Annotated in this window: 48 protein-coding genes, 5 tRNA genes and 1 other RNA gene (1 of these 54 running past the window's edge); 15 read left to right on the top strand and 39 right to left on the bottom strand. The window is 58.5% G+C overall.

From position 1 onward, the window contains the following. The 7 genes from wecB to ABIL25_01130 all read right to left on the bottom strand — a co-directional run. Positions 1-1179, bottom strand: the 5' portion of a protein-coding gene (gene wecB / locus ABIL25_01160) for a UDP-N-acetylglucosamine 2-epimerase (non-hydrolyzing) (protein ID MEO0080884.1). 30 nt of this gene lie to the left of the window's left edge; only the first 1179 of its 1209 coding nucleotides appear in the window; its start codon is at positions 1177-1179; its stop codon lies beyond the left edge, outside the window. Positions 1180-1258: 79 nt separating this feature from the next. Then, the gene (polA, locus tag ABIL25_01155) at positions 1259-3745 is read right to left on the bottom strand and encodes a DNA polymerase I (protein MEO0080883.1); all 2487 of its coding nucleotides are present in this window, start codon (positions 3743-3745) and stop codon (positions 1259-1261) included. Positions 3746-3800: 55 nt separating this feature from the next. After that, positions 3801-4535 carry a sugar phosphate nucleotidyltransferase gene (locus tag ABIL25_01150; protein MEO0080882.1) on the bottom strand — a complete coding sequence of 245 codons (735 nt, stop codon included), beginning with the start codon at positions 4533-4535 and terminating at the stop codon, positions 3801-3803. Between the two features lie 105 nt (positions 4536-4640). Further along, positions 4641-5489, bottom strand: coding sequence for a hypothetical protein (locus ABIL25_01145; protein MEO0080881.1), 849 nt, complete (start codon positions 5487-5489; stop codon positions 4641-4643). Positions 5490-5621: 132 nt separating this feature from the next. Further along, positions 5622-7433 (bottom strand): FG-GAP-like repeat-containing protein, encoded by a 1812-nt coding sequence (locus ABIL25_01140; GenBank protein ID MEO0080880.1) that lies wholly within the window; start codon positions 7431-7433, stop codon positions 5622-5624. A 15-nt stretch (positions 7434-7448) separates the two neighbouring features. Continuing rightward, on the bottom strand, positions 7449-8411 hold the full coding sequence (locus ABIL25_01135) for an endonuclease/exonuclease/phosphatase family protein (protein ID MEO0080879.1): 963 nt from the start codon (positions 8409-8411) through the stop codon (positions 7449-7451). 64 nt (positions 8412-8475) lie between these two features. Next, positions 8476-8901, bottom strand: a complete 426-nt coding sequence (locus ABIL25_01130; GenBank protein ID MEO0080878.1) for a hypothetical protein — start codon at positions 8899-8901, stop codon at positions 8476-8478. A 162-nt stretch (positions 8902-9063) separates the two neighbouring features. Here ABIL25_01130 and ABIL25_01125 point away from each other — a divergent pair, with 162 nt between their 5' ends. From ABIL25_01125 to ABIL25_01095, 7 genes are all read left to right on the top strand, one after another. Further along, complete coding sequence (locus ABIL25_01125) at positions 9064-10155, top strand: trypsin-like peptidase domain-containing protein (GenBank protein MEO0080877.1); 1092 nt, start codon at positions 9064-9066, stop codon at positions 10153-10155. After that, positions 10152-11450: an adenylosuccinate lyase gene (gene purB, locus ABIL25_01120; protein MEO0080876.1), complete on the top strand. Its 1299-nt coding sequence runs from the start codon at positions 10152-10154 to the stop codon at positions 11448-11450. Before ABIL25_01125 ends, purB begins: the two co-directional genes overlap by 4 nt. 19 nt (positions 11451-11469) lie before the next feature. Next, entirely contained in the window at positions 11470-12588 is a 1119-nt protein-coding gene (locus ABIL25_01115; protein MEO0080875.1) for a hypothetical protein, read from the top strand. A 5-nt stretch (positions 12589-12593) separates the two neighbouring features. Beyond that, the gene (locus tag ABIL25_01110) at positions 12594-13862 is read left to right on the top strand and encodes a thiamine pyrophosphate-dependent enzyme (protein ID MEO0080874.1); all 1269 of its coding nucleotides are present in this window, start codon (positions 12594-12596) and stop codon (positions 13860-13862) included. 76 nt (positions 13863-13938) lie between these two features. Beyond that, positions 13939-15138, top strand: a complete 1200-nt coding sequence (locus ABIL25_01105; protein ID MEO0080873.1) for an acyl-CoA dehydrogenase family protein — start codon at positions 13939-13941, stop codon at positions 15136-15138. Between the two features lie 12 nt (positions 15139-15150). Beyond that, entirely contained in the window at positions 15151-15339 is a 189-nt protein-coding gene (locus tag ABIL25_01100; protein ID MEO0080872.1) for a hypothetical protein, read from the top strand. A 36-nt stretch (positions 15340-15375) separates the two neighbouring features. Then, positions 15376-16488: a DUF362 domain-containing protein gene (locus tag ABIL25_01095; protein ID MEO0080871.1), complete on the top strand. Its 1113-nt coding sequence runs from the start codon at positions 15376-15378 to the stop codon at positions 16486-16488. 717 nt (positions 16489-17205) lie between these two features. Here the strand turns inward: ABIL25_01095 and ABIL25_01090 are convergent. The 6 genes from ABIL25_01090 to uvrB all read right to left on the bottom strand — a co-directional run bounded on the left by ABIL25_01090 (position 17206) and on the right by uvrB (position 22069). After that, complete coding sequence (locus ABIL25_01090) at positions 17206-17904, bottom strand: hypothetical protein (GenBank protein MEO0080870.1); 699 nt, start codon at positions 17902-17904, stop codon at positions 17206-17208. 308 nt (positions 17905-18212) lie between these two features. Next, positions 18213-18587: a four helix bundle protein gene (locus ABIL25_01085; protein MEO0080869.1), complete on the bottom strand. Its 375-nt coding sequence runs from the start codon at positions 18585-18587 to the stop codon at positions 18213-18215. Between the two features lie 3 nt (positions 18588-18590). Further along, positions 18591-18986 carry a retropepsin-like aspartic protease gene (locus ABIL25_01080; protein ID MEO0080868.1) on the bottom strand — a complete coding sequence of 132 codons (396 nt, stop codon included), beginning with the start codon at positions 18984-18986 and terminating at the stop codon, positions 18591-18593. 373 nt (positions 18987-19359) lie between these two features. Next, on the bottom strand, positions 19360-19572 hold the full coding sequence (locus tag ABIL25_01075) for a DUF2283 domain-containing protein (GenBank protein MEO0080867.1): 213 nt from the start codon (positions 19570-19572) through the stop codon (positions 19360-19362). Further along, positions 19560-19694, bottom strand: a complete 135-nt coding sequence (locus ABIL25_01070) for a hypothetical protein (protein MEO0080866.1) — start codon at positions 19692-19694, stop codon at positions 19560-19562. Before ABIL25_01070 ends, ABIL25_01075 begins: the two co-directional genes overlap by 13 nt. Positions 19695-20032: 338 nt before the next feature. Next, entirely contained in the window at positions 20033-22069 is a 2037-nt protein-coding gene (uvrB, locus tag ABIL25_01065) for an excinuclease ABC subunit UvrB (GenBank protein MEO0080865.1), read from the bottom strand. Between the two features lie 69 nt (positions 22070-22138). On the opposite strand from uvrB, the gene ABIL25_01060 reads away from it, so the two are divergent. From ABIL25_01060 to ABIL25_01050, 3 genes are read left to right on the top strand one after another with little or no spacing between them, the layout of a single operon-like run. Further along, positions 22139-23329: a DegT/DnrJ/EryC1/StrS family aminotransferase gene (locus ABIL25_01060; GenBank protein MEO0080864.1), complete on the top strand. Its 1191-nt coding sequence runs from the start codon at positions 22139-22141 to the stop codon at positions 23327-23329. Next, the gene (locus ABIL25_01055; GenBank protein MEO0080863.1) at positions 23322-25274 is read left to right on the top strand and encodes an SLC13 family permease; all 1953 of its coding nucleotides are present in this window, start codon (positions 23322-23324) and stop codon (positions 25272-25274) included. Before ABIL25_01060 ends, ABIL25_01055 begins: the two co-directional genes overlap by 8 nt. An 8-nt stretch (positions 25275-25282) precedes the next feature. Continuing rightward, the gene (locus tag ABIL25_01050) at positions 25283-25696 is read left to right on the top strand and encodes a hypothetical protein (GenBank protein ID MEO0080862.1); all 414 of its coding nucleotides are present in this window, start codon (positions 25283-25285) and stop codon (positions 25694-25696) included. Here ABIL25_01050 and ABIL25_01045 read toward each other — a convergent pair. The 6 genes from ABIL25_01045 to ABIL25_01020 form a co-directional block, all read right to left on the bottom strand. Then, positions 25680-25946 carry a HypC/HybG/HupF family hydrogenase formation chaperone gene (locus tag ABIL25_01045; GenBank protein ID MEO0080861.1) on the bottom strand — a complete coding sequence of 89 codons (267 nt, stop codon included), beginning with the start codon at positions 25944-25946 and terminating at the stop codon, positions 25680-25682. The two genes, ABIL25_01050 and ABIL25_01045, sit on opposite strands and share 17 nt — an antisense overlap. Positions 25947-25985: 39 nt before the next feature. Beyond that, positions 25986-26363 (bottom strand): four helix bundle protein, encoded by a 378-nt coding sequence (locus tag ABIL25_01040; protein ID MEO0080860.1) that lies wholly within the window; start codon positions 26361-26363, stop codon positions 25986-25988. Positions 26364-26436: 73 nt separating this feature from the next. After that, a complete protein-coding gene (locus ABIL25_01035; protein ID MEO0080859.1) occupies positions 26437-27627 on the bottom strand; it encodes an asparagine synthetase B in 1191 nt (396 codons plus the stop codon). A 161-nt stretch (positions 27628-27788) separates the two neighbouring features. Next, the gene (arcC, locus tag ABIL25_01030; protein ID MEO0080858.1) at positions 27789-28919 is read right to left on the bottom strand and encodes a carbamate kinase; all 1131 of its coding nucleotides are present in this window, start codon (positions 28917-28919) and stop codon (positions 27789-27791) included. Positions 28920-29016: 97 nt separating this feature from the next. Continuing rightward, positions 29017-29946: a T9SS type A sorting domain-containing protein gene (locus ABIL25_01025; GenBank protein ID MEO0080857.1), complete on the bottom strand. Its 930-nt coding sequence runs from the start codon at positions 29944-29946 to the stop codon at positions 29017-29019. A gap of 392 nt (positions 29947-30338) precedes the next feature. Then, the gene (locus ABIL25_01020; protein ID MEO0080856.1) at positions 30339-32762 is read right to left on the bottom strand and encodes a C25 family cysteine peptidase; all 2424 of its coding nucleotides are present in this window, start codon (positions 32760-32762) and stop codon (positions 30339-30341) included. A gap of 327 nt (positions 32763-33089) precedes the next feature. Here ABIL25_01020 and rnpB point away from each other — a divergent pair. Further along, an RNA gene (gene rnpB / locus ABIL25_01015) (RNase P RNA component class A) lies at positions 33090-33612 on the top strand. Between the two features lie 487 nt (positions 33613-34099). Further along, positions 34100-34336, top strand: a complete 237-nt coding sequence (locus ABIL25_01010) for a WG repeat-containing protein (protein MEO0080855.1) — start codon at positions 34100-34102, stop codon at positions 34334-34336. 94 nt (positions 34337-34430) lie between these two features. Here ABIL25_01010 and ABIL25_01005 read toward each other — a convergent pair whose 3' ends face one another. Then, on the bottom strand, positions 34431-34985 hold the full coding sequence (locus ABIL25_01005; protein ID MEO0080854.1) for a hypothetical protein: 555 nt from the start codon (positions 34983-34985) through the stop codon (positions 34431-34433). 218 nt (positions 34986-35203) lie between these two features. Then, positions 35204-36640 (bottom strand): hypothetical protein, encoded by a 1437-nt coding sequence (locus ABIL25_01000; protein ID MEO0080853.1) that lies wholly within the window; start codon positions 36638-36640, stop codon positions 35204-35206. 539 nt (positions 36641-37179) lie between these two features. Between ABIL25_01000 and ABIL25_00995 the strand changes: the two genes are divergently transcribed. The 3 genes from ABIL25_00995 to ABIL25_00985 all read left to right on the top strand — a co-directional run bounded on the left by ABIL25_00995 (position 37180) and on the right by ABIL25_00985 (position 42033). Next, complete coding sequence (locus ABIL25_00995) at positions 37180-39306, top strand: tetratricopeptide repeat protein (protein ID MEO0080852.1); 2127 nt, start codon at positions 37180-37182, stop codon at positions 39304-39306. A 117-nt stretch (positions 39307-39423) separates the two neighbouring features. Next, positions 39424-41151 carry a single-stranded-DNA-specific exonuclease RecJ gene (recJ, locus tag ABIL25_00990; GenBank protein MEO0080851.1) on the top strand — a complete coding sequence of 576 codons (1728 nt, stop codon included), beginning with the start codon at positions 39424-39426 and terminating at the stop codon, positions 41149-41151. A gap of 99 nt (positions 41152-41250) precedes the next feature. Beyond that, on the top strand, positions 41251-42033 hold the full coding sequence (locus ABIL25_00985) for a polyphenol oxidase family protein (protein ID MEO0080850.1): 783 nt from the start codon (positions 41251-41253) through the stop codon (positions 42031-42033). Positions 42034-42078: 45 nt separating this feature from the next. On the opposite strand, the gene rpsG is transcribed toward ABIL25_00985, so the two are convergent. The 18 genes from rpsG to ABIL25_00895 all read right to left on the bottom strand — a co-directional run. Beyond that, positions 42079-42549, bottom strand: a complete 471-nt coding sequence (gene rpsG, locus ABIL25_00980; GenBank protein MEO0080849.1) for a 30S ribosomal protein S7 — start codon at positions 42547-42549, stop codon at positions 42079-42081. A 9-nt stretch (positions 42550-42558) separates the two neighbouring features. Continuing rightward, the gene (gene rpsL / locus ABIL25_00975) at positions 42559-42945 is read right to left on the bottom strand and encodes a 30S ribosomal protein S12 (protein ID MEO0080848.1); all 387 of its coding nucleotides are present in this window, start codon (positions 42943-42945) and stop codon (positions 42559-42561) included. A gap of 60 nt (positions 42946-43005) precedes the next feature. Beyond that, entirely contained in the window at positions 43006-47022 is a 4017-nt protein-coding gene (rpoC, locus tag ABIL25_00970; GenBank protein ID MEO0080847.1) for a DNA-directed RNA polymerase subunit beta', read from the bottom strand. Positions 47023-47107: 85 nt separating this feature from the next. Next, positions 47108-51058 (bottom strand): DNA-directed RNA polymerase subunit beta, encoded by a 3951-nt coding sequence (gene rpoB, locus ABIL25_00965; protein MEO0080846.1) that lies wholly within the window; start codon positions 51056-51058, stop codon positions 47108-47110. A gap of 121 nt (positions 51059-51179) precedes the next feature. After that, a complete protein-coding gene (gene rplL, locus ABIL25_00960) occupies positions 51180-51578 on the bottom strand; it encodes a 50S ribosomal protein L7/L12 (protein MEO0080845.1) in 399 nt (132 codons plus the stop codon). Between the two features lie 150 nt (positions 51579-51728). Further along, entirely contained in the window at positions 51729-52268 is a 540-nt protein-coding gene (gene rplJ, locus ABIL25_00955; GenBank protein MEO0080844.1) for a 50S ribosomal protein L10, read from the bottom strand. A gap of 43 nt (positions 52269-52311) precedes the next feature. Further along, on the bottom strand, positions 52312-53016 hold the full coding sequence (rplA, locus tag ABIL25_00950) for a 50S ribosomal protein L1 (protein ID MEO0080843.1): 705 nt from the start codon (positions 53014-53016) through the stop codon (positions 52312-52314). After that, positions 53013-53441 carry a 50S ribosomal protein L11 gene (gene rplK, locus ABIL25_00945; protein MEO0080842.1) on the bottom strand — a complete coding sequence of 143 codons (429 nt, stop codon included), beginning with the start codon at positions 53439-53441 and terminating at the stop codon, positions 53013-53015. The genes rplA and rplK overlap by 4 nt, the downstream gene beginning before the upstream one ends. Positions 53442-53527: 86 nt before the next feature. Further along, positions 53528-54052 (bottom strand): transcription termination/antitermination protein NusG, encoded by a 525-nt coding sequence (nusG, locus tag ABIL25_00940; GenBank protein ID MEO0080841.1) that lies wholly within the window; start codon positions 54050-54052, stop codon positions 53528-53530. A 15-nt stretch (positions 54053-54067) separates the two neighbouring features. Continuing rightward, positions 54068-54259 carry a preprotein translocase subunit SecE gene (gene secE, locus ABIL25_00935; protein MEO0080840.1) on the bottom strand — a complete coding sequence of 64 codons (192 nt, stop codon included), beginning with the start codon at positions 54257-54259 and terminating at the stop codon, positions 54068-54070. Between the two features lie 66 nt (positions 54260-54325). After that, positions 54326-54398: transfer RNA gene (locus ABIL25_00930), tRNA-Trp, on the bottom strand. Between the two features lie 85 nt (positions 54399-54483). Beyond that, positions 54484-54630 (bottom strand): 50S ribosomal protein L33, encoded by a 147-nt coding sequence (gene rpmG, locus ABIL25_00925; protein MEO0080839.1) that lies wholly within the window; start codon positions 54628-54630, stop codon positions 54484-54486. Between the two features lie 3 nt (positions 54631-54633). Next, complete coding sequence (gene tuf, locus ABIL25_00920; protein MEO0080838.1) at positions 54634-55833, bottom strand: elongation factor Tu; 1200 nt, start codon at positions 55831-55833, stop codon at positions 54634-54636. A gap of 111 nt (positions 55834-55944) precedes the next feature. Then, positions 55945-56017: transfer RNA gene (locus ABIL25_00915), tRNA-Thr, on the bottom strand. Positions 56018-56183: 166 nt separating this feature from the next. Then, positions 56184-56254 (bottom strand) — tRNA-Gly (locus tag ABIL25_00910). 145 nt (positions 56255-56399) lie between these two features. Next, positions 56400-56482: transfer RNA gene (locus ABIL25_00905), tRNA-Tyr, on the bottom strand. Between the two features lie 16 nt (positions 56483-56498). Then, positions 56499-56571: transfer RNA gene (locus ABIL25_00900), tRNA-Thr, on the bottom strand. A gap of 152 nt (positions 56572-56723) precedes the next feature. Further along, on the bottom strand, positions 56724-57671 hold a 948-nt coding region (locus ABIL25_00895), incomplete at its 5' end, for a transposase family protein (protein ID MEO0080837.1).

The raw sequence follows: 57671 nt of genomic DNA, 5'->3' as shown, positions 1-57671 counted from the left end.
GCGCAGAACGTGGACGATGCGTTGCGCGGCCCTGCCGTCACCGAACGGATTCTTCGCCCGGGCCATGCGGTAGTAGGCCGCGGGTGAGTTCAGGAGTCGTTCGGTTTCGGCCACGATTCTGGCCGGGTCGGTACCGACCAGTATTGCCGTCCCGGCCTTTATTGCCTCAGGTCGTTCGGTCTTATCGCGCAGAACCAGTACCGGCTTACCCAGGGCCGGCGCTTCCTCCTGAATCCCGCCTGAGTCAGTGAGTATCAGGTATGACCGCTCCATCAGGCGGACGAACGGCAGGTATTCAAGCGGCTCAACCAAGTGCACACGGCCCAGATTACCCAGCAGTGACATGACCGGCCGGCGCACATTCGGATTCAGATGCACCGGGTACACAAGTTCAACATCCGGGTTGCGCCGGACAATGGCCGCAAGTGCTTGGCAGATGCGCTCGAAGCCGGGTCCGAAACTTTCCCGACGATGGGCGGTCACAAGAAGAATTCTGGATTCCGGGTCGTGAGTTATGGTACTCCGGAATCGTGCTCCTGTATGCCGACTACCCCGGTAAGTCTGAAAGCCAGTCGAACCCGAGACATGAGGTCCAGCAACCTCTGATGATGCTCTCGCAAGTCCATCATCCCGCCTCTTGAGTGCAAGGTGCAGGGCGTCAATGACTGTGTTGCCGGTTACGTGGATGGAACGCGCAGGTACTCCCTCTCCTAATAGGTTTTTTCGCGCCTGTTGTGTCGGTGCAAAGTGTATGTCAGAAAGGTTCGAGATAAGTCGGCGGTTCATTTCTTCAGGATATGGCGCATACTTGTCGGCCGTGCGCAATCCTGCCTCGATGTGACCAACCGGAACCCGATGGTAGAATGCGGCCAGTGCAGACGCGAAGGCAGACGTCGTATCACCCTGAACCAGCATCACATCAGGCTTCACCCTGACAATCAACCGCTCAATGCCGGTCAACGTTCTCCTCGTCACATCCCCGGGCGATTGACCGGCACGCATAATGTCCAAGTCAAAGTCCGGCTTGATGTCGAAGACCGAAAGAACCTGGTCAAGCATGCTCCGATGCTGGGCAGTGACCGCGACGAACACTCGGAATGACTCGGGATGGCGCTTGAGTTGCCTGATGACCGGGGCCAGCTTTATCGCCTCCGGTCTGGTTCCAAACGAAAGGAACACGCGCAACCGCCTGCTGCTTGCTGTTCGCCGCCCTCTGTTACAGGTTCGTAACTTGTGACCTACAGCCGGTAACTTCACTCTAGTGCGCCTCTCCCCACGTCTTGCCGGTACCAATGTCAACGACCAACGGCACATCCAGTTTCCAGGCTGCTTCCATTTCTTGCCTGACTGCCAGCTTCACCTCAGCCAGGCAGTTCTCATCAACTTCTACCAGCAACTCGTCATGCACCTGTACGATAATTCCGGCCTCAAGCCGCTCTTCCTTCAACCGCCGATTCACATTCAGCATCGCCTGCTTCATGATGTCTGCGGCTGAACCCTGGACCGGTGCATTGATAGCCGCACGTCTTGCCGCCTCGACAACGTTGCGGTTCTTGCTCGTCACACCCGGCAACGGCCGAATCCGTCCCGACAGTGAACGCACAAAACCCCGCTCATGCACCTCGGCCAGCACGCGCTCGCGCCAGGCGGCAACCCCGGCAAACCGAGTCATATAGTCATCGAGAAATCCGCGCGCCTGTTCGCGGGGTATGCCCATCCGCCAGGAAAGCCCGTAGTCTCCCATCCCGTATATCAGGCCGTAGTTGACAACCTTAGCCATCCGCCTCTGCTCCGGAGTGACAGCCTCGGCCGCAACACCGAACACTGCCGCAGCCGTATGAACATGGATATCTTCTTTCTGCTCAAATGCCCTTTTCAGCTCCTCATCATTGGCGATGTGGGCAAGGACCCGCAGTTCAATCTGGGAGTAGTCTGCCGACAGCAGTACCTTGCCCGGTCCGGCGACAAAAGCCTGCCTGATTCTGCGGCCTAGTTCAGTCCGAATCGGGATGTTCTGTAGGTTTGGATTGGAGGAGGACAGCCGGCCCGTGCCGGTACCGGTCTGATTAAACTCGCAGTGTATACGGTTGGTGCCCGGCCGGGCCATCTCTCGCAGCGGTCCGATATACGTATTGCGCAGCTTGGTCAATTCTCGAAAGTACAGAATGTCCTGGATGACCGGGTGTTGCGAGGCCAATTCCTCAAGCACGACTGAGTCGGTTGAGAACCCGGTCTTGGTCCGCCTGCCCCTGGGAAGCTTGAGCCGCTCAAACAAGACTCCGGCAAGCTGCTTGGGTGAGCCAACGTTGAACTCAACTCCGGCCTTGTTCCAGATACTCTTCTGAACCCGGTCTGCCTCCTGTCCGAGCTCCTGTTCCAGCCGGCCGAGATAATCCACGTCCAGGCCAACACCACGCTCCTCCATCTCAGCGAGTACCGGAATCAGCGGCATCTCTATTTCGCCGGCAACCCTTTCCAGCCCCAGCGCTGCCAGATCAGATTCAAGATGCTTGAACAGCTGCCAGACCAGCGCCGGTTCGTCCTGAAGACCTGCCGGAAGTATCGGTCGACCCAGAAGCTGGGCAGTGACGTCCTCCAAACCATAGCTGCGCCGGTTCGGGTCCACAAGCCAAGCCGCAACCCCGACGTCAAACAACGGTCCGGCCAGCGCAATCCCGGCCTGCCATGCCTGCTTGACCTTGCTCTTGATATCGAAGCCGACCTTGGTCAATTCCTGCCCAGTGAGGAACCGTCGTACCGCATCGTTTCTATCGGCTGGCACGAACGTGGTCTTTTCTCCGTCCAGCGTAAACCAGAGACCGAGACCAGTCCCAAGCGAAAAAACGGCGATACCACGTTCGGGCACATCCCCTCTGAGTTCAACTACTTCGCCTGCCTCCGACTTTGCCGGTCCCAGCTCTCTTAGCAGAGAATCGAACTCCATCTCCCGGAAAATGTCACTTAACGTCTCGATGTCAGGCTTTCCAGTCACTAGGTCCTCAGGTCTTGCCGCCACGTCAACATCGTCACGAACCTCGACAAGCTCCCGACTAAGCCTGGCTACCGACTCATGTCCGCGCAGTTTCGGCTCTCTCTCCAGCGCTGTGGCGAGCGAGCCGTACCGCGTCAGGATTTCTAAGGCCCGCTTCGGCCCGATACCGGGTACCCCAGGAATGTTGTCACTAGAATCGCCGGTGAGCGCTAGAAAGTCGCAGACAAGCTCAGGCCCGACTCCGAGCTTCTCCCGCACTTCCTCTGACCCGTATAACTTCTCCTGCCACGGGTCGTAAGCTGTTATCCGCCCCCCGACCAATTGAAGCAGGTCCTTGTCACTCGTCGCAATCACGACCTCGAACCCTTGGCTTGCGAACCGTCGCGCCAACGTGGCGAGTACATCGTCTGCCTCAACCCCGGTTTGTTCGAAACTTGCCAGACCCCATCCCTTCACCATCTTCTTCACTACCGGAATCTGTTCAGGTAACTCCTCGGGTGCAGGCGGCCGCTGAATCTTGTACTGTTCGAGCTTCTCATGCCGGAAAGTCTTGCCTGGTGCGTCAAACACAACCGCACAATACTCCGGCTTCAAGGTTTTCAGCAGTTTCCTTAGCGTGTTGGCAAAACCAAAAACGGCTGAGGTATTGCGGCCTTTGGAGTTGCGCAGTGGCTGACGGATGAAAGCAAAGAAGCTCCGGTAGATGAGCGAATGGCCGTCAATCAGAAGAAGACGCTTGCCCCCCGACGCCATGCGCCCTATGTCAGCCCGATCCAGGATACGACAATATGGACGGAGGAAAACCCGTTCACGTCAACCGCTGGAGCCTTAGCTCGCGCGCAAGTGCCTGAGCTCTGGCATATGCCTCAAACGACGACCCGGCGTCTTGCCACCAGCCAGTAAGCACGTCGTACTCCATCTGCTTCCGGCTGATATAGACGTTGTTCACGTCGGTAATCTCCAGCTCGTTGCGCTTCGATGGCCTGAGGGTTCGGATAATATCAAACACTCTTGTGTCATACATGTAGCAGCCCGTCACTGCCAAATCGCTGTCCGGTCGCCTCGGCTTCTCAACGACTCGCAACAATCTTCCCGCCTTGACCGTGGCAACGCCGAACCGCTCCGGGTCTGGGACGGACTTGAGCAACACTCTGGCTCCACTTTTCTGTCGTCGAAACCGGTTCACATACGGCGCAAGATTCTCTTCAAACAGGTTGTCCCCAAGGATTGCTACCAACCGGTCGCCCTCGGCAAAGTCCTCAGCCAACGCCAATGCTGCGGCAATACCCCCTGAACCCTCCTGGTAAGCGTAGTGAAGCCGCTTGAGTCCGAACTCCCGTCCGTTGGCCAGCAGTCGCAGAAAATCACCGGCACTTTCACCTCCGGTCACGACCATCACGTCCCGGATACCGGCCTGCACCAGCTTTTCAATCGGGTAATACACCATCGGTCGGTCATAGACCGGTAGCAGGTGCTTATTGGTTATGCGGGTCAAAGGAAGCAGACGGGTTCCCATCCCGCCGCATAAGACAACACCTTTCATGTGGTGAGTATAGAAGCAAGACTGTCGTGGTCAAGCCAGACCCGCTCGATCCAAAGCGAGGGGCTGCTCGCCCCTCGCCCTAATAATACGCCTTACAGCCCTAGGTCAGTCCGCGGTCTTTATCATGTACGGGAACAGCCAACCTTTGTAGTCATACGGCCCGGTTTCCGGCGGCTTCAAGAGTGTGCCCCGGGAAAGTAGTTCGAATATGGCGAACCGGAACCCAGGCACGAGCTCGGCATTCCAAGTTCCTGAGTACACGCCGTTACCCATGTTCTGGAAAGGCAACCTTATGAAGAAAATCAGCCAGAACGCATGGAGGTTGGCAAATCCATCCTCCACGTTGGTGTACATCGTTATCGTCACCTGCTCACCCGGTGTGAACGAAACAAGGCTGTCAAGTCGGAAGTAGTGCGCCAGCGGGTCAACAATCGTAACGTCCTGCAGCGAGGTGTGGATGTGCACGCTGTCAATTCGCACGGTGTTCGTCGTTTCCGATGTACCTTCCACGAGCGTGATTTTCTTGAGCTTCCAGCCCCGGTCTGTGTCGCTTACCTTGCCATCACGCATGAAGATGGCGTTGATCTGCACCTTTTCCTGCAGGTTCTTCACCCAGCGCACCGCGGTCGTATCGCTGGTCTTGACCCAGTGAATCAGTTCGCCGTAGTTGTGCTGGTGCCAGCCAACCCAGGCCGAATCGCCCGATACACCGACTTCGATGACTGGCGACGGGTCGTGACTCTGGGGCCCGCGCCACCACAGCCCTTCGGTCGTGTCGTCGAGTCCGAACACGTTCTCGCTCGAGTCGCCTGCAGTACTGCCCCTGAAGTGGGTGGAGTCCTTTTCCACCAAAGCACGCACTGCTGCTTTGTCGAGTTCCACCTTGGACTTGCAGCCGACCCCGGCTGCAAACACGACCAGCATGACCAGTACCAGTCCCAGCAGTCTCCTCATCTTTCCTCCCTATCGCTTTGTTGCCGTGCGTCCAGTGCCGAACCCGTACTTGTCTGACTCTGCCTGGCCACCGTCAAGCCGGTCACAGCTCCTGGCTGCACCGCCACATTGTACATGCGCGCGGCTGACTGTCTAGTTCGTCTTGACGATGCGTCTGACAACGGCGCCGGCCCTGTCTTCTACTCTTAAGAAGTAAGTCCCGGCCGTAACGCCGTCCATCCGCAGAATCAAGGTGCACCCTGCATCCACTTTCTCGAACTGACCGCAACATACCTGCCGGCCTGATACATCGCAGAGCGCCAGCTGCACTCGGCCTGCCATGCCTGACCTGAACTCGATGGTGAGCCTGTCCCTCATCGGGTTCGGCCTTACTAGTACACCTGTTTCCACACCCGGAATGCAGGAGTGTTCCTCGACCTTGGTCGGTTGCCCGATTGTGAACGGCCGGGGCGTAATGCCCTGTGCCGCCCCGCCTGGCCCATAGACTGTGTAACGGATATAGCAGTTCGCCGAAACCGCACCTGGCGGGACCAACCACTGATGCCTTCCTGCATTACGCAGACTGTCGGCAATCGGCTGCCACGGTCCAGAAGAACCTTGGATCGAAAGTTCGAGCTTCACTCTGGTGCTGGAGGCGTTCGGCGCCTCGCTCCACCAGTCTATGAACTGCACCGAGCCGCCGATAAACTTCTCCCCGCCACGGGGAAACACCGGGAATATGCGCAGACTTTCGGCTGGGCTTGACTCCCGAAATGCGTGCGCATAGTTGCGGTCATTGGGCCAGTTTCCTTCTTCGGTCACACAGCAGATGTCCGGCCGGCCGTTGTGGTCAAAGTCTGCGCCGGTACGCAAGGCACTGTAGTAGCCGGGCGTGGGTATCGAGATACTCGCCGCCTCGGTCCAGTTGCCAGCACCGTCGCCTTTCCACACCTTTACCAGACCGCCACCCAGGGCTACAAGGTCAGTGAATCCGTCAGCATCCATGTCGCACAGTTGAGTTCCCTCGAAGTCGCCAGTTCCAGGCAGACTGCCAGAGAATTCGACCCAGCGCGACCCGTTCCACCGGTACACCTCAACCCCGCCTGAGTCATTGGCAAATGCCACATCGCATCCGCCGTCATTATCCGCGTCGCCTGCTGACAGGCCCCATAGACCGCGGTTGTAAGATGGTAGACCGGTGCTTGCCGGCGAAAACCCACCCGCACCGTTGCCGAACCAGACACTGCCGTACTGATGTGCGGCAATCATATCTGTGTTGCCGTCCCGATTCACGTCCCGGAAGTAGAATTCCATGTTTGAGTTCCCGCCAAGAAACCCGAAAGACCGTCGCCACGCGCCGTTTTCCAGATTCAGATAAACGTGGATACCGTCGTCCGCACCGAACGAAATCGAACCCAGGTCCAAATCGCCGTCATTGTCAATGTCCGCGAAATCGGTCGAGAACATGCCCCAGTCCTGGCCTTCCATGGCAAGAGAATCATCCCACGCAACCCAGTGTCGGCCAGTACCATCTCCAAGTGCTACCTCAAGCACCTGATCGCCAAGGTCGCCATTGGCATAGTTGTGATGCATACCGTAACCTACGTCCCATCTGCCGTCCCAGTTCACATCCCCCACTGCGATACCGCCGTAGCCCAGGGTATCCGGCGACATGTAGTTGGTCCAGCCACCCGCGCCGTTGCCGAACCACACCATCACGCCATGCTCCTGGGTGTTTATCCAAGGACTGCCGTGGTCTCCGATTGACAAGATGTCAACATTGCCATCGTTGTCAATATCGGCCATCTCCAGCTCGGTCCGACCGCCGTCGAGCCTGGGATTTTCCCGCAGCCCGGTCGAACACTCAACGTACCCAAGCTCGGCCCTGGCTGGCAGCACCAACATGCCCAGAGCCAGCACAAACCACAAAGACACAACCGTGGCGTTCCTACTTCCCGGACTCATTCACCCTCCTTTTCCTTAGGTCCTCCCGTCCCTGCTATCCCCCGGTCTATTCGTACCGACGTCTGCTCCGGTTTGCTCTGTCAACTCGACCTCTACCCAGACCGGTGCGTGGTCAGAGGTAATTGACGACTGCCCGGCAACCAGCCCGGGGTCAAGCAGTCGGGTTTCGACCCCGGCCTGAACAACCTGCGCCAGCAGGTCCTGGCTAACAAGAATGTGGTCAATCAGTGCCTGCCCACCTGACCCGACGTAGGAATACGGTCGCCGGCCGTCGGTTTTCAACTCCACAGGAAAAAGCAGACACGAGTCCGCAGAACCGGCCTCGCAATCGTCAACCCTTCTGCCGCACACAAGGCTCACGGTCATCGAATCAACCGGGTCGTTGAAATCCCCAAGCACCGCAAAATGGTGGGCCGCTTTGCCAACCATCACCTCATCCAGAAGGCAGCGTAGCCCGCCAGCTTCAGCCATCCTTGTCTGTACGGCCAGTGTCTGCCCCAACACCTCTCGCCGCCGCGCCGATTCGCTGACCGGAATAGCTTCAACCTCGGGCCGACGAGATTTCAGGTGAACTCCGGCAGCAAACAGTGTCTGTCCGTTTCCAAGCCGTACCTTTACCCACGGCACTGGCCGTGAGAAAACAAGCTGAACCAATTCTCCAGGCCGGCCGGGTACGGTCGCCGGGAACTCACGCCACTGACCACACTCAAGCACCTCGAGCCTTGTCAGTATTCCGGTGTGAACCTCGCGCGCGCCGGGCCGCGCGTCGCCAAGCAACCGCCCAGAATAGGAACCGCATGCTTCGGCGAGATCGAAAAAGCTCGCCTGCTCGCGTAACTCGTTCACCACCACGAGGTCCGCGTCAAGTCCAGTGATTGCCCTAACAATGAAATCGAGCTTCCTGCGATACATCGTGGGCTCGGGCAGGTCCTGGCGCCCCAAATTCTGCACGTTGTAGGTTGCCAGCTTCGTTCGCAAACCTGCTCTCCTTCAATACTCGGACATCAAGATGTTCTCAGACGGGCCTGGATTCATACCACTGTCAAGATGCGCCTGGCCATACCGCTCGATGATGAACTTTGTCCCCTCTTTGCGGTACTCGACCAATTCGGCTACTCTCATACCCTTGCACAGCAGCTTCGCGACCCTGCCCAGCCCGTGTGGAACGTACAGATGGAAGCTTGCTCCAGGCCGGCTGAATCTCCCGCTCCTGTGCTTCCTCGTAATTCACCGTTGACTCGGTCTCGACCTTGGTTGCTAACATCAACTTGTCAGTTTCAAGCCAGTACACGACTATGTCGGGAAACAGCTCGTTGCCCGGTTCATCACGCGCGCCCCGCGACTTGTAGGGGTGATTGAAGTAAGTCAGCAGGTGCGGGTGCGCCAGACTCGGGTAATTGTGGTATTCCCGGTATGGCACCTCCACAACGTGGTCATGCTGAACCTGCTCGGCGACCTCACGACTCATTGCCGCCATTTTCCGTTTCGCCAGCAGCCCTTTCCGCCGGCGGCAATGGTTTACCACGAAACCATTGAATTGTCAACCGGTTGCAGTGCCGAGCGTGTCTCGACTCTATCTTCTCCATCTGCCTTGACCTTGCCGCCTGGCGTTGCTACACTGGCCAAGGCTATGAAACGTTACCTACCGGCATTACTACTCATTGTCGCCCTGCTGGTCCCGGTTGTATTGTGCAGGGCCGGCCCGCAAGAAGAAATATCTGAATCGCGTCAGACCGCAATCGTCCGTGCCGCACGCCGTGTCAGCCCCGCGGTCGTCTCCGTCGTCGTGACCCAGGTCCGGGTCGTCACTTACGACCCCTTTGGCGGATTCGGATTCGACGACTTCTTCCGCGACTTCTTCCCGCCGCGACAGTATCGGCAGGAAGTGAAGTCAATGGGCTCGGGCGTCATCGTTTCTGAATCGGGCGACATTATCACCAACGCCCATGTCGTACGCAACGCCTCGATAATCAAGGTAACCTTGCCCTCGAATCAGGAGTTCGATGCCGAACTCGAAGGCATTGACGATGCCCGGGACCTTGCCCTACTCCGAGTCAAAGCCCGGGGACTTCCCTTTGCCCCACTCGGCAATTCCGATAACCTGATGATCGGTGAATGGGCTATCGCTTTTGGCAACCCCTTCGGGTTCCTGCTTGAGGATGCCCAGCCCACGGTTACGGTCGGCGTAATTTCCGCCCTACACCGCGACGTCAAAACCGGCCAGGGCCGGGTGATGTCGGACATGATTCAGACCGATGCCGCCATCAACCCGGGTAATTCTGGCGGGCCACTAGTCAACGCCGACGCCGAGGTCATCGGCATCAACACCTTCATCTTCACTCACTCCGGTGGGTCTGAAGGCATCGGATTTGCCCGGCCAATAAACGACGTCAAGAAGTTCATCGCCGAGGTGCGCGGCACGGCCGCTGCCACCACTACTCTTTCGACCGGCCTTGGCTGCTCGGTCGCCGACATTGACTCAAAGCTCCGTGCCCGCTTCAACCTCGTCTATGATCGTGGGGTCGTCGTCACCGAGGTGGCCAACACCGGCATTGCTCGAACTATTGGCCTCGCTCCGGGCGATGTCATCCTCATGGCCCAGGGCAAGGTGGTGCGCAACGCTGCCAGCTTTGCCAGAACGTACCAACAACCGTTCGGAACCATTGACATCGTCATTGACCGGGGAGGCGAACAGGCCCGCTTGGTCTATCAACTGCGATGATCGAACGGTACACCCTACCTGAGATGGCCGCTCTGTGGTCCGAGACTGCAAAGTTCAACTCGTGGCTGCTCGTAGAAAAGGCGGTCGCCAAGGTGCAGGGCGAACTCGGTATCATCCCGGCCACCGCGGCCCGCGCAATTCAGCATGCATCATTCAACCTGAAGGAAATCGAGCGCTTCGAAAAAGAGACAAGTCACGATGTCATCGCCTTCACAAAGAGCGTTGCCCGCAGTGTCGGCCCGGCCGGCCGCTACGTCCACTACGGACTCACCTCCTACGACGTCGTGGATACCGCACTGTCACTGCGCTGCATTTCCGGCCTAGCAATAATCGAGGCCGCTCTTGGCGACCTGCGAGTCCAGACTGCCCGGCTTGCGCTTGCCCACAAACACACACCGATGATCGGCCGCACCCACGGAGTGCACGCCGAGCCGATAACCTTCGGTCTCAAGTGTCTTTCCTGGTATGAGGAGACTGACCGCAACCTGACCAGACTCCGCCTTGCCTCGGTCGAGATGAGCTACGGCAAGATTTCCGGCACGGTCGGAGCCTACACGCAGCTCTCCCCCGCATTCGAGGCCCGGGTGCTGAAAGAACTGGGACTAAAGCCAGAGCCTGTCTCAACCCAGGTCATTCCCCGTGACCGACACGCCTTCCTGCTCTGCATCTTGGCTCTTGTTGCCGCGGGCATGGAACGCATCGCCACGGAGATACGCAACCTTCAGCGCACCGAGATTGGCGAAGTGGGCGAGCCATTTGCCCGAAAACAGCGTGGTTCGTCTGCCATGCCGCACAAACAGAATCCAATCGTCTGCGAACGGGTGTGCGGTCTGGCCCGCGTGGTGCGCGGCTTGGCCGCAGCTGGGTACGAGAACATCCCGCTCTGGCACGAACGCGACTTAACCAACTCTGCTCCTGAGAGAATCACCATTCCCGGCGCTTTCTGCCTGGTTCACTACATCATACGCAAGCTCACCGGTGTGCTGACCGGACTAGTCGTACGCCCTGACCGGATGAAACAGAACCTTGAGGCATCAGGTGGTTCGTTCTTCTCTCAAGGATTGATGCTCGCCCTGGTGCGCGCCGGCACCAGCCGGGATACTGCCTACAAGTTGGTACAGGAACTGGCATTTGAGTCGCGCCAAACCGGCCGGCCGTTCACCGACTTGTGCCGGCAGAACCCAGTCATACTAAAGAAACTGGGAACTCGCGGCCTGGCCCGGATTCTTAACGTAAGGCAACTGCTCAAGCACGTGCCTGCGGTGTATCGCCGGGTCGGTCTTTCGCGTCGCTAGTGCGACCGGCAGCTTCTGGATGAACATTGTAAAGCCTGACTCGCACACCTGCCTGATTGACGGTTCCCGCCTGATCGTTGAGTCTCTGGCACGTTCCGGAGCCAATACTTTTCTTGGCTACCCAATTACTCCGTCCAATCTCATCTACGCCTATGCGTTTCAGCGCATCCCGATGGCGGTCCCGGCTCCGGACGAAATTACCGCACTGCAATGGATGGCCGGGCTCTCGGCCTCTGGCCGGGTTCCCTTCACCGCCACTTCCTATCCCGGATTCGCCCTGATGGCAGAGTCCATTGGTATGGCCCACATGATGGAACTGCCAATGGTCATCGTTTTGGCCCAGCGACTGGGCCCGTCCACCGGCAGCGCAACTGACAGCGGTCAAGGCGACCTGTTGCTCGTCCGCGGCCTGCTCTCCGGCGGCTATGCACTGCCAGTTCTGTGTCCGGCAGATTTTGCTGACTGCTGGGAACTGCCGGCCCTGGCGGTGCGCACTGCACTATCCCTTCGCACGCCCGTGGTGGTGCTCACCTCCAAAGAGATGGTGATGACCCAGCGTGACTTTGACCTTTCCAGCCTACCGGAAATCGAATCTGCCTTCCACAATCTGTACTCGGGACCCGGCCCTTACCAGACCTACGCGCCGGAAGCGAACCTCGTCCCGCCGTTCCTGCCAGTAGGCAACTCAACTCATCAGGTACGTCTCAACGCCTCGACGCACGATGCGAAAGGCGTTCCTGGTCCGGCCTCAGGCGAAGCCTTGGCCAATTCTGTCCGTCTGCAGGAAAAGGTCATCGCCAACCTGCCTGATTTCACCCGGTTCGACTTGGATGAACAAACCGGAGCACAGACCATAATCGTAGCCTGGGACGTTACCGCACTCGCGGCCCGCGAGGCAGTGTCGCTCCTACGCCGACAAGGCAGGCGCGTATCCCTGCTCATTCCCAAGACCCTCGTCCCCCTACCCCCGGTCTATCTAGACATAATCGGCCGTTACCCACGGGTCATAGTTGCCGAGGAGAACCTGACCGGACAACTGCGCGAACTGCTCTTCGGCTCCGCCGGTCGAGACGGACTAAAGGGAGTCAACGCCCTGGGTCGGTTGATAACACCTGAAGAGATTGCCGAGGCAGTTTGAGCGACGTGTTCCTTTCCGATTCTAACCTGCCCTTCTGCCCAGGATGCGGCCACGCACTGGTCGTGCGCAACACGGCCAAAGCCCTCAAGAAACTGGCCGTGAACCCGCTTGACGTGGTGCTAGTCACCGACATCGGCTGTCACGGCATCATCGACCGCAACTTCCACACTCACACGGTACACGGCATCCACGGCCGCTCGGTAGCTCTGGCCTCAGGGATTGCGGCCGGCCTGCCAGAAGGAAAAACGGTCATTGCCTTTCTCGGCGACGGCGGCGCGGTCATCGGACTTCAACACCTTATCGAGGCCGCTCACCGCAACTTCAACCTGACCGCAGTAGTCTTCAACAACATGCTCTATGGGATGACCGGAGGCCAGCCTTCCGGGCTCACGCCCTGCGGTTACCGCACCCCTACCCATCCGCAAGGCACGAAGGAACGCGGCGCCGACCTGTGCCGCCGTCTGCACGCGGCCGGCGCGGCCAGTGTGGAACGGGTAATCTGCCGGGGCGACTTCTCCGAAGCGATTGCCCGCGCCATTGCAACGCAGGGATTCTCGCTCGTGGAAGTAATGGAACAGTGTCCCAGCTACGGCTCCAAGCACAACCCGGGCCGGTCGGTCGAGGACCTAGTGCGCGAAGCCGGACTTTCTCTTGAACTTCTGCTCAACCCGGGTGTGACACCGTGCCGCTTTCCTGAAAGGACGAATACGGCTTCACTGCTCGACCTGAAACCAATCGCCCGCCGACACGAGTCCGGCCTGGACCGCCGCGTCTCGATAATGCTCGGCGGCTCAGCAGGCGAAGGCGTCCAATCCGCGGCCGAGCTGTTCGCCCGTGCCGCGGTCTCCTCAGGACTCAGCGCAACAAAGCGAGGCTGGTATCCGGTTACGGTAGGAACCGGCTATTCTGCGGCAGACATCGTTATCTCTCCAGACCCAATACTCTACACCGGCACGACCGTACCCGATCTAGCCGCAATCACCTCAAACGACGGCTTTCGACGCTGTGCACCGACACTGCGCTCAATGCGCACCGGCCTTGTTCTGCTTGATGAAGAACTGCCTGAGCCCGAAACCGAAGCGAAGGTTATACGGACTCCCCTTCGCCGCACCGCGGGCCGCCGCGGGGCCGCATTGTACGCTCTGGCCCTGCTCCTGCGCGAACAGAACCTGTTTCCTCTTTCCGCCCTGATCGAGGCGCACGCACAGAGCAAGCTTTCGGCCAGACTGGACCTAGAAAAGCTCCTTTCTCTCCCACCAACGGGCAAATCGTGAAACAGCCGCAACGCTCCGGCAGTACAACCTTTCAGCTTTTCGACTATTGGACTCGAAGCCTTACCCAGGAGGACCTATGATAGACTTCTCTTTCACCGAAGAACAGAAGTTCGTGCAGGACCTGGCCCGCAAGTGGGCTCAGACCGAAGTCCTGCCAGTGATACAAGAACGGGATCAGAAGGCAGAATTCGACCTTTCCTTCTTGCGAGGAATGGCCGGGCTCGGTCTTCTAGGCCTTTCTCTGCCCGAAAGATACGGCGGCATAGGCAACGACTACATCGCGCTGGGCCTAGCCTGTGAAGAACTAGAATTCGTGGACACTTCACTCCGCGTCATTCTCTCGGTGCACGTCGGTCTCAACAGCCTGACCCTGCTTTCCTGGGGCACCGAGGAGCAGAAACGGCGCTGGCTCATCCCTCAGGCTAAGGGCGAGAAACTGAGCACCTTTGGCCTCACCGAACCCGCGGCCGGCAGCGACGCCATGGGTATTCAGACCACTGCCCGTAAGGACGGCAGCGACTACATCATCTCTGGCGAGAAGATGTGGATCTCCCTAGCCGACATCGCCGACCACTTCCTCATCATCGCCTGGACCGACGCCGAGAAGAAGCGCAAGCGCGACCATACTGGCATGTCCGCATTCCTCCTGGAAAGAGGGATGAAAGGCCTGACCACGGCCACGATTCACGGCAAGCTGGGTGTACGGGCCGGCAACACCGGCTCGATTGCCCTGGACGATGTGCGCGTGCCCAAAGAGAACCTACTCGGACAAGAAGGCGAAGGATTCCGTATTGCGATGTTTGCCATAGACCAGGGCCGCTATACCGTAGCCGCAGGTTCCACCGGCTTGATTCGCGCCTGCCTTGAAGCCTCGGTCGAGTACGCCCAGACCCGCACCACATTTGGCCGGCCCATCGCCGAACACCAACTCATCAAGGAGATGATTGCCGAGATAGCCTCAGACTACGAAGCCGCCCGCCTGCTCTGGCTCAAGGCCGGCTGGCTCAAGAATGAAGGCCGCCGCTCAACCCGCGAGACCTCGCTGGCCAAGATGTACGCCTGCCAGTGTGCCGAGCGGGCTGCGTCCAACGCGGTCCAGATTCACGGCGCATACGGCTTCTCCAACGAATACAACGTCGAACGGTTCTACCGCAACGCCAAAGGCGCGCAGATTTACGAAGGCTCGCGCGAGATTCACAAACTCCTGCAGGCCGACTACGCTCTTGGCCTGCGCACGGACAAACCGACCCGAGTCAGTCTGCCCAGACCAGAGTAGAAAGGACAAGAAATGCCGGTCATTTACCTGAAATCCGGCGGCACAGTAAACTGCACCGCCTACACGCTCAAAGAAGGAATGATACGTGCGGTGGACGTCAAATTCAACGACGTGCCTGGCATACCGGAGGAAAAGTCGGCAATGACCAATGCCGATGTTTCTCCGGCCAATATCCTCTACATCCTGCCGGGCAAACTGTAGTCTGACCAGCCGCATCCATCCATTCGGCCCGCGCCAATGAGTGCCGCCCGGCCCCGTGTCCTTGTGCGTAAGGTCACCGACATTGCCGCTGCTGTCACCGAGGCCCTTGAGTTCCTCGACTACGACTTCGCGGGCAAGAAGGTATGGGTCAAACCGAATCTACTAAGCCCACACCCGCCCGAACATTCGGTCACGACCAACCCGGAACTCATCCGTCAGGTGGTACGCGGACTCAAGGCCCGCGGCGCCGGCAAAGTCTGGGTTGCGGATAACCCGGGTGGCGGACTACAACGCAATGTCGCCGACTACATCGCTCCTACCGGTGTCATCGAAGCAAGCGAAGGATGCTTTCACAGCCTGACCGAGACACCTGTTACCCTGCCATTGAAGTCCCGCTTCCTCAATCAAATCCACGCCTCACACCTGGTCACTGAAGCCGACGTCATCCTGAACCTGCCGGTGTTCAAGACTCACGCGCTCACCATACTCACCGGTGCAATCAAGAACCTGTTCGGCATCATCCCGGGCGGCCAGAAATCGCACCTGCACACCCTTGCCCGGTCTGGGGAAGAATTCGGCGAACTACTCGTGGACATCTACCAGGCCGTGCCGGTACCGGTCTTGAGCATCATGGACGCACTGCGTGGAATGGACGGCCAGAACGGCCCCTCCGGCGGCCGGGTGCGAAACATCGGCCGCATTATCACGGCCACGAACCCGGCTGCGCTCGATGTCGTGATGGCCGCGATGGCTGGTGCAGACCCGGTCCGAATTCCGACCGTCCGCATCGCTGCCGAACGCGGGCTTGGTCCGGCCGCACTCAGCCAGGTCGAGGTCATCGGCGACTTCGAACGGATTCCCGGTTTCCGCCTGCCCTCGACCCGGCTTGCTGGCAGTCTTACTGGCATCTCATCAGCAATCGCCTATCCCCTGCTACGGCGTCGACCAACTCTTGACCGTCAGCACTGCACCAAGTGCCGCCGCTGCGCGGACAACTGTCCTGCGCGCGCCATCGCGATGTCGCCGTTTCCAGACGTTGACCGCCGGAAATGCATCATGTGCTACTGCTGCGTCGAGTTGTGCCCGGAGCGTGCGATGCGTATCCCCGGCCTCGCCCGCGGTCTAGTCCAGAACCTCTTCGGCCGTTAGCACCCAGCCAGGCGTGCTGCTGTCCCTGTAAGACCACCTGTGAACCCCGTTCTCACCTCTGCACTGAACTAAAGAGTCAAATCTCAGGTCAGAACCAGACTGACATCGCGACTCAGGCCGGCTCTGATGCGGATTCTCAGCCCTTCCTTCAAGACCTAACTCACAACCTAGTTCGGCCCTGTTCTGACGTCGCCCTTGAGACGAGCAGTCAAAGCGCAACTCAGCCATCGCCTGAGCTAGACGCTCACGCGCCTAATCAGAATGTAACTAACCATCCTACTGAGGGTTAGGTTGAAGACCTGGTTCAGAATCCGACTCAGATGGGGAGTCACTCCCTAGGTCACAGGGTGACCCCGTAGCCGGGACCAGTTCCGGACAGTGCCTTAGTCGCTATGTCCCACAACATCTGAAACTTGCCCGCAATCGCACCCTGCTGGCTGAACGGGCAGGAGCATAGTCGCTGTCTCTGTCGCATCTCTATCCTTTTCGCAAATCGCCACTTCCTGTGGCTCAGGAACCCGGACGCCGTCTATTGTGTGACCTTGCACGCAGTCGGGTTGCCTACGAGCCATGTCCGCCAATAACCTGTTCCCTTGGACCACCTCGCGCCGCCAACCGACTCAGCCCGCCCTCGCCCTCTGTTCCGCCTCCATTCTCCGTCTCTCATTCCGCTTTCCCCCTTCCTCACCTCGGCTTTCTCTGCTAGTCGCTCAGCACTCAGCTTCCAGACCTATCCTCGGTCCGTCGACTCCCAAAGATAGACCTTACCCACTTCCAGAACCTTGTCCAGCATGACTCCCATGGCAAGACCCTGTCAGCATAAGGATAGGACAGGCTGATTCGGTGAAACGTTCTCGGCTTGTAGCCTGGCCCTGCACCTTCGGGTACGACATAGATGTCCACGTACTCTTCACCTTTCTGACGTCTGTAAGAGAAGGTCGCCGTCTGTTGCCCACTAAGCCTCCGCATCTGGACTGGCTGACCAGTTGCCTTGAAGTATGCTCTCGCGTTCTCGGTTAGATCAAAGCTCACCTCAACAGAAGCCGTTCCTGCGCCTGCGGCTGAGACGTAATCTTGCTGAACGGCGGTGTATCGGAGCGCTATCGGCTCATTCCTTCTCGGGTTTGTCACGATGGCAGTCACCTTGCGGACGTCCTCGTCGGTGTAGCCATCACTCTCTAGGACGAATGTGCGGTCCTCTATGTCCTCCCTCCCGAGTATCTCTCCCTTCTTGTTCGCTGAAACGGTGCGAACTCTGTAACCACCCTCCTTGAGCTCGCGTTCGATATCATTGGCAACGCCTTCGGAGACATCGGATATCGTGAAGCGGTGCTCGTTGACATACACCCTTCGCACACAGCTTGACGTCATCACTGTCAGCGCCGCCAATACGAGAATTGCTGCTGTCCATTTCATACTCACCTCCTGCATTTATGGATAGAAGGCCGTGATACACGGGCATACAGCCAGCCAACTCCAAAGAAATTCTAGCTTGTTAGGATTGGATTCTGTCTGTCTGTCTGTCTGTCTGTCTGTCTGTCTGTCGCAGCAAACGTGCCAGGGGCACGCAGCCAATTAGCCAATAGGCAGGAGCCAATAGCAGGACAGACAATGACCGGCGCGGAAAGCCAGTAGGCAGGAGCCGCTCCGGAAGGCAATAGCCAATAGCCATTGCCTAACAATGCCTGTTGCCCATTGCCTAATTCCTGTGCCACGCCCATTGCCTAATGCCCATTGGCTTCAATGGCTCGTATCAAGCTGTTGAGCATCTTGTTGATTTCGTGCGTCCTACCGAGCATAGCGTCCAACTCGGTCGGCCCGAAGTAATCGAGGTTACAAGACACTTCCAAGTGCGTCTCCAGTTCGTGTAGAGAGCCCCGGGCAATCCGCAGGAACTGGACATACTCCTTCGTCATATTCCGGCCCCACCCCTCAGCGATGTTGGCCGGAATCGAAGTGGCTGCCCGGCGAATCTGGCTCGTAAGTGAGTAGATTTCGTCCTTCGGGAATCTGCGCGATAGCCGATACGTCTCAGTAACGAGGTCAATCGCTTTCCTCCAGACCTCAAGGTCTCGGTATGACTGCACGCGATTGCCCATTGCCTATTGGCTATTGCCTAGCCTGAGCAGTCTCAGTTTCGTAACCCGCGGGTCAACTATTACCCGGTCGTGCTCGAAGTCGAGTTTCATGCGCCACTTCTGCATCGTAGCCGCGCCGATGATGACCGATTCCGTGATGCCGGGAACGACCATGAACTCGTCGCTGAGCGTGTGGCCGTTGAGCTTGAAGTCGAGCCGGACACACTCCTTCGCGGTAACCTTGCGCCCCTTCTCCGCGGTTCCGAAATGCTTGGGGGTGGGCAACCGCTCTGGACGCGCAACCTCACGGGCAAGACCGGGCTGAATGATTGAATAGCTTGCGCCGCTGTCAAACAGCGCCACCACATCCCTGCTGCCCTTCGACCCGACCAACCTTATTCTCTGTTCGATTATCGCCATAGCTACCCCAATCCGGAACAAACTTCGTCCTGCCGTGTGGAAGGCTGACAGCTCACGGCTGCAGACTCACCCAAACACCACATGCACGACTGTTATAGCGACTCCTGATGAGATGTCAAGAAGAAAAAGCGGACAAGCGGGCAGACCGAAGCCAGAAGCCAAAGGTCAAGAGTCAATAGCCAGAACGGTGAAAGAGAAGTGGACAAGCGGCCAGGCGAGCAGATGTCGGACCGGGGTTGAACTCAGAGGCGGTCGTGGACGCTCTGGCCCGGCGGCAGACAGGCCAGGGTTACTTCACTGCCGGTACGCCATTCCTGTGCTACGCCCGTCTTGGGGCCAGAGTCCGGCCCGAACTCGGTACGACCGCCGCGCCTCAGACGCTCGCGGCCTCGAACGCGACTTGGAGCCGGTCCGCAGCAAGCAGTGCAAAGTTCAGCTTCTCGAAACCGATGACTCGGCCGTGCTTGTCTTTCATCAGCACGACTTCATCACCTGTCTCCTCGCAGGAGTATTCGTCTTGCTTCTCACCGAACCAAACCGTAAGGGTGTTCCCGGCACGGTCGTAGAAGACTTTCACTTGACCCATATCTGTTCACCTTCCTTCACGGCATCGGTAGGGTAGGCCGTAATCAGAAAACCTTCGCTGCCCGGACGCTTGACCACCGCACAGGTCCAGCGTCCGGGCCGTTCCACCCGGTAGAACAACATCACCTGCTCATCCCGGCGGCTGCGACGTACTTCGTCTGGATTCTCGAGCGCGGCTCACACGTCGCCATTGTGCCCGTCCATCACAGGATGCTTGATACTGAGGATCAGATGCCAGCGTTCACGCGTCACCGAAACCGCGAATTCAAGTGGCGTGAGCACACTGAATGGCACATCAGAGGGCATCATAGCCTGTCTTTCTTCGGCCTCGCACAACCCGCAGAGGCCGGTATGCCCGTAGCAGTCTTCACAAACCGAGCATAGTAGCCGGTCAAGTGAAGTCAACGCCGCCCGGGTTGCTGGCCAACGGATGAGGGTCGCAGGCTGTAAGCGTCAGCGCGTCAGCGTTTCTTGAGCCGCTTGCGGCGGCCCCGCTTCCACTCTTCGTCGTCAATCTGCTGGCGCAGCCGGGTAATCCGGTCCCGGTACTCTGCGGCCTTCTCGAACTCCAGTCTCTGCGCCGCTTCTTTCATCTCCTTCTGCAATCTGTCCAGCGCCGCAATCCTGTCCTCCTCCTCCGCCATTGGCCATTGGCTATTGGCTATTGGCTCCTCCGGCTTCGCGTCCGCCACCGAGGTTGTCAGCCGCACCTGGTCCACTGACTTCTGTATCGAGCGCGGTTCGATACCGTGCCTAAGGTTGTACTCAATCTGCTTCTGCCGCCTGCGTTCTGTCTCCTTCAGCGCCATCCTGATTGACCGCGTGATGTTGTCCGCGTAAAGGATCACCTCTCCCCTCACGTTTCTCGCTGCCCGGCCCGCAGTCTGAATCAGCGAACGTTCATCCCGCAGGAATCCCTCTTTGTCCGCATCAAGGATCGCCACAAGCGACACTTCCGGCAGGTCCAGCCCCTCCCGCAGCAGGTTGATCCCCACGAGCACGTCGAACTCACCTAGCCTGAGCCCGCGCAGGATTTCCACCCGCTCGATGGCGTCAATCTCCGAGTGCATGTAGCGCACCTTCAGCCCCATCTCAGTCAGATACTCAGCCAGGTCCTCGGCCATCCGCTTGGTCAACGTGGTAACCAGGGTCCGCTCGTGGTTCTCTACCCGCTTGCGAATCTCTCCAATCAGGTGGTCAACTTGGCCCTTGGTCGGCCTGATTGTCATCTTCGGGTCAACAAGGCCGGTTGGCCGCACCACCAGCTCTGCAACACGACCCTGGCTGTGCTCAAACTCGTACGGTCCTGGGGTAGCTGAGGTGAAAATTGCCTGTCTTACCAGTGCCTGGAACTCGTCGAACCGCAAAGGTCGGTTATCCAGACACGAGGGTAGCCTGAACCCGTAGTCCACAAGCGTCTGCTTTCTCGCCCGGTCACCGTTGTACATTCCCTGAATCTGAGGGATTGTCGCGTGCGACTCGTCAATAATCATCAGGTAGTCGGCCGGGAAGTAGTCAAGCATGCAGTACGGTCGCTCGCCCGGTTTCTTGCCCAACAGATGCCGTGAGTAGTTCTCGATCCCAGGACAGTACCCGAACTCACGCATCATCTCGATGTCAAACCTGGTCCGGGTCGCCAGCCGCTGCGCCTCAAGTAGCTTGTTCTGCGACTCAAGCTCGCTCACCCGCTGTGCCAACTCCTGTTCGATTGAGGCAATTGCGCCTTCTATCTGGCGTTCAGTAGTGACGAACTGCTTGGCCGGATAGATTATCATCCGCTGCCTCTGCTCCACGTTGTCCCCGGACACGATGTCAAACACGGTCAGTCGGCTGATTTGACTGCCGTCGAACTCCACCCGCAGACCGTAGTCCCGGTGTGAAGGATGAATGTCCACAAAGTCGCCCCGTACTCGGAACGTCGAACGTTTCAACTCCATATCGTTCCGTGTGTATTGGAGTCTGACCAGCTCCTCAATCAGCCCGTCCCGGTCCAGGTCCTTGCCCTGCTCCAGCGGCAGCACCGACTCTCTGAACTCCCACGGCTCACCCAGGTTGTAGATGCAGGAAACCGAGGCCACCACCACCACATCCCTGCGCTCCAGCAGACTGGAGGTAGCCCGCAGCCTGAGTCGCTCGATTTCCTCGTTGATTGACGCATCCTTTTCGATGTACAGGTCGTGCTCCGGCACATACGCCTCAGGCTGGTAATAATCGTAGTAGGAAATGAAGTACTCGACCGCATTCTCCGGAAAGAACTGACGGAACTCGCCGAACAACTGCGCGGCCAGGGTTTTGTTGTGAGAAATGACGATTGTCGGCCGATTCAGTCGGGCAATGACATTCGCCATCGTGAAGGTCTTGCCCGAACCCGTCACACCGAGAAGCGTTGAATACTTGGCCCCGGACTGGATGAACTCGACCAGTCGTTCTATTGCTTCTGGTTGGTCCCCACTCGGCTCGAACGGAGCTACGAGTTTGAACTGGCTGTGGTCGGCCACGCAGGGTGATTCTAGGATGGGTCCATCCCGGGTCAAGCCTTTGACTCTTGATGGCACTAAGCTATCATCTTGGCCGATTTGCCGAGCTCAATCCCGCTGTATGACATCCGAAGCAACACCAGGTGTGTTGCGGATGAATACGCTCGCATCCTGAACCGAATCATTACCAGCGGCCGGTTTGTAGCCGGGCCGGAACTGGCCGCGTTTGAGCAGGAACTCGGCTGCTATCTGGGCGCAAGCCACGTGCTCGGGGTCAAGAGCGGCACCGACGCTTTGGTCCTGACTCTTGACGCACTCGGCATCGGCCCGGGCGATGAAGTCATCACTACACCGTTCACCTTCTTCGCCACAGTCGAGGCAATAATTCGTGTGGGTGCGACTCCGGTATTCGCTGACATCGAATCTGGTACGCTCTGTCTTGACCCCGCGGCTTGCGAGTCGACTATCACGCCAAGGACGAAGGCAGTCTTGCTGGTTCATCTGTTCGGCCATTGCGGAGAGGTTTCGGAATTCGTCGAGCTGTGCGCGAAGCACGGCCTTGCCCTGATTGAAGACGCCTCGCAGGCGATCGGCTCGATCTGGCAGGGCAGAAAACTCGGAAGCTTTGGTAACGCCGGCACGTTCAGTTTCTACCCCACCAAGAACCTTGCCGCACTTGGTGATGGCGGTGCGGTCGCAACCTCGGACCCGGCCCTAGCCCGCACCATTGGCCAACTGAGACGTCACGGCAGAGACGAACAGGGTCAACACATACGGACCGGCTACAACTCTCAGCTTGACGAAATCCAGGCTGCGGTGCTCCGCCTGGGACTGGCCCGGCTTGATGCCGAGAATACCCGGCGACGCGTGCTCGCCGCACGGTATGACGAAGCGCTCGCCGGCGTCGCGCGGCTTGTCCGGGGACACCGGGACTGCGTTTCCAACTACCACCAGTACGCCATCCTTGTTCCGGAGCGGGACAAGCTGCGCGACTACCTGTCGAAGCACGGAGTCGAAACCGGATGCTACTATGAGCGGCCGGTATATCTTGAGCCAGCACTTGAGCGCCACGCATTACCGGAAGCCAATTGCCAGGTACCAGAGACCGGAATCTCTGCAATCTGTAATCTGCAATCCGGCCTCTACCACCGCCAGCCTTGCCCGGTGGCCGAGCAGACGTCCCTTGAAATCATCAACCTACCGATTCGTCCGACTTTGACCGAAGCTGAGCAAGAACGTATAATTCTGCTCATCCAACGTTTCTACGGTACTTATGATTAGGCTGGAGACTTTTGTCCGGCCCGAGCTGGCCCTGACCTGCCCTGAGGGTTGCACGCAGGAGCAGCTCTTCCGGCTCGTGGCCGACCGGCTCTACGAGAATGGCATCATCACCGACCGCGAAGCCCTGGTCCGCGAACTCCTCGCCCGTGAGCAACTCGGCTCGACCGGCGTAGGCAACGGCATCGCCCTGCCACACGCCCTTGTGCCTTCGGCTAGTTCGGCAGCAGTAGCAACCGTCCGCCTTTCCACGCCTTTGGACTGGGCTGCAGCCGACCGTGAGCCGGTGCGCACGGCCTTCGTCATCGTTGGCCCGACCGATGAACGGAAACTCTACTTGGAGATTCTCGCTGAACTCGCCCGCTCGTTGAACCAATCCGAGATTCGTGCCGCAGCACTCCGTACCACCAACCCGGTGCGCGTAGCTGAAATCGTGTCCTCGCCTCCCCACCAGTCTTTCATCCGTCGCAACCGCAGGATGCTAGTATTTCTGCTCGTGGTCGCCGCAGCCTACGTCGCAGCTCGACTGACCTTGCCTCTGATTCGGCTTCCCAACGTCGGATTCTACGCCGCACCGGAATATCTGAAGTTCAACATGCAGCCCTGGCTCGCGCGGCAGGAACTCACCGTTGCGCTATTCGTCGCAATGGTTCTTGGCACGCTCCTATTCTGGCGATTCCGCGTGGCCATTGCCGCAGCCAGCCTCGGGGTCCTGTTGGTGGCGGGCGTAATGAACCTAGAGACCACTGTGGACTTCATGTCCATCCCAACCATCCTGTTCATAATGGCGATGATGGTCATCGTCCGCTGGCTAGAAAACATCGGCGTGTTCCGCTTCGTGGTTGTCAAAGCGGTCGAACAGGTCAAGGGCATTCCCTGGTTGCTCCTGCTCATCCTGATGGGGTTCTCGGTCCTGATGGGCGGGTTCGCCGACGAGGTATCGGCAATCCTTGTGACCTTCGGCCTGGCCCTGGAGGTGTCCCGCCGCACCAAGGCTCCACTCGTACCCTACCTGCTCAGTCTGGTATTCGCCACCAACGTCGGCAGCGCCCTCACCCTTGTCGGCAACCCCATCGGCGTGTACATCGCCTTTGCCGGCAACCTGACGTTCGAAGACTTCCTGCGCTGGGCCACTCCGGTTTCCGCCCTCGCCGCAGTTATCGTCGCCCTGCTCTGTCTTCTTCTGTTCCGCAAACACTTCTTCGGCCGACGCTACGAATTCGACGCCAGAGAATTGGAGCAGTCGATCGGCATTGTGGACCCTGCGAAACTACGCACTGGCATCATCACTTTTGCCGTCACAGTAGTGATGATCGCCCTGCACCGCCGCATCGAAGTACTACTCGGCCTTGGTGACGGTACCGCGCTAGTTGCGGTCGCGCTGATGGTCACCGGGTTCATCGTCTTCCACGAACAGGAACGCGGCAAGCTACTCATCGAGCGGGGCATTGACTGGTGGACCCTGCTCTTCTTCATGTTCCTGTTCGCCAATGCCGCCTGCCTTGAGTACACCGGGGTAACCACCAAACTCGGCTACCTGCTGCACACCCTGTCCGGTAACATCAGCGCGGCCCTTGGAGGACGGGTCGGCGTTGCCGGGTCGGCGTCGGTTCTGATGCTCTGGGCAAGCAGCCTCTTGTCCGGCTTTGTAGACAATCTGCCAATCGTGGCCGCGCTTGTGCCCATCGCCCGGGACATGGGTCCGGCCGGCATCAATATCCCTCACGCCTCGATTCTCTGGTGGGCGCTCTTGTTCGGCGGCTGTTTCGGCGGCAACCTGACTGTCATCGGCTCGACCGCCAACCTTGTTGCAGTTGGCGCCTTCGAGCGCACGACTGGACAACACGTCAAGTTCGGCGAATGGTTCCGTGTCGGCATTGTTGTCACCGCCGTATCGCTGGCAGTCGCCACTGCGGCACTCCTGATTCAGACTAAGATTGCCCCCTAAGGAGAAACATGTTTGAGAAGATACTCTACATTGCTAGCGAGAAGCAGGACGAAAAGGGCTTTGTGATGGACCTTGCCCGCAAGCACAACAGCACGGTATTGTTGAGTGCGGTGATGCTCCCGGGTCACAAGTCCACCCTGCCGACCGAGAGCCGTACCCGCCCGGACGTGCGGCGCGAGGAGCAGGAGCGTCGCTGCTGGCAAGACCTCTACAGCCTTGAGCAGGAATTCAAGTCTGTCGGTATCAAGTCATCGGTCGTTGTCCAGGAAGGCGACGTGGGGCAGCTGCGCTCCCTGGTGACCAGCACCCATTGCGACCTCGTTGTCCTTGCGTCCGGGAACCTAGCCGAGCGCAACTACCGCCTGCCCGAGGAGCTTCTCGCCAGCCTGCCCTGCCCGCTCATCATCACCCAGTCCGGTTAGGCCTAGTCCGCCGCGCCTTCTGCCGAACCTTCTCGGTGACCTGAGCCATCTCGGAAAGAATCCTGAGGTTCTCCTTCGCCTCTTCCTGGTCCACAATCTGCAGTGCAAACCCGGCGTGAACTATGACATAATCACCGACTCTCACATCCGGCGTCATCAGCACGGAAATCTCGCGCTCGATGCCGCCTACTTCACCGACCGCCATATCGCCGCGAAGCTCGGTAATTCTTACCGGTATGGCCAGGCACATATCAGAGACAGGGTTCCAGGATTCTAGGGTTCAAGGGTTCTAGTGTTCAGGAGCAGAACGCTTCTGCTCCAATGACCTGATGAGCGCCTTGAGCAACCGCTCGACATCACCAACGTCTTCCTTCAGTTTCCGCGACGGCTCCAATTTCAGGAACCCCAGGTCCGAAACAAGGAGAACTTGCGTCTCGAGCTCGCACAGAGAAGCGTACGCAACATGCAGAGACTGGAGATACTCACCCGTGGTTCTTCTGCCGTATCCCTCGGCAATGTTGGATGGAACCGACACGGCGGCCCGCCGAATCTGAGATACAAGCCCATACTTCTCCTCCTTTGGAAACTCGGCAGTAAGGCGATAAACCTCCAGACAAAGCCCGTACGCCCGCTGCCATGCAGTCAACTCCTTGTAGTTCCTCAGCATCCTCCGCCCGTCTCCGCGCCCGAAATCCTCACCCTCGAACCCTGGAACGCTGGAAGCCTTGAACCCTTTGCTCTCACGTCTTCAGCTTTTTCTTCTCCGCCGCGGGAAACAGCACGTTATTCAGTATCAGCCTGTACCCAGGCGAGTTCTTGTGCAAGGAAAGGTCGGTCACTGGGTCGCCGATGCGGTGGGCGTAGTCCTCAGGGTCGTGGCCACCGAGAAAAGTCCAAGTCCCCTTGCCGAAGTTACCGTGAATGTACTTCACCTCCTCGGTATTCTTGACCTCACCCATAATGAGCGTGCTCTTTTTCAGCCGCTCCCGGCGAAACCCGCAGTTCTGGCCGAGAAACTCCTTGACCAGCCCTACGTGGTTCTGAACCAGCATCGTCGGCACCGGGTCAAACTTGGCCGAGAAGTCAAACAGTGCGAAGTATGTATCCGGCCCGCGGGCAGTCGCCTCAAGATAGGTGTCAATGTCTGAGTGCTCATACACCATTGGGTCGGTAACTAGCTCAAAGTTCTCGAATGCCAGACAACCACTGTAGTCGAGCTTTGAGCGATACGCCGGATCAACGCCGTCGCCATCGAAAACCTGATTACAGATATCCGTATTCTGTGCCGCCCAGGCAATATCCGGCGTGTCTGTGGCCGAACACATTGCAAACAGCATCCCGCCATCCGCGACATACTGCCGCACCATCCCGACAATCGCAAGCTTCAGTTTGCTGACTTTGGAGAATCCGAGCTTACGCGCCATTTTCGTATTCAGCGCCACTTCGGCCTGGTACCAGTCTGCGTTATGGTACGAAGCATAGAACTTGCCGTACTGGCCGGTGAAATCCTCGTGATGCAGATGCAGCCAGTCGTACTGGGAAAGCTTACCGGCCAGCACCTCCTCATCCCAGACCTTGTCGTACGGAATGCCGGCATAGTCCAGGGCCAGCCGAACCGCATCGTCCCACGGGTCAGCGGTGGGTGGAACGTACACCGCCAGCCTCGTTGGCCGCTCCAGCATAACTGACTCCATGTTGTTCTGATCAATAGTCTGCCTGATCTGTACCAGGTCGGCCGCGGACACCGACTGATAGACCACCCCTTCAAGCCGACACTCTTTCATTGCCTGAGCCTCAACCGGCAAGAGGAACGAACCGCCCCGATAGTTCAGAAGCCACTCCGCTCTCTGCCCCCGCTGCAACAGCCGATACACGATGCCGTACGCCTTCAGATGGTCGGCCTGCGTCAGGTCCATCGGAATAAGCACCATCGCCGGCTGAGCGAAGATTGATGAAACAACCACCAAGAACGCCAGGACGCACAATCCTGAGTTCCGTGGTCTGGACTCTGCAATCTGCAATCTGTTATCTGGTATCTGGCATCGTCCGGTCTGCTCACTCGGCCCCTTGAACCCTCGAACCCTTGAACCCTTCATGCTGTAATTCTCGTTCCCGCTTCTCCCCGCAGTGCGGCCACTATATGTTCCGGGTCGGTGATAATAACCTGCCGCTCCGCTCCCAGCTCCTGCATTCTGCGTTCTGCTTCCTGCGTCCTGAATTCATCTAGCCCCAGAAAGGAAAGGGCCGCCTCAACCTTCGGCCCCATGCTACCATCTGGAAACTGACCGGCCAAGAGGTATTCCCGCATCTCTTTTGCTTTGACGCTACCGAGCGGCCGCTGGTTTGGCTTACCGTAATCCAGATACACCTGCTCCACCGCGGTGGAAATCACGAATATGTCAGCGCCGAGTTCCCGCGCGAGTAGGCTCGATGCCAAATCCTTATCAATCACCGCTGCTACTCCCCGCAACAGCCTACTATCCATCACCTGCCGCCAGCCTTCCGACTCCGGTTTTCCGCACTCTGCGTTCTGACTCCTGACTACTGAGCTCTGAGTTGTCCGCTCACTCACAACCGGAATCCCTCCTCCACCGCAGGCGATTACCACGAACCCTGACTCCAGCAACCGCCTAATCTCCGGCAGCTCTACAATCTCCACTGGCCGGGGCGACGGCACGAATCTCCGAAACCCGCGACCTGCGTCCTCACGCATTGTCCAGCCCAGTTCTCTCTGCAGAGCCGCGGCCTCAGCCTTGGTATAGAACGGCCCGACCGGCTTGGACGGATTCTGAAACGCCGGGTCATTCGGGTCAACCACCACCTGTGTCACAACTGTCACAACGCCATTCACTCTGGCTGGACTTTGAGCTTCTACTCCTGACCCTTGGCTCTTGGCTTTCTGGGTTTGATACAGTCCCCGCCGGCTCAGCTCGTTGCCGAGCGCCTGCTGAATCATGTACCCGATTTCCGCCTGGGTCTGAGCATTCGCGGCATCGAGTGGAGTCTCCGGCAGCCGGTTCCGTGACAAGTGCGACCGAATGAGAAGGAAGCCGACCTGTGGCCCGTTGCCGTGGGTAATGACGACCTCATGCCCGGCCTCGACCAAGTCGGCAACCTGGTGGCAGGTGTCACCAACTGCAGCAAGCTGGTCCGAAAAAGACTGCTTGTCCTTGGCCCGTATAAGGGAATTACCGCCGATGGCGAGGACTATCCTGCTATTCACAACCCTAAGGATACCCTAAGGCACGTTCGGTTCAAGGAAGCCCAGCGACCAGCCGGTGCTGCAGTTCCATCTCAACGCCAAGGCGACGGGGTATGTACTACCTGAGGACTATCCTCGCAGTACCTTCCTCTTGGCTGCCCTTCACCCGAAGGAAGTAGACACCGGGACTAACCTCCGCTGGAAGGCGAAGTCTCGTGCGGTAGTGGCCGGGACATACCGTCTGCTCTTCTGTCCAGACGGTTCTGCCTGAGGCGTCGCAGAGCGAGATTGTGGCGGTTGTCCGAGAAGAGACTGGAAACTCAAGCGTGAAGGCACGAGGCGCGGGATTGGGATGGACCACGAGCTGTGGCTCGGCACGAGTGACTGCCGGCACCGGTTCTTCTGTGCCGACAAACAGCCTGCGGGCGTAGTACAGGGTGTCGCCACTGAAAGGGAAGAAGGCGACATGGGGTCTACCGGTCCGGTCAACCGCAATAGAAACTGCCGGCGCAGCCTCTTCGACAACCAGTTCCTCTTCCCACCCTCCGGCCCAACGCCACTGATACTTCAGAGGAACCCTAACGCTGGAACAAACAATATAGGGTCTTCCCTGGTGAAGCGCGAAGTCGTACCACCAGTTTCCGACCGACACACTCGCCTGCTCGACCTGCCAAGCGCTGCGTCTTCCGGTCACGTACACACCTTGATAGGCATAGGCGCGGTATGTGATGTGGAAGATGTCGGTACCCGGTTCGTATTGAACCTTGGGCACCCAGAAGTCGTAGGGTCCCCAGCCCTTAGCCGAGTCAACCTCGAACCTATGCCAGTTCTGACCATCATACTCAAAGAACGAGAGCCATATGCTGTCGTGGTTACTATGTTTGGTCCAGGTTACCGCAATTCCTGGTTGGTCGGCTGCGTCAACAGCGAGCGAAGCGCCCCCCAGCCGCCTTAGCGAATCAGCTTGATATGCCGGGACCGTCAGGATGTTCCAGGTATCGCCGGCCTTATAGGCATACTTTACGCCCAGAGAATCTACAAACACCATATGCGGAGTTCTGTCCCGAGCCAGCGTCAGCGTCAATCCGCTCCCTTCAGCAACAGCTTCAGTATGCCAGTTGGTGCCGTCCCAGTGGGCGTAGCGTACCCCACTGTAGCCAATGTGAGGACGCCCAGCTGTGTCTAGGCACAAGTCCACCTCCGCAACGTAGGCACTGCTGTCAGGATACTCGAATCTCCAACCGGCCCCGTCCTGACTGGCGTATCCTAGACGCCTCCCAACGCCGAACGCCACGCACGGTCGGCCGGCGCTGTCCACAGCAATCGCACACGGAACGTAAGAACCCGGAGCACCTAGGATTGCGGCTGTTTCCCAATTCTGGCCTAGCCCAATAGCCGCAAGAACAATGACGCAACAGGCAGGAGGTCGCACGGACTCTCCTACTTTGCGACCGCTACCTTTCTGGTGACTTGGCTGCCGTTCTGCGTGAGAGCCAGGAAGTATACACCGGCCGAAAAGGGCCAAGCGTCTCTACTGATGACTTGCCTGTAGTAACCAGGATTCACATCCTCGTCTGTTATCACTGACCTGCTTCTTCCCTGGGTATCATAGAGCAGCAGCTTCACCCTACCCTTGACCGGCACGCCGTATTGCACCGTGAGATTACCGAGCGCGGGATTGGGATTCAGAGCGGTAAATCCGAGTTCCCGTGGCAATCCTGACTCCTCACTTTGCGGCCCTTCGCCCTTGGCCGGAATGACCTGGCAGGTTCTCTGACGAGGAAGATACTGCTGAAAGGACCCGGTTCCGGCTCGGCGGTAGGAGCAGGTGACGAGTAGCGTGCCGGGACTTCCGGCACAGACCGTGAAGTTGGCGATGCCGCTGGAGTTCGTCAGGCGTAGTTGGTAGACGTCGTTCGGCTTGTAAAGGCACACCCTCACCCGGGAAATTCCAGCTCCACCCGCGGTGGAGCACTTGACCTGAAACTGAACTGGTACACCCTGAGGTATTGAGGACGGAGCCCGCACGTACATTGACGCAGGGGACATTATCCAGGGCTCGTTCTCGGGTGAACCGAAGAGACTGTGGGCATGTCGTAGGTAGTAGTCGGGGTAGTCAACTTTGGACAGCCCCTCTGCCACCCCGAGAGAAGCGTTGCCCGAGCTGAAGAATAACTGCCAGAAGCAATGCTGTAGTTCTCGCGACGCCGTTGGCCAGCCCCAGCGAGTATTCCCCAAGTGGGCCACGCCGAGTGTTGTTGGATAGAAATCGGTGTAAGCATCAGCTAATAGGGTGTCAGACGGATAGTACTCGTGCCCTGGAGGATGCGGAATGAATGGGTCAAAGGCTGCGGTATAGCAGCCGATGTCATAGACGATGTAGTGGCGACCGGGGAGGTCACAGCGCCGCAACCAGGCGTTTTGCTCGTTCTCACCGTCGGGGCTGCTGTCTGCCCAGACTTTCCACCATCCCCCCGTAGATTTTGAGGCGAAGTTCCTCGGGTCGCCATGGCAGTTTACGTTGTATATGCCCGCCGCAGAGCTGGGTGATGCAGCCCTGCCGAAGGCGTTCCGCGCAGTTGGCGCAGTCACGCTATTGTAGTAGCTGTGTGTGTAGTAGAGAGGGAACTGCTCGAAAGTCTGGGAGTATGGAGTGAGTCCAGCTTCGCCGTCATAAATCCAGGTCGCCCGGTTGAACTGGCTCAAGTCATTGCTCCCATTCATCTCGTAGTAGAGCAGCTTGTTCACCCAGTTCTGAACCTTCTCAGACTGCCGCACAGTCAGGCGACCGACGTAAAGCTCGGGGTAGACGTCAACGCCGTCGTGAGGCTCACCCCAGCGCTGGTCTCCATCAACATCCCAGTTCCCGTTCATGTCTGAGAAGTAGAGATCGGAGGGTATGATATTCCCCGACGCATTGGGGCGAGCGGTGTCGTCGTTGATCCTCCACCCGTACCGAAACGGCACAACTCCGGCATCTCCGCCAAGAAGAACCCAGATGGCGCCGCACTGTTGGTATCCGTACTTCAGGTAGTTGCGCAGTTTCTCGGCACTATCGACGCCCGAGAAGTAGGGCAGGAACTGGCTCATTCGGACAACGCTGGCCGGGACGCCTTTGTTGGTCAGCCAGTCGGCAAAGGGCTGGAAGGAGCTGGCCAAGAGGTCATTGGTGATAATGGTGTACTGGGTTGGAGATGGGTATGGTGCCCGGGCATTGGCTCCCGGTGCCTGCTCTGAAATGAGCATGGGCGACTGGTAGTAGGCGGGAATGTCCTCGTCATTCTCGATGACCGCCCGCAGCGCCAGGTCATGGGTTTCCTGCGCATGAATGTCCCTGACCATAGCTCGCGTCGGCGGAGCCGCCTCGCTGAGAAAGAAATCGAACTCAATCCAAGAAAGGGCAAACACTTCCCGGTTGACAGGGATGTACCTCACCGGTCGAACCGCCACCGTAACCACGCTGGCTCCGTCAAAGAACCCGCGGTTCACAATCTCAACCGGAGCAGCCGGATAGGGCGACTTCGAGTTGTATATTGCAGAGTCCGGCGGCACCCACGGCGGCGTACTGTCAAGCGGCACTGACGGCTGTGCCGGACAGATGTAGTACTTGCCGACGAACTTGTATTCGCTGGTCTTGATGTCCACTGATTCAGCCTTGGTCCCGGGCGGCAGGATGTAAGTTAGGAAGCGAACGGGCAGCACAGGATGTCCGGGAGGCCCCTCTGATGTGAAACCTTCAGCGACTACGCGATAGAACTCGCCAAAGGGTTCAAAGGAGAACTGCCCCGGCGCAAGGCTGAGCTGATGCGCCACCAGCAGGCCGGCCAGGCTCACAAGCGTTCCGACGACCTTGGTGACGGTCATTGCATCCTCCGTTTTTCGCGGCCAGGCCCCATTGTCTGGTCGTGCGATTCAATATAGCCCTTCCTGGTTCCCTGTCAATGGCAGTCGTTCCGGAATCGGTTGTTCGGGAATCGTAGTCCTAGTCCAAGTTCATCGGTCCGAGCTCATTCCACTTGCCAAGCTCGTCAGAACCGACTACACTGTCAGTAGAAGAAAGGGTTCAGAGGTTGCGGTGTTCTTCACTAGACCACCAACCTCGCCGGTCGCTGCTCTTTGACAACGGTCCGGCTGTCCCCGTGTCCGTCACTGAACCACTTGACTACTGGGATGCTTGACCACTGTTCTTCGGAGGCGGGTCGGACGGTCGCTGCAGGACCGGGTCTTGGAAGTCCGGTTCGGTGTTCCTCACTGGAACCCTTGAACCCTGGACCCCTTGAACTCTCTCCTGTAGAGGAAAGTCCGGGCACCAAAGGGCAAGGCACTTGCTAACGGCAAGGCTGCGGGTCAGAAACGGCCCGTGGACGGAAAGTGCCACAGAAACCAGACCGCTCTGCGGTCTGCCCTGAGCGTAAGCGAAGGGTCTCGCAGAGTAAGGGTGAAAAAGTGCGGTAAGAGCGCACTATTCCGGGTGGCGACATCTGGAATGGGCAAACCCTGCCTGGTGCAAGACCAAATCGGGACAAGGACTGGCCCGGTCCGCTCGAGTCCCGGGTAGGTCGCTTGAGGCCTGCGGGCAACCGCAGGCACAGATAAATGACCGTCGCCCGGCTTCTGCCGGGCTCCGAAATCAGGAATGAGGTATTCCTTATTCCTTTCGGAGGATTCGGACGAAGTCCGGGTACAGAACCCGGCTTATAGACCCGCCTCCACTTCTCAGCCCCCCTCCGGTGCGGCAGCGGCACCAGGACCCGAACCGGCCTCGGCTGAAACAACCATCACCGCAGCAGCACAGGCTGGGGCAACCGCTTATGGAACAGCCTCGGTGCCGGCATCAGCACTGGCTTAGGTGAGTGTTTCAAGACAAGCTCCGGCAGCCGCCTTGGAACAGGCGTCCGAACTCGCTCAAAAACTTCCATCGGCACAAGCTTCGGTTCAGGCTCCAGGGCAAGCTCATGACCAGACATCGGCAATGGCATCAGCCCTAGCCGCCTACCCGGTGACCCCTACCCTTGAATTATCGGCCCGCGATTTCGCTGTAACCGGAAGATAGTCAGCGCTTTATCTACACTTGCCATGATTCGTTCAACTGCCATTCCTTGCAACGCCCGCCATACGCTGCCCTTCTCCCGCAACTCAGCATTCAGAACTCAGCATTCTCCTCCTGCCCTTGACACACTTTCGACTACGAAAATAGTGTTGTGTCCCCATTTGTCCCCATCGGCAAGAGCGGCATGCTGCGCTGCGGCAAGTGGGGTTTCATTGAAAAGACCGGCCGGCATATTGCCGAGCCGCATTTCGACGAAGCGTGGGATTTCTCCGACGGCCTCGCCGAGGTCAATATCGGGTGCCGACCGGACAAGTACAACCGGACCTGCGGAGGCAAGACTGGCTACATTGACCGGACCGGCAAGTACGTCTGGAAGCCGACAAGCTGAGCAGACCACTGGCGGCCTGCGGCTCACCGCTTCAGACTCGCTCTCCCTTAAACGAGAGGGGGATTGATGTGATAGTGATCCTGTATCCTTGTGTTCAGTCTGTGGCCCGCACCGGCAGCAGCCTGACTCCGCGTTCGGTCCTGCCGTACACCCGAATGTTGTACGTGTACCCGGTATCGGGTTCGAACCCGAACAGCACCTTGCGTGACGTCCGAACCGGCTTCCGGCCCGCGAACCGCACCGCAACAACAGCCTCAATCACCGATACCGGGTCGTTCTCGAACGCCTCACCTGGCGTCAGCCCGTGCACGACCCAACCCCCAACCTCCACGTGCGAGTGAAACAGACCCAAGGCCCGGAGACCCAGCGCCCGTGCCAATTTCCGGCGCCGGCGAATCAGCGATGCAGCCGCGCAGACAGCGCTCGTCCGAGTACGTATGCCGCCCCGATACAGGACCGCCCGCTTCACGACGACGGTCCGCCTATTCCCCACGTGCCCGAACAGAAACCCGAGCCGTTCCGCCTTGTAGCGTGTCTCATACCCGAGCCTCGCCCACCGGCAGATGTCCTGCAAAACGCCCATCTCAAACACTACCCGATACCTCGGCAACACCGGCCAGCGACTTGTGCAGGTCAAGCTTCTGGTCACGCCTACAGAAATTCCTTTACCGCATTTCCGTAGTTTCCCCGCAGTATTCAGACCCGACGCGCTAGGATATCAAAGCACAGGCCAATGTCTGTTGCATCCAGGACAAACCTGCCAAGTGGTGCAGCCGGCCACTCGCAGGACCGGCCCCATGGCTGACTTTGACTTGACAGGCGGCTAGCGTACGCAATAATCCTTTAAACTTCCCTTACCGGGATACGCTACCGGACCTCTTCTAATCTTACGCTGCCGTATCCTTTGCGACACGCACTGACGTGCCAAGCGAATTCGACATCTGTGCTATCCAGAGACCTAACTACGAAGTAGTCTGTCCCGCGTTCGGCCACGTAGAGGCTGGTAGGACCGTACGGAGTAAGGTGAACCAGTAGTTCACCCTCAATGGTCTCCAGAAAAATCGGGTCAATATTCACGCGAGCGCTGCCACCGTTCAAGCGGGCAGTTCCTTCGTCAGTGAACTTGACCGTTGCGGCCTCAACACAGTAGAGCTTTCGATTGCCATGCGTCGGCGTGGTAACCATCGCGCTCTTGGTGCCGGAGGCTATGAAATTGCCAATGACATGCAGAGGAGCTGAGGGTGATGTTGTTCCGATACCGACCTTGCCGTCATAGGTGATGCGCATTCGCTCGGCGCCAGGATAACCGATGAGAGAGTTGCCGGTGAAGAACTGGATATTGCCAAACGCGTTCGGGTTGGACTCCTTGGCGACGATCCCCAGTCCTCCTAATACTTGGCCCATGCCGTAGCTGACCGGATAGCCTCCCTGTGAACCCGCGTGTGTGGCAAACGCCGGATAGTCGGCATAATGCCCTGTGAAGTTACGGTCCAGTTCTGACCCGTGCACGTACAATACTGGCTTCGGACCGTTATTATACACCTCAAGAGCAACGGGGCTACCCGGTCCGGGCACACAGCCGATTCCTATGGCATTGCCGTTCTGGGAGATAAGGGAGTTATCGAGCGTACCGGCTGCTGCCCACTTGGGGATGTAGCCGGAACTGCCGGAGCCAGCGACGAACTCTGAGGCGTGTTTGCCGTCGAGTAGGTCAGCGTCGAGGCCGTTGCCAGAACCGGTGTACAACCGGCTGTTCGGAACTCTAGCGCCTGCATCAAGGCCGCAGTAGCCATTCGCAGCATTCTTGTTTGCCTGTAACTCGAAGCCCTGGCCAGTTACCCAGGTCTTGGTCGCATAATCAGCGGCCGCTGTCCCGCCGAGTTTGGCTGCGTCGTCCGATTTGTAGGTGTAAGGTACGCTCACAAGCTGGACCCGCGGTTCGATGACAGTTGTTCCAACCGTAACCTGCAGCCAGCAGTTCGGCCCTTCCGGCAGTTCCGTCGCTGGATCAATCGCATCGACACTTCCCAGTTTCACGCTGAAGAGCCCGTCGGTTACGGCAACGTCCGGCTGGGTTTCTTCCCAGAACTTCGTGCCACCGGTCGCGTGGTCGTATATCTCGAACTTCATGCCGTAGGTGCCGGACAGCGGCTTACCGCTGCCGTCCGTGAGCTTGCCTTGGTAGTTGATAAGCTGGGGGATGCTTATTGCATCCCTACCCTCTCGGGGCACTTGGTTGCCTGCCGCCAAACCCGCTGAAACGGCTACGACCATCAGGATCAGCAGGCCTAACCAGATTTTCATCTGACCTCCTTAGTTAGTGGTTTGTTTCGCTTTCGCTGCCGGCGAACCGCGCTCCTAGGCCCAACAGCGTGTCTCGTTATTCGGGCAGACACATACAGACCACGTCTTTGCACGTCTGAAGCGCTAAGCCAGCATACTGCGGGTTGCCCGCAAACACCAGACCAACTCATGTGCAAACAGCCAGCTCTGCGTCCAGTCCTGCCTCAATCTGCCCGGGAACAGGGGCAAACCTGCGTAAGAATACTATCCCCCAACACACCCTTGGCGCCGCAGGTCCGAGACTGTCATATCGGTTACACTAACCTACTTCCGTTTTCTGCCAAGACCGCCTCGTCTCGTATTCCCGGGGACGTTGTTCATGCCTGCCATTTTCTTCCCGGTCACGGGGTCTTTCAGGTTACCTTTCCACCGCATCCAGAATAGGCCGAAACCGGACTTCAGTCAAGGCACGACAAACAAGAGTGGCCAAGTGGCCCAGCGGCCAGACTGCCACCCTGTCCTTGACCCTGTCCTCGACCAAACTAAGATAGTGCCAACTGATGGCGCAACGCCGACCGCCGACCGCTGACCGCCGACCATTGACCACAACGATACTACCCGCGCTGGCGGTTGTGTTGACGTTCGCCATCCGGCTGTGGTTCATTCTGGAGATGCGTGGCCATCCATTTTCGGTCATCTCAGCCCAGGTGATTGACTCCTGGTACTACCACACCTGGGCCCTGGACATCGTGCACAAGAGCTTATGGGGCAACGAAGTCTTCTTCCTGCGGCCGCTATATCCCTACATGCTCGCCGGGCTGTATGCCATATTCGGCCCAAAGGTGTTCCCGGTGCAGTTGTTCCAGTGCTTCCTCGCTGCAGTCTCCTGCTTCCTGCTCTACGACTCGACCCGGCGTATCTTTGGCCGCACCAGTGCCCTGTTCGCTGCGTTCGGGTTCGCCCTGACCGGCATTATCGTGTTCTACACCGGCGCTCTGCTCTATGTCGAGGTCACGGTGTTCTTCTCACTCCTGACCCTGTGGCTTGTGCTGTGGAGTGTAACCTCACCCTCACCCCTTGCCTCTCCCTTCAAGAAAGAAGGGAAGGAAGGAAAAGGACAGAAACCACCTTCACCCTCTCCCTCCCCCTTGAAGGGGGAGGGAATGAAAGGGAGGGGGTCATGGCGCTGGGCTATTGCCGGGATATCGTTTGGCCTTCTGGTCATCTGCCGGCCGGAGATGCTAATCCTGCTTCCGGCGTTCGTCATCGTCCTGTGGCGCACACTGGGCGCAGGCCGCAGGGTGCAGACCGCACAACGCACCGCACCGCAGCTCGAAGTACGCTCGAACGCAAGCCCACCTTCACCCTCTTCCTCCCCCTTCAAGGGGGAGGGAACGAAAGGAAGGGGGGCTCCGACACGACTGCGAGCTATCATCACCATGACCGCCTGCGCGCTGGCCACAATCGCCGTGGTGCCGATTCGGAATCTCATCGTTGCCCGCGAACCGGTGCTGTTCACCGCGCATTCGGGCATCAACTTCTACTACGGCTGGAATCCATGGACCGACGGCACCTGGCAGCAGACCGAGCTGGAGCGTACTGCCGGCTTCTCGCATCAGCAGCTCAAGCGCATCAGCCGGATGATAGACGGCAGGGAGCTTTCCTGGTCTCAAGCCTCCGCATACTGGACAAGGAAAGGTCTGGAATTCGTCGTCCGTACCCCGGGTCGGAGCCTGTGGCTGCTTTCCCGCAAGTTTCTCCTGTTCTGGTCCAATTACGAAGTTCCTAGCAACTACTACCCGGAAACTGCCTGGCCCTACTCGGTTGCGCTCAAAGTTGCGTTTCTGAATTTCGGCCTGATTGCAGCCTTGGGCTTGGTCGGTGTCTTCCTAGCACTAAGCAGGAACGGTTCCAGAGTTCAGGGGTTCCAGGGTTCAAGTGCCGGACCTCATCCTTCTGTCCCTCTGGCCCTCTATCCCCTATTCTTCATTCTCGCCTTCCTCGTATCTTCTCTCGTTTTCTACGTTCTTTCCCGCCTGCGCGCGCCGGTGATTCCGTTCTTCCTGATGTTCGCCGGGTATGCCGTGGCCGAGACGGTTTCAGCCATAAGGCAAGGGAAATGGATGAGGTCGGCTGTTATCTCTGCCGCCGCCATCATCTTGTACGCCGGGTCCGGTCTCATCCCGGTTGACCGCCGAACGTACACTGCTCAAGCCTGGACCCAGGCCGGAAATACTTACATGACGATGGGAAGCAGCCGAGCATTCGACGCATTCCGCCGGGCCATTGACGCGAATCCGGCCAACCCGGTGGCCCGGTACGGACTGTTTGTCGCCTATGCCGGACTGGGCCGAACCAAGGAGGCAGAAGCCGAGTACCGGGAGTTGGCCAAGGTAGTCGGCACCGACCCGCGCAACCGCGTGCTGGCCGAGCTGGCCGGCGGCCGCCTCGCTATCGCTCGCCGCGATTTTGCACTTGCCATCCGGCACTACAAGGCTGCGGTCGAGCTCGACCCGCTGAACGCCGAAAACTATTACCTGCTCGGCCTGGTGTACGTCTCGATGGATAGCCTTGAACCGGCTCGAGCCGCATTGTCCCAGGCTATTCGTATTGACCCGAATCACGACGCGGCCCGGTCCTCGCTCGAAAAGGTCGAAGCCCACCTGGCACCAAGACAACAGTTATAGGGCTCCAGGATTGAATGGTTCCAGTGGGGAATCGGACCAACCGAGTCCGATGGCCTTCACTTGGCCCTCAAACCCCTTCTCTGCTTGACTTCCGCGTTCTGATGGCTAGAACTTAGCATGTCTGAACTGACTCCTTCGTTACACTGGCATCTGCCTGAGCCGCCTGCGGCGGATACAGCTCTCCTCGCGCGAGAACTGAACCTGCCTGAACTCGCAATCCGGCTGATGCTCCGCCGCGGCCTTGCCAGTGCCGACGCAATCCGCGGTTTTCTCACACCCTCTCCAGCCCTGCTGCACCAGCCCGCAACTCTCCCCGACATCAAGGTCGCGACCGAGCGGATTATTGCGGCACTCGAACGCCGGGAGCGCATCTGCGTGTACGGCGACTATGATGCAGACGGCGTCACCGGTACCTGCCTGCTTGTGTCCGCGCTGCGCCGGCTCGGAGCGGATGTGGTCTATTACCTGCCGCACCGCGAGTCCGAAGGATACGGTCTCTCGCTTGCCGGCGTCGAGTTCTGTCGCGAAACAGGCGCGAAGCTGCTCATCACCAACGACTGCGGTTCAACCGACCGTGAAGCAGTGACCGCTGCGGCCGCGGCCAGTATTGACGTAATCATCACTGACCACCACGAAGTGCCGGTCGAACCGCCGCGAGCACTTGCCCTGGTCAACCCTAAACGACCCGGCTCTGCCTACCCATTTACCGAGCTGGCCGGCGTCGGCGTCGCTTTCAAACTTGTCTGGAGCCTCCTTTCTGCACTCGGCCGGCCCCGACAGGAACTTACCTGCCTCCTCGACCTAGTCGGCATCGGCACTATCGCCGATATGGTTCCGCTGGTTGGTGAGAACCGCATCCTGGCAAGACTTGGACTTGCTGCAATTCGCTCAACCGACCGACCCGGGCTGCGCGCCCTGATGCGCCGTGCTGGAATCCCGGACCGACCGCTCACAAGTTACGATGTCGGTTTCATCATCGGCCCGCGTCTGAACGCTGCAGGCCGTATCAGCCACGCCAGCACCGCGCTTGAACTTCTGCTCGCCGACGACCAGACCCAGGCCGACCGCCTTGCCGCCGAGCTTGACGCCCACAACCGAGACCGTCAGACTCGAGGCGAAGAGACAACGAAACAGGCAATGGCCCGCGTCGAAGCCGAGGGACTCGACAAGCGCCGTGTCGTGGTCGTGGCCCAGGAGGACTGGCACCGGGGTGTAATTGGCATCGTCGCAACCCGGCTGGTCGAACGCTACTACCGGCCCTGCATCGTCATTTCGCTTGAGGGCGAAACGGGAAAGGGTTCGGGCCGCTCGGTCAACGGTTTCAATCTTTATGAATCGCTCAAAGCAGCCGCTGAGTACCTGTCCAGTTTCGGTGGACACAAGTATGCCGCCGGGCTCGTAATTGACCGCAACCGAATACCGCAGTTCACCGATGCTATCAATCGCTATGCCGACAGCCTGCCCGAGGAGCTGTACAAGCCCAGCATTGACGTTGATGCAGTGTGTCAGCTTGACGAGATCAACGACGACCTTGTCCGGTTCCTCGACCAACTCGAACCATACGGACCTGAGAACCGGCGTCCGGTCTTCGCTACTCTCGGACTCGAGGTTGTAGGATTCCCACGGCGGTTCGGCCGCAACCAGGAACACCTGAAACTAGCCCTGCGCTCGGGCGAGACCGTGCGTGACGCAGTCGCCTGGCGTCGCAGCGAGCTCTTGACCGACATCGAGGTCGGCTGTAAAGACTACCTCGACATCTGCTTCACCGTGGATAGAAATACGCACCAAGGCCGTGCTGCCACTCGGCTCATACTGACCGACCTGCGGACACGAACACCGAGATAACGCGGACCGATCAAGATGCCTGGTTGCGTTCCGGCGAACTGGCGAATCCACCTGGCGAATGGAATAGAATACTACGAGTCTCAACCCGCTCCTGGCTTTGTGATAGCCTTCACTACCCGCAAGGGCGGTGTCTCGCGCGGCCCTTACGATTCTCTGAACCTGTCCCTGCAGGTTGGCGATGAAGAGCACGCGGTCAGAGAAAATCTGCGTCGGGTCAGGCACGCCCTTGGCATCACTACACTCTTCACAATGAACCAGATTCACTCTGCACGGGTGGTATTCTTCGCCGAACCGGACAAGCAGGAAAAGCAACAGGAGGCTGACGCAGCCTTCAGCGATTTACCCGGCATCGGACTCGGCATCAAGGTTGCGGACTGCCTGCCGGTGTATATCTGGTCATGCAAACCACCTGTAGTCGGCCTTGCCCACTGCGGATGGCGGGGCACCGCCACCAGACTTGCCGAGAAACTCGCACAACAGATGTCCGAACGATTCTCGGTTCCGCTACCGCGTCTGCACTTCGCCCTCGGCCCCTGCATCTGCGCTGACTGCTACGTTGTAGGTGAGGATGTCGCCGCCGAGTTTCGCCAACAGTTCCCCTCGGCCGACCGTTTCCTCCGTCCAGCGGAACAACAGGAGGTATCGGAAAGCCAACGGTTCGACCCCTTGAACCCTAGAACCCTGGGACCCTGGAACCATTTTCGCTTCCACCTCGACCTCCGCTCCGCCAACCGCAGCCTGCTCACGGGGTTGGGCCTCGTCGAGGCCGGCTCGCTCGACCTCTGCACCAAAGAGAACCCGGAGCACTTCTACTCGGTCCGCCGTGACGGCACTGCTGGCCGCAACCTTGCCGTAATCGTCCTGCGGCGTGCAAAATGGTAGCGACCGGGACTGAAAAGTCCCGGCCGCGACGTAATTGTGCGTGCGCTACCAGCGATAGTGGGCAAAGGCGCGGTTTGCCTCTGCCATCTTGTGAGTATCTTCCTTCTTCTTGACTGCCGCGCCCTGGTTCTTGCTGGCATCAATCAGCTCAGCTGCCAGTCGCTCGACCATCGTGTGCTCGCTCCGTGTCCGGGCCGCTTCGATTGTCCACTTTATCGCCAAGGCATCGCGCCGCCGGGGTCTGACTTCCATCGGAATCTGGTAGGTCGCGCCACCGACCCGGCGGGGACGGACTTCAAGCACCGGTTTGACGTTGTTCATCGCCTTCTGGAATACCTCGTACCCGTCTTCGTTAGTTCGTTCGGTGATGAGTTGCATCGCACCATAGAACACGCGCTGGGCTACCGTTTTCTTACCGTCCCACATCAAGCTGTTGATAAACTTGGCAACAAAAGGCGAGCCGTATCTGGGGTCGGGTGCTGGTACGGTTGGAGTTGCCCTTCTTCTACGTGACATTGCTTCTCCCTACTGTGCGGCCTGAGTCTTCGGCCGCTTCGCACCATACTGACTGCGGCCCTGTCGCCGGCCTTCGACTCCTGCCGTATCCAGGACTCCTCGTACGACGTGATACCTCACGCCCGGCAGGTCCTTCACGCGGCCACCCCGAACAAGCACAATCGAGTGTTCCTGCAGGTTGTGACCCTCACCCGGGATGTAGCAGGTAATTTCCTGTCCGTGGGTCAGCCTGACCTTGCACACTTTGCGCAGCGCCGAGTTTGGCTTCTTGGGGGTCGTGGTGTAAACCCTCGTACAGACCCCGCGCTTCTGCGGGTTGCCGCGGAGCGCCGGCGTCTTGGATCGTGCGCGGGCAACACGTCGCGGCTTTCTCACAAGCTGATTGGTGGTCGGCATACTACACCACCTCCTGCGTAGCACCTGAACTTTGTACTGTGAACTCTGGGACTACAATTCTCATTCTGAAGCTACCTCCTGCTCACCCTTTTTTGGCTCCTCAGTAGCAAGCTTGATCCGGCAGAACTCTCGGAACCCGGTGCCGGCCGGAACCAGCCTGCCAACGATGACATTCTCCTTTAGCCCGCGGAGCTTGTCCAGCCGACCCTGGATTGCAGCCTCGGACAGCACCCGGGTGGTTTCCTGGAATGATGCTGCGGAAAGGAAGCTGTCGGTCAAGAGCGCCGCGCGTGTTATGCCGAGAAGTATCGGCTGAAAACTTGCCGGCCGCAGGTTCTCGGCCACAAGCTTCTGGTTTTCCTCGTATAGTCTTCTCCGCTCAACAATTTCACCCTCGATGAAGTTCGAATCGCCAGCGTCAATGACCTTCACCTTACGCAGCATCTGTCGGACAATCACCGAGATGTGTTTGTCGTTGATTTTCACCTTCTGCAGCCGGTATACCGCCTGAATCTGGTTAGTCAGGAACTCCTGCACGGCCAGCCAACCCTTGACTCTAAGAACATCGTGTGGGTCAACCGAACCCTCGCACAGCTTGTCGCCGGCGAGAACCTGGTCGCCAGTCTGGACCAAGAGATACTTGCCGTACGGGATCTCGTAAACTTTGTCGGTTCCACCCTCAGAAGTGACCCTCACCTCCCGGATGCCCTCCTTAGGCTCGCCGACATGAACCGTGCCGTCAATCTCCGAGATAACCGCCGGGTCCTTCACGTGCTTGGCCTCAAACAGTTCGGCCACCTTTGGCAGACCGCCGGTTATATCCCTAGTCCGGCCCATCTCTCGCAGCAACCGTGCCAGCGTGTCACCTGGCACAACCTCAGTGCCATCGTCGGCCACAAGGTAAGCTCCGGCCGGCAGGGCATGGGTTTCCAGTGTCTTGCCCTTCGCGTTCACAACCGTGATTCTCGGGTGGCGCCGCTTCTGCCGGTCTTCGGTAATGATCCGCTGCATCCGCTCGGTCCGTTCGTCAATGTCTTCCCGCACTGTGATGCCAACCTCAATGTCGTGGTACACAACCTTACCCGCTGCCTTCGCCATGATCGGAATCGAGTACGGCTCCCACTCAAAGAGCGTCTCGCCTTCAGCCACGTCCTGCCCGTCTTTGACCCGGACAACCGCACCTGCTGGTACATTGAATGGCACCGCCCGGTCCGGAGCAGTCACCACTATCCGACCTTGGTCGAGCGCCACCGTCTCACCATCGGACCGGGCCGAGACCACCAACCCTTCATACTTCACGTGACCCGAGTACTTGGCCGTGGCCTTGGTCTGCTCCGCCACGCGGGCTGAGACACCGCCGACGTGGAACGTCTTGAGCGTAAGCTGGGTACCCGGTTCGCCAATTGACTGCGCCGCGACAACGCCAACCGCTTCGCCGATTTCCACAATTCGGCCGGTTGCGAGATTACGGCCGTAGCATTTCACGCACAACCCGCCCGGTGTCTCGCAGGTCAAAACCGACCTGACCCTGACTTTCTCGATACCGTAATCTTCGATCTCTTGAGCTGCTTTGTCCGAAATTTCATCTCCTGCCCGGACGATAACCTCGCCTGAGATCGGATTCACGACATCGTCCACCGCGAATCGGCCCGCGATGCGCTCCGCCAGAGGCTCGACGACCTCACCGCCCTCTCGCAGTGCGGTAACTTCCTGACCAAGAATTGTGCCACAGTCCTCCTGGGTTATTACAACGTCCTGCGCCACGTCCACAAGGCGGCGTGTTAGGTAACCGGCCTCCGCGGTCTTGAGCGCGGTATCGGTAAGACCTTTGCGCGCACCGTGGGTCGAGATGAAATACTCCCAGACCGACAACCCTTCGCGGAAGGAACTCTTGATCGGGGTCTCAATAACCTCCTCGCCGACCGACCGGCGCTGCGGTTTAGCCATCAGGCCGCGCATCCCGCCGATCTGCGAAGCCTGAGTCCGGGAACCTCGCGCGCCAGAGTCAATCAGCATGAAAACCGGGTTGAATCCCTCCTGGTCCTGGCTCAACCGCTTCATCAGCGCTTCTTCGACCTCGGCTGTAGCCAGTGTCCAAGTATTCACTACCAAGTTGTACTTCTCGGCATCGGTCATCAGCCCACGCTCGTACGCCCGCTGAACCCGGCGCAGCGCCTTCTCCGAACGCTCGAGTACTTCAGCCTTCTCCGGCGGCACGGTCACGTCATCCATGCCGATTGACAGTCCGGACCTCGTTGCCATCTCAAATCCCAGGTCCTTGATGTCGTCCAACAGTTTCGCCGTCGCGTCCATGCCGAGAGTTCGCGAACACAGGTCAACTGCCGCCACGAGCTTATCCTTACCATAGGTCTCGTTCACAAACCGCAGCGACTTGGGCAACACCTCGTTAAAAAGCACCCGCCCCACCGTCGTATCGTAGACCTTGCCTTCGTAATGAAACTTAACCGGCTCGTGGATATCAAGCTCACCTAGTTCATAGGCCGAGTGCACTGTAGCGAAGTCGTCAAAGTGTTTCTTCGCCTCGCCGCGGGAAGGCCTGGTTTTGGTCATGAAGTACACCCCGGCCACAATGTCCTGCGACGGCACCATCAGCGGTCGGCCGTGCGCAGGCGAAAGAATATTGTGGGAAGAAAGGGTGAGTACCGCTGTTTCGAGGATCGCCTCTGGCGTCAGCGGTACGTGCACCGACATCGTGTCACCGTCAAAATCGGCGTTGAACGGCGGGCACACGAGCGGATGAATCCCGATCGCCCGTTGCTCGGACAACCGAGGAAAGAAACCTTCGACCGAGATTCGGTGCAGAGTCGGTGCGCGGTTCAGCAGTACCGGGTGCTCGCGCGTCACCTCCTCAAGCACCTCCCATACCTCGGGCGCCTCCTTCCGGTACATTGATTTTGCTCCTCGCTCAGATTCGGCCAGCCGACGTTCCTCCAATTGTCTGAGAATCATCGGCTTGAACAACTCCAGGGCCATTTCCTTTGGCAGACTGCACTCGTGAAGCTTCAGCGTCGGCTCGACCACAATGACCGACCGGCCAGAGTAGTCAACCCGCTTGCCCAGAAGATTACGACGAAACCGGCCCTGTTTGCCCCGCAGTGCCTCGCACAGCGATTTCAGCGGCCGGTTTCCTCTGCCCCGCACCGGCCTGGGCCGGGTCTCGTTCGAGAAGAGTGTATCTACGGCATCTTGCAGCATCCGCTTCTCATTCTTGAGAATAATCTCCGGAGTCTTGATTGACATCAGGTGCTTGAGCCGGTTATTTCGGACAATGACCCGTTTATACAAATCGTTCAGGTCGGAGGTAGCATAACGCCCTCCCTCCAACGGCACTAGCGGCCGCAGGTCAGGAGGAATCACCGGCAGCACCTCGAGCACCATCCACTCCGGCTGGGCACCCGAAGTCCGGAACGCCTCAACCACCCGAAGTCGCCGTAGTAGGTCAAACCGACGGGAAGTCTCGTGCTTAATCCGAGCACGTAGTTCTGCGGCAAGGTCTTCCAGTTCGATCTTGGACAATAGTGTCTTGATTGCGGCCGCACCAGTCCCTGCCTCAAAACCATCGTACCGACGGCTGTACTCACGATAGTCCTCTTCAGCCAAAAGGTCCATCTTCTTGAGCGGCGAGTCGCCTGGCTCAATCACCACATATGCCTCGTAATTCAGCACTGCCTCGACTTGGTTGATGGAAAGCGCCAGCATGAGCCCAATCTTCGAAGGTGGCACCTGGTAGAACAACGTGTGGGCAACCGGCACGACCAGTTCGATGTGCCCCATCCGATGACGCCGCACCGCCGAAGTCGTCACCTCGACGCCACAACGGTCGCACACAATGCCCTTATACCGAATCTTCTTGTACTTACCACAGTTACACTCATAGTCCTTCACCGGACCAAACACGCGCTCACAGAACAGTCCGTCCCGTTCCGGCTTCTGGGTGCGGTAGTTGATTGTCTCGGGCTTTATCACCTCGCCCGAGGACCAGCTCCGGATTGTTTCCGGCGATGCAATCCGCAGCCGCAGTGCGTCAAAGTCTCGGAAATCCCTGTCAGCAATCATGGTATCCGCCCTCCTCGTCCACCCGCCCCAACTTGCCACGCAGCGGCCTGCCATCTTGTTTCTGTTCTCCGTAGTCGTCCGCCCCTCATACCGTCTCCTCCTTGCGTTCTGGAACCAACTCCAGTCCTAAGCCCTGGAGTTCCTTGACAAGAACCGAGAAAGATGCCGGTGGTTTTGGCCGAGGCGGATTCTTGCCCCGAATCAGTGCCTCGTAAAGCACGCTCCGACCCTCAACATCGTCCGACTTTATCGTCAGCATTTCCTGCAGAGCATGAGCTGCACCATACGCCTCAAGCGCCCAGACCTCCATTTCGCCGAACCGCTGGCCGCCAAATTGAGCCTTGCCCCCGAGCGGTTGCTGAGTAATGAGCGAATACCGGCCTGTTGACCGGGCATGGATCTTGTCGTCCACCATGTGGACCAGTTTCATCATGTAGATCATCCCGGTTGTTATCTTCTCCTTGAAGGGTTCACCGGTCCGGCCGTCATACATCGTAATCTTGCCGTCATCCGGCAGCCCGGCCTGACGTAGCTCCTCCTTGATGTCCTCCGGTGTGGCTGAGCGAAATACCGGGCAGACCGCTTGGTACCCGAGTACGCTTGCGGCCCAGCCCAAGTGCGTCTCGAGAACCTGACCGAGGTTCATCCTTGAGGGCACACCCAGCGGGTTCAGCACGATGTCAACCGGCAACCCCCTCATCCCGCGCACAGTCTCAGATACCCCATCTTCAGCACCGACCGCTATGTAGGGCATATCTTCGACGGGCAGGACCTTCGACACTACGCCTTTGTTACCGTGCCGGCCCGCCATCTTGTCGCCGCAGGACAGCCGGCGTTTCTGGGCGATGAATACCGTTATCCATTTCAAGACACCGTGAGGCAGCTCGTCGCCACGCGTAACACGCTCCAGTTCAGCGAGCTTTTCACGCTCCGCCTCCGCGAGACCGTCCTCGTACTCCTTCATGGCTGCCCGGATTGCCGCCTGTCTCTTTGGGTTCGATACCAACTGCTCGAAGTTCCGCACCCGGTTGAACTCATCAGACTCCAGAAACTCATCGGTAATCGGATGGCCGGCCTTGTGCACAATGCGACCTTTGGCGTCCTTGGCCGGCGCTGCTGCCTTCTGGTCGCGCAGCACCGAACGCAGCTTGCCGTTGCGTCGCTCCAGAAGGAACTGCTTTCGGAGCTCGAACTTGTGTTCGGCATCACCAGCCCGTTCCTTCTCCAGTCGGCGCGACATCGGGTCCCCGAGCTTGCGCGACAGAATCCGCCGGTTGACCACAACCCCGAATACACCCGGGTCAACCCGAAGCGAAGTGTCCTTGACATTCGAGGCCTTCTCGCCAAAGATGGCCCGCAACAGCCTTTCTTCGGGTGTGAACTCAGTCTCACCTTTGGGCGTAATCCGGCCGACCAAAATATCATCTGGTCCGACCTCGGCACCGACTCTTATCACCCCGAATTCGTCTAGGTTGCGCAGGTCGTCTTCGGTGGCACCCGGAATATCACGAGTTATCTCCTCAGGTCCGAGTTTGGTCTCACGAGCCTGAATCTCAAACTCCAGTATCTGGATAGATGTAAACGCATCATCGGCCAGAAGCTTTTCCGAAACGATGATTGCGTCCTCGTAGTTGTACCCGCGCCAAGGCACAAACGCGACGAGTACATTGCGGCCCAGCGCGAGCTGACCACCCTCGGTTCCCGGACCATCGGCCAACAGGTCGCCCTGCTTGACGACGTCACCGACTTTCACCACCGGCCGCTGGGACAAACAGGTGTACTGATTCGACTTCTTGTACTTGAGCAGCTTATATTCCACGAGACCGGTCTCGGTCCTCACGACAATCGTCCGCGCGTCAACCTTGGTAACTACGCCGGCCTCACTTGCGCGCAGCACCGCACCCGACTCGGTTGCGAACTTCTCCTCGACACCGGTCGCAACCAGCGGTCGCTGCGGTTCCAGCAGCGGCACCGCCTGACGTTCCATGTTCGATCCCATCAGTGCCCGGTCGGCGTCGTCATGTTCCAGGAACGGAATAAGAATCGTTGAAGGCGAAAAAATCTGCATCGGCGACACGTCCATGAAGTCAACCTCGGCTGGCGGTACAACGACGACGTCGCCCTGGCGTCGGCAGACGACTTCTTCCTTGGCGAACCGGTTATCCGGAGTCAGTTCGGCATGGGCCTGAGCGATGGTGTAACGTTCCTCTTCTTCCGGATTCAGGAAAACCTCATTGCCGGCGCCAATCATGACCTTGCCTTCCCGTACCGGCCAGTAAGGCGTGTCGATGAACCCATAACGGTCTACATTGGCATAGGTCGAGATTGTCGAAATCAACCCGATGTTGGGACCCTCCGGTGTCTCAATCGGACAGATACGGCCATAGTGCGAATAGTGAACGTCCCGGACTTCAAAGCCGGCCGTCTCTCTCGTCAGGCCGCCAGGTCCGAGCGTTGAAACCCGCCGCTTGTGGGTAAGCTCGGCCAGCGGATTGGTCTGCTCCATAAACTGACACAGCTGACTCTGGGTGAAGAACTTCATCACGGCATTGGCCACCACACGGGTATTGACCAGCTCCTGCGGGTTAAGTTGGCTCTCGTCGACAAACGCGACCCGTTCTCGAATGGTCTGCGCCAATTGCATCAGCGCGGCCCGAAACTGGTTTTCCAAGAGTTCACCGACCTGCTTGACCCGCCGGTTCGACAGGTGATCAACATCGTCCGGCTGGAGCCTCACGAGCTCGCTAGTGAACTTCACTCCGGCCTTGCGCAGTACCTCCTCAGCCCGCTCTCCTTCCTCGCCCATGCGGTAGGTCAGCTCCAGCACTGTCAGTCGTTCGTGCCAGAACTCCTGTCCCGGCTCCACCCCGGCTTCCTTCAGCATCTCAAGAACCGACGAACGCTCGGCAGCGTTCCTGGTCGTACACCGAATCCGTCGCAACCGCGCCTCTCCAGCGAGAGCGAGAAGTTGTGCAATGATTGCCACGACATCGTCCTTGAGCAGACCGGTTTCCTCCAGCGGCACCTTGCGCATCAGTCGGCGGTTGAGTTTGTACCGTCCGACTTCCGAAAGATCGAACCGCTTAGGATCAAACAGCATTCCGACGATGACGTTCTCCGCTACCTCAAGCGAATGTGGGGCGATCGAGCGCAGCCGATAGTAGATCTGCTTGATTGCATCTTCCTTGGAATCAGCTCTGTCCGCCTGCAGGGTATTGGCCAGTATATCCACGCCGGGTAGCTCGGCGTCAACTACGTCGCCCTCGGTGATTCCCTTGGTTGCAAGAAAATCCAAGAGCCCTTGGGTCACGAACTCGCCCGGCCGGGCAAGAACTACCTCGCCATCTCGGATGGCTTTAGCCAGCATCTGGCCTGGAGCCAGCCGACGGCGCTCAACCTTGTACAACCGTTCAATCAGGTCCTCGTGGGTGAACCCGATCGCCTGCATGAACGTCGCCGCCGAAATTCTGCGTTTGCGGTCGAGTAGCACCACCATCGTCCGATGCCGGTCAACAACTACCTCAAACCAGGCGCCGCGCAGTGGCACAAGGAGCCCTGAATATTCCCCGCCCTCCTGCGAATAGTAAACCCCCGGTGCCCGGTGGAGCTGGTTCACAACCACCCGCTCCACCCCGTTGATGATGAAGGTCCCGTTCACGGTCATCCAGGGCAGCTCGCAGAAGAAAACCTCCTGCTCGAGTACCTCGATCGGTTTTGCCGTCTCTTGCGCAGGGTCCTTGCGAACCATCCGGAACACGACCTTGAGCGGCATCGAGTAATTGACACCCTTGGCGATTGCCTCCTCAGGCGAGTACTTCGGCTCGCCGAAGCTGTAGCTGACGTACTCAAGACTGAAGTTCTTATGCACGTCTTCAATCGGGAATGTCTCTTTTAGCACCAGTTCGAGACCCTGACGCTTGCGCTGAGCCGGCTCTACTCCGTGCTGAACGAAATCGGCAAACGAGTTGAGCTGAAGCGAGAGCAGGTTGGGGATTTCCAGGAAGGTGCCCGTCTTGGCGAAGTCCTTCTGCTTCATCCTGGCTGCCTCCATGGTTGTTAGACCACCGCGTTTCGGCTGGTTATGGTCGGCCGACACAAGTTCTTGGGCCGGACTCGACCCCGCATCGGCCGTGCTTCTTGAGGTGACAGCGTTGCTGTCACTTTATCTCGACCTTGGCTCCGACTTCTTCCAGCTTCGTCTTTATCTTCTGTGCCTCTTCCTTCGAAACGTTCTCTTTGATCGTACTCGGTACGTGGTCAATGATGTCTTTGGCTTCCTTGAGTCCGAGCTGAGTAACGGCTCGCAGCTCCTTCAGGACCTGGATTTTCTTGTCACCGACTGAAACCAGCTGGACGGTAAACTCAGTTTGTTCCTCAGCCCCAGCTTCAGCCGGCGCGGCGGCTACGGCGCCCGCTGCCGGCGCCGGCCCTGTGGCGACAAAAGCCGGCCCTGACACACCAAACTTTTCCTTCAACTCCTTTACCAAGGCTGCCAGCTCGGTCACGGTCAGCCCCTCGATTGTCTCGACAACCTGCTGAACTTTACCTTCTGCCATCATTCCTCCTTAACCGGCGCTTTGCGCCGGGATTCCTTTAGAGAGTCCGAAACCCGGGCCGGGCTTCCGAGGTCACCCCGACTTCCGGATGTCGAACGCACATTTGCCTTCCGGTCAGTACTAGACATTCGGCTTAGTAGCAGCAATTCTCTATGTGCCCTCAACCGGGGTGTTGGACGGCCGCTTCGCAAGTTCTTCCATCACGAATACGAGCTCGGCCACAAGCTGCTCAAGTCCAAGCGCGAGTGCTTGAATAGGCGCGGCCAAAACGCCCACAAGTTGCCCCTGTAGGTCTGCCTTTGTCGGCAGCGAGGCCAGAAATGCGAACTTGTCCGCCGAGTACACCACGCCGTCAACATACGCGCCCTTCACTTTCAACGCTTCGATCTTTTTTACTATCTCCCGCAGGGTCCGAGCTGGCGCAATCGGGTCCTCGGCGCCGAGCACGAGCGAAGTCGGCCCACGCAGGAACTTCAACGCCTCCGGGGCTACGCCGTTTTCCTCTAGCGCCCGCTTCGCGAGCCGATTCTTCGCCACCCTAACTGTTGCACCAGTTTCGCGCAGCCGCCGGCGCACCGTGTTGAAGTCGTTTGCGCCAACCGCAGTAAAATCCACAAAATACAGCGCCGAAGCACGGCTGACCTTGTCTCGTAGTTCGGCCACTTCTCCTATCTTTTCTTGCCTCGGCATTATCGCCTCCGGTCCGTCGTCCAATCCCTTACCGCTCTGTCCATTATCGCCCCGCGGCGAGGAACTCGCGGGTATCAACCTTCACTGCCGGCCCCATTGTCGAGGACAAAACAACCTTGCGGACAAACTGTCCCTTGGCCGAAGCCGGCTTGGCCCGGAGCAGTTCGACCATGAACGTGCGCACATTCTCGGCCAATTGCTGATGTCCGAAAGAGGCCTTGCCTACCAACGCGTGCACGTTACCGGTCTTGTCAGCCCGGTAGCTGATCTGCCCGGCCTTCAGTGCCGCAACCGCTGGCCCGACGTCGAAGGTGACCGTCCTGGTCTTGGGCGAAGGCATCAGTCCCTTCGGTGCCAGAATCTTGCCCAGCCGGCCAACGACCGGCATCGTATCCGGTGTCGCCACCGCGGCGTCAAACTCAAGCCAACCCTCGCTGATTTTCTGCACAAGGTCCTCAAACCCGACGTAATCTGCACCCGCCGCCTTCGCCTCAGCCTCCTTGTCGCCCTTGCAGAACACAAGCACTCGTACTCTCTTGCCCGTACCATGCGGCAGCGCGACAGTGCCACGCACCGCCTGATCCTGTTTCTTCGGGTCTATCCCCAGACGCACGGCAATATCAACCGACTCGTCAAACTTCGCCGTCGCTCGCGCCTTGACTATCGCTACTGCCTCGTCGAGCGTGTATGTACGCTGCCGGTCAGTACCTTCGACCGCCTTGCGATAGCGCTTACTGTGCCGCATCAATCCTCCACTGTCAGCCCCATTGTGTGGGCAGTGCCTTCGATAATCTTGACCGCTGCCTCAAGGCTGTTCGCATTCAGGTCCCGCAGCTTCCGTTCAGCGATTTCGCGCACCGCCTTACGACTCACTGTTCCTACTTTGCTACGGTTCGGTTCGCTCGAACCTTTAGCCAGCCCCGCGGCTTGTTTCAGGAGGACGGACGCGGGCGGACTCTTGGTTACGAACGTAAACTTTCTGTCTGAGTAAACGGTCAGCACAACCGGAATCACCATGCCGGGCGGTTCCTTACGAGTAGCCTCGTTGAAGGCCTTGATAAACTCTGCAATGTTCACTCCGTGCTGACCTAGTGCTGGCCCAACCGGCGGAGCCGCCGTTGCCTGGCCGGCGGGAATCTGGAGCCTTACAACTGCCGTAACCTTCTTTGCCATTCACTCGCTCCTCTTGAAAGATCCGACGCACGACGCATGCCGCTGGATGCCGGCACAATCGTGCAGCACGATGCGTGGCATAGTCATCATATCGGCTGTACGTCCAAGAAATCCAAATCAATTGGTGTCGGCCGACCGAAGATTGTGACCGTTACCTTGACCCGCCGCCGCTCGGCGAAAATCTCCTCAACCTGACCAGTGAACCCGGCAAAAGGCCCCTTTGCCACCTTGACATTTTCGCCTTTCTCAAAGGGTGCCTCGGGTTGGGCCCGGTCCAGTCCCCGCTCAATCTGCTCAAGCATCGAAGCCACCTCCTCCTCGGACAGTGGAATCGGCTCCTTGCGCGTACCCAACATGTGCGTGACACCGGGAATAGCGTTGACAAGGTTCAGGGCTGCCTCACTCGGCTCCATTTCGACCACGATGTAGCCTGGATAAAGCCGACGCTCCTCGGCCACAAGCTTCGATTTCCTTACCCTGGTAACCTTTTCGGCCGGCATGATTACCCGGCCAAATGACTCCTTCAAACCACTGGCCTCAATTGCCTTCTCCAATAGCTCTTTGACCCGACGCTCCCGGCCGGTGTAGGTATGGACCACAAAAAACTTCATACCTTGGGACGCCGCCTACCGGAGTACAAGGTGTAGCAGCCGGGAAAAGATGAGGTCAAAGATGCCAATGAAAACTGCCAGCAGGGCTGAAAAAACGATGACCACAACTGTCGTCGTGAAAAGCTCCTTGCGCTTGACCCACGACACTTTCTTCATCTCGGCCACGACCTCAATCAAGTAATTCCTGATACGCTTTACGATACTCACGCTTGGCTACCGTGACGAAAAACTGGCAAGTCGAAAAGCGGGCCCTGCTCTTCGCCCGATCGTCTACAGGCCAGGAGGGATTTGAACCCCCAACCTACGGATTTGGAGTCCGCCGCTCTGCCGTTAGAGCTACTGGCCTTCGTTTGAAAAACCTCGACTTGAGACGCACAATACCAGCACCCACATTCTGGCACGAAGCGTGACGCGTGGTGCATGATGCGTTCCTACTTCACTTCCTTATGCTCGGTCTGCTTGCGACAGAACCGGCAGTACTTGGAAAGCGTCAATCGTTCGGTCTTCTTCTTATTCTTGGTCGTGTGGTAGTTACGTCGCTTACACTCGCCGCACGCCAGCGTAATCTGTGTCCGCATTCGCTACTCGATCACCTCAACGACCGTGCCGGCACCGACTGTCCGACCACCCTCGCGGATGGCGAACTTCGAGTTCTGCTCCAAAGCCACAGGCGTAATGAGCTCGATTGTCATCGTTATGTGGTCACCCGGCATCACCATCTCAACCCCTTCGGGCAGCGTCACCGTGCCGGTTACATCCGTAGTCCGGATGTAAAATTGTGGCCGGTATCCCGGGAAGAACGGCGTATGACGACCCCCTTCTTCCTTGGTGAGCACATACACCTCGCCCTTGAACTTACGGTGCGGTTTGATCGAACCCGGCATCGCAATCACCATCCCGCGCTCGACGTCTTCCTTGGCCACGCCGCGCAGGAGTAATCCGACATTGTCACCGGCATCGGCCGAGTCCAGAACCTTACGGAACATCTCGATTGACGTCACGACGCACCGGTCGTGCTTGCCAAAACCGACAATCTCCACCTCAGTGTTTGGCAGGAGCCGGCCGCGCTCGACCCGTCCGGTTACCACTGTCCCGCGGCCGGTAATCGAGAAGATGTCCTCGACCGGCATCAGGAAGGGCTTATCCGTATCCCGCACCGGGTCTGGGATAAAGTCATCCAGGGCCTTAACAAGCTTGAGCACCGCCTCTTCGTCCTCCGGTGATCCCTGAAGCGCCCTGGTCGCCGAACCGCGAATAATGGGTGTCTTATCACCCGGGAACTCGTACTTGTTCAAAATGTCACGGATCTCCAGCTCAACTAGGTCAATGAGTTCCTTGTCATCCACGAGGTCGGTCTTGTTCAGGAACACGACAATCGCCGGCACATTCACCTGTCGAGCCAGCAGCACGTGTTCGGTTGTCTGTGGCATCGGACCGTCGGCCGCGGAAACGACGAGAATTGCTCCGTCCATCTGGGCTGCCCCGGTAATCATGTTCTTGATGTAGTCCGCATGTCCGGGACAGTCAATATGTGCGTAGTGGCGTTTCTCCGACTGGTATTCCTGGTGCGAAATCGCAATGGTCAGGATCTTGGTCTCGTCCCGCCGACCGTGCGCTTCCGAAGCTTTCGCCACCTGGTCGTACGTAACGTACGTTGCCAGGCCTTTCTTCTCCAGCACCTTGGTGATCGCGGACGTAAGGGCCGTCTTACCGTGGTCAACGTGCCCAATCGTACCGACGTTCACATGCGGCTTAGTGCGTTCGAACTTTGCCTTCGCCATTTTGCCTTCCTCCTACTGGTCTCCTAACTCCAGTATTTCTTTTTACTCCTCAGGCTTCACCTGACTTCGTCCGAACCAGAAATGCGGAGCAACACTCCGCGGCCGGTCACAAGCCCACGGCCGGAATTGAACCGGCGACCACTTCCTTACCAAGGAAGTGCTCTACCGACTGAGCTACATGGGCGTTTTGCGGACAGCCGAGTATTATAAACACAACTTTCGGCCTGTCAACGACTGAATCATAACCAACCTCGGCCAAATCCGCATCCTACCGAGTTGTACCATCGAGCGCTAACACGCTCAGAAGAGAAGAGTTACAGGTGACCGACCAGCAAGCCACGCCAGCAAAAAGCGGGCGATGGGAGTCGAACCCACGCAAACAGCTTGGAAGGCTGTTGTGCTGCCACTACACCACGCCCGCAGGTGTGTAGACTGTTTTCCCCGCGAGTATCCGTGCACGTTCTGCCGGCAAAGCAAGTAGCGTTTTCTGCCACTGGCGGTGTTACCTCTTCGTCGTCATGCACTATGCCGCCGAGCCGAATGGCCGAATTACGGTACGACCGTGATGGACGGGGAAGGATTCGAACCTCCGTAGGCAAATGCCAGCAGATTTACAGTCTGCCCCCTTTAGCCACTCGGGAACCCGTCCGCAGTCGTTCAGATTCAGCCGACAGAGGGATTCGAACCCCCGACCTGAGGTTTACAAAACCACTGCTCTACCAACTGAGCTATGTCGGCAGGCTCCCGCCATTCTGGCGGAAACTCAGACTCAACTATATCCTGAAATCCCCGTACGTCAAGTAAGGTCGAGCTACCCGTCCCGCCCTGTTGCCTCATATATGGATGTACTCGAGGACGCCCCGTTGCCTCAGAATACATTTGTACTCGAATCATGAGCTTTGTCCAGCTTGAAGTCGAGATGGTTGCGTCGGCACTGCCTGTCCTTCGACCTCTTTGAGCAGTAGCCGCTGTATTCGCTCGCTTCCACGCTTCAGTTCTGCCGGGTTCAACCCAAGGTAGACCGTTTCGAGTTGTCTTTTGGTCGCCAGCGTCAATTCCTCCCACGCCAGCAGCCGCCGATAGGGCGTCTGTGCCCGGTCGTACCGTCTCCGAACCCGACTGCCCATCCGGACCTTCTCTACCAACTTCACCACCGGCTGGAAGAAGTTGGTGTAGGGCCGGAGCATCAGGTACAGCCGATTGAGCAACATCAGCTGGCGCTTCGTCTCGTAACGTAGATACCCGACGGCTCGCCGCACCACCGAGTAGTTCTTCTGCTCCACGTAGCAGTTATCGTTCTTCTGGTACGGTCGCGAGCGGCTGAACTCGAGCCCGCTCGCCAGACAATACTCGTATAGCGCCCCATTGATGAATTCGGGGCCGTTGTCCGAGTGAATCCCCATTAGGGGAAAGGGCAGCCGGCCCCGAATGTCACGCATCGCGGCAAACACCCAACAGTGCGCCTTGTTGCGTACCGCCTGAGTTTCGGTCCAGCCGCTATAAAGGTCTGTCACATCAAGCGTTTGGCAGTACTCGCCCCGGGCACAGCCACCGTCATGCGCGACGAGGTCGACCTGGACGTACCCGGGTCGGTTGACACAGTGCTCGGAGTGAGTGACAATCGGTACCTGCCGCAGGAGCGCTCGATCAGGTTTGGGCCGAGCCGGGTCCAAGAGCCGCTGCTTCATTTTCTCATCACGCAGGAGCCGGTCGATGGTTGCCGCGCTAATGGTCAGCAGTTTGGACCTGGTATCACTATCGAGTACCAGTTCTTCAAATCGCTCCAGGACCGGCACCAATTCGGGAAGAAACGGAGCCAACCGTTTACCACAGATGTA

It is taken from the genome of candidate division WOR-3 bacterium, from assembly GCA_039801365.1.
GTDB lineage: Bacteria > Hydrothermota > Tepidihabitantia > Tepidihabitantales > Tepidihabitantaceae > JBDRUN01.
The sequence above is the reverse complement of the archived record's forward strand: the minus strand, read 5'-3'. Positions and strand labels throughout refer to the sequence as shown.

Excerpts from the sequence above, each read along its gene's own strand:
- polA (MEO0080883.1), bottom strand. The coding sequence starts at position 3,745 with ATGGCGTCGGGGGGCAAGCGTCTTCTTCTGATTGACGGCCATTCGCTC.
- ABIL25_01150 (MEO0080882.1), bottom strand. The coding sequence starts at position 4,535 with ATGAAAGGTGTTGTCTTATGCGGCGGGATGGGAACCCGTCTGCTTCCT.
- ABIL25_01145 (MEO0080881.1), bottom strand. The coding sequence starts at position 5,489 with ATGAGGAGACTGCTGGGACTGGTACTGGTCATGCTGGTCGTGTTTGCA.
- ABIL25_01140 (MEO0080880.1), bottom strand. The coding sequence starts at position 7,433 with ATGAGTCCGGGAAGTAGGAACGCCACGGTTGTGTCTTTGTGGTTTGTG.
- ABIL25_01130 (MEO0080878.1), bottom strand. The coding sequence starts at position 8,901 with ATGAGTCGTGAGGTCGCCGAGCAGGTTCAGCATGACCACGTTGTGGAG.
- ABIL25_01125 (MEO0080877.1), top strand. The coding sequence starts at position 9,064 with ATGAAACGTTACCTACCGGCATTACTACTCATTGTCGCCCTGCTGGTC.
- purB (MEO0080876.1), top strand. The coding sequence starts at position 10,152 with ATGATCGAACGGTACACCCTACCTGAGATGGCCGCTCTGTGGTCCGAG.
- ABIL25_01115 (MEO0080875.1), top strand. The coding sequence starts at position 11,470 with ATGAACATTGTAAAGCCTGACTCGCACACCTGCCTGATTGACGGTTCC.
- ABIL25_01105 (MEO0080873.1), top strand. The coding sequence starts at position 13,939 with ATGATAGACTTCTCTTTCACCGAAGAACAGAAGTTCGTGCAGGACCTG.
- ABIL25_01100 (MEO0080872.1), top strand. The coding sequence starts at position 15,151 with ATGCCGGTCATTTACCTGAAATCCGGCGGCACAGTAAACTGCACCGCC.
- ABIL25_01095 (MEO0080871.1), top strand. The coding sequence starts at position 15,376 with ATGAGTGCCGCCCGGCCCCGTGTCCTTGTGCGTAAGGTCACCGACATT.
- ABIL25_01090 (MEO0080870.1), bottom strand. The coding sequence starts at position 17,904 with ATGAAATGGACAGCAGCAATTCTCGTATTGGCGGCGCTGACAGTGATG.
- ABIL25_01085 (MEO0080869.1), bottom strand. The coding sequence starts at position 18,587 with ATGGGCAATCGCGTGCAGTCATACCGAGACCTTGAGGTCTGGAGGAAA.
- ABIL25_01080 (MEO0080868.1), bottom strand. The coding sequence starts at position 18,986 with ATGGCGATAATCGAACAGAGAATAAGGTTGGTCGGGTCGAAGGGCAGC.
- ABIL25_01075 (MEO0080867.1), bottom strand. The coding sequence starts at position 19,572 with ATGGGTCAAGTGAAAGTCTTCTACGACCGTGCCGGGAACACCCTTACG.
- ABIL25_01070 (MEO0080866.1), bottom strand. The coding sequence starts at position 19,694 with ATGTTGTTCTACCGGGTGGAACGGCCCGGACGCTGGACCTGTGCGGTG.
- ABIL25_01055 (MEO0080863.1), top strand. The coding sequence starts at position 23,322 with ATGATTAGGCTGGAGACTTTTGTCCGGCCCGAGCTGGCCCTGACCTGC.
- ABIL25_01050 (MEO0080862.1), top strand. The coding sequence starts at position 25,283 with ATGTTTGAGAAGATACTCTACATTGCTAGCGAGAAGCAGGACGAAAAG.
- ABIL25_01045 (MEO0080861.1), bottom strand. The coding sequence starts at position 25,946 with ATGTGCCTGGCCATACCGGTAAGAATTACCGAGCTTCGCGGCGATATG.
- ABIL25_01040 (MEO0080860.1), bottom strand. The coding sequence starts at position 26,363 with ATGCTGAGGAACTACAAGGAGTTGACTGCATGGCAGCGGGCGTACGGG.
- ABIL25_01035 (MEO0080859.1), bottom strand. The coding sequence starts at position 27,627 with ATGGTGCTTATTCCGATGGACCTGACGCAGGCCGACCATCTGAAGGCG.
- ABIL25_01025 (MEO0080857.1), bottom strand. The coding sequence starts at position 29,946 with ATGGTGTTTGTAGATTCTCTGGGCGTAAAGTATGCCTATAAGGCCGGC.
- ABIL25_01020 (MEO0080856.1), bottom strand. The coding sequence starts at position 32,762 with ATGACCGTCACCAAGGTCGTCGGAACGCTTGTGAGCCTGGCCGGCCTG.
- ABIL25_01000 (MEO0080853.1), bottom strand. The coding sequence starts at position 36,640 with ATGAAAATCTGGTTAGGCCTGCTGATCCTGATGGTCGTAGCCGTTTCA.
- ABIL25_00995 (MEO0080852.1), top strand. The coding sequence starts at position 37,180 with ATGGCGCAACGCCGACCGCCGACCGCTGACCGCCGACCATTGACCACA.
- recJ (MEO0080851.1), top strand. The coding sequence starts at position 39,424 with ATGTCTGAACTGACTCCTTCGTTACACTGGCATCTGCCTGAGCCGCCT.
- rpsG (MEO0080849.1), bottom strand. The coding sequence starts at position 42,549 with ATGTCACGTAGAAGAAGGGCAACTCCAACCGTACCAGCACCCGACCCC.
- rpsL (MEO0080848.1), bottom strand. The coding sequence starts at position 42,945 with ATGCCGACCACCAATCAGCTTGTGAGAAAGCCGCGACGTGTTGCCCGC.
- rpoC (MEO0080847.1), bottom strand. The coding sequence starts at position 47,022 with ATGATTGCTGACAGGGATTTCCGAGACTTTGACGCACTGCGGCTGCGG.
- rpoB (MEO0080846.1), bottom strand. The coding sequence starts at position 51,058 with ATGAAGCAGAAGGACTTCGCCAAGACGGGCACCTTCCTGGAAATCCCC.
- rplL (MEO0080845.1), bottom strand. The coding sequence starts at position 51,578 with ATGGCAGAAGGTAAAGTTCAGCAGGTTGTCGAGACAATCGAGGGGCTG.
- rplJ (MEO0080844.1), bottom strand. The coding sequence starts at position 52,268 with ATGCCGAGGCAAGAAAAGATAGGAGAAGTGGCCGAACTACGAGACAAG.
- rplK (MEO0080842.1), bottom strand. The coding sequence starts at position 53,441 with ATGGCAAAGAAGGTTACGGCAGTTGTAAGGCTCCAGATTCCCGCCGGC.
- nusG (MEO0080841.1), bottom strand. The coding sequence starts at position 54,052 with ATGAAGTTTTTTGTGGTCCATACCTACACCGGCCGGGAGCGTCGGGTC.
- rpmG (MEO0080839.1), bottom strand. The coding sequence starts at position 54,630 with ATGCGGACACAGATTACGCTGGCGTGCGGCGAGTGTAAGCGACGTAAC.
- tuf (MEO0080838.1), bottom strand. The coding sequence starts at position 55,833 with ATGGCGAAGGCAAAGTTCGAACGCACTAAGCCGCATGTGAACGTCGGT.